The organism is Achromobacter sp. ACM03 (assembly GCF_014851665.1).
Taxonomy (GTDB): domain Bacteria; phylum Pseudomonadota; class Gammaproteobacteria; order Burkholderiales; family Burkholderiaceae_B; genus Achromobacter; species Achromobacter aegrifaciens.
Map to the genome: position 1 here is coordinate 794,164 of NZ_JACVAD010000001.1, position 57,215 is coordinate 851,378.

The window sequence follows — 57,215 nt, forward strand, 5'->3', positions numbered from 1 at the left end:
GCGTCAGCGGCTGCATGGAACCTAGCAGCAGCATTTCATGCAGTTCGCTGGTCCAGAGCTGGGCATGCGGAAACACCTGGATGAAGCTGGCGATGAGCGCGCGGGTGTCGTCTTCGTTCTGCGTGGGCAGCGGCAGCCATTGCGCCACGATGCCTTGCGGCGCCAGCCGGCTTGCGGCCAGTTGGTAGAAGTCGCGGGAATACAGATTCACCACGCCCGCGGCGGAAGGCGGCGGCGGCTCCAGCGTGATCAGGTCCCAGCGTTCGGCGCTGGCCTGCAGCTCGCGGCGTCCGTCGCGCAGCCGCTTGTCCAGGCCAGGATCGGTGGCGGCCTGGAACGTACCCTGGAAGTGCGGCGCGGCGCGCAGCACGGCTGGCAGCAGCTCGGCGACCGCCCGCTTTTCCAGCCCGCGGTATTGCGACAAGGCGCCCGCCGTGATGCCGGTGCCATAGCCCACGACCAGCGCGGACTTGGGTTCGCCCGCATGCACGATCAAGGGCAGCAGCGCCTGCAGCCGCATGTAGCGCAGCGAAGGCATGGCGTCGCCCGAATTCGATACGCCCTGGATGTAGAGGCGGTGGAAGCGGTTGCCGTTGCCGGCGCGCTCGACCACGGCCACGGTGCCGCCATGGCTTTCCTCGTAGAACACCAGGCCCGCGCCGCTCGCCCCAGGCAGTAGCCGCGCAAACTGGTCTGCCGGCAGCGTGGCGATCAGCGCCAGCGTGGCGAGGCCCGCGATGCCGGTGGCCCACCCGGTGGCGGCGCGGCCGTCCGCACGCCCGCGCCAGGCGGCAACGGCGCCCACCGCCGCGGCGATGGCCGCCAGCACGCTCAGCGTGCGTACCAGCCCCAGGGCGGGCAACAGCAGGAATCCCGTCAACAAGGTGCCCGCGATGCCGCCCAGCGTGTTGCAGGCGAGCACGGCCCCGGCTTCCCGCCCCACCTGCCGGTCGCCCACCGCGATGCGCAGCACGGCGGGAAACGCCGCGCCCAGCAGCAGCGTGGGCGCCAACACCAGGCTGGCCGCCGCTACCGCGAAGCGCGCGCACATGCCGGCAAAGCCGCTGCCCGTCCATTGGTAGACCGCCGCTTCCGCCTGCGTTTGGGCCACGATCAGCCATTTGCCCAGCAAGGCCACCTCCAGCACCGCGATCAGGCCTGCGCCAGCGATCAGGAAGCCGAACACCGGCCAGGGATTGCGCACGCGATGGGCCCAGCGCGCATAGAGCGCCGCGCCGATGGCCAGCCCGGCCAGATAGGTGGCCAGCACGATGGCGAAGGCGAACGCACGCGTGCTCATGAAGGGCACGATCATCTGCGACCAGATCACTTCGTAGCCCAGCGCCACCGCGCCAGCCACCGCGTACAGCGCCACGGCCAGGCGCGCCTCGCCCGACAAGGGCGCCGCAGCGGCCTGCGGATTGTCGGCGGGCGCCGCGCTGTCGCCTGCCCTGCGGTCCAGCATCCAGGCGCCCAGCGCCGCCAGCACGTTGAGCGAGGCCGCGGCCAGCGCCGCACCTTGCACGCCGAAGCGCGGAATCAGGAAGAACGCGGGCAGCAATGCGCCCAGGATCGCGCCGCAGGTATTCGCGGCATACATCGCCCCGCCAGAGCGGCTCACGTCCGCGCCCTGCTGCCGGCTCACGGCGCGCAGCAGCACCGGCAAGGTGCCGCCCATCAAGAATGCGGGGACGGCCAGCATCAGCCCTACCGCCAGCCAGGCCGCCAGGCTGCTATGGGCCTCGACCGCGACAAAGGCGGCGGCGCTGCGCGCCAGCAGCCACGTCACCGCGATGCAGGACAGCGCCACGCCCGCTTCCAGCATGGCGTAGAAGCGTACCGGGCGCCGCAACTGGTCCGCCTTGCGGCCCAACAACCAGCCGCCCAGCGCCAGGCCCAGGAAGAATGCGCTGACAGCGCCGGCGATGGCGCTGACCTCCACGCCCACCACCAGCGACAACTGCTTGATCCACAGCACCTGGAACACCAGGGCCGCCGTTCCGGACAGGAACAGCAGCGCGGCCGGCCGGACCGCCGTCAGGGCGCGCCCTTGCGCCGCCTTGTCGTCCACATCATGTCCCTGCATCGCTGCCTCGCTTGCCCCCATGCCCATCATGCTGCTCCTGCTGCGTTGCCGGGCGGCGCGACAGGCGCCGCCCGGTACTGTCCCGGCTTGCGCCGGAACCGGCTACTTCGACTTCTGTTTCTCCATATCTTCGAAGTGTTTCTCCATAGCCTTGTTCACCCGCTCCTGCACCTGGTCCACACTGAAGCTGGCCGGCCGCTGGCTGGGCGGATAGGTAATGAAGGTCTCCAGGAACGCTGACGCCTTCATGGTGGCGATGGCCGTCAGGTAGGAGTTTTTGGCCAGCCAGTCGTTGTACTGATCCGAGGTGATGTCGGCACGCTCATACGGATCCATGCGCAGGTTGAAGATTTTCGGCACGCGCAGGCAGACGAAGGGATCCTGCCAGACGTTGAAGTTCCCCGGCGCGCGCTGTTCGCAAAACACGGCCTTCCAATCGCCCCAACGCATGCCTACCAGCAGGCCGTCGTCGTTGAAGTAGAAGAACTCGTCGCGCGCACTCTTGTCCTGCTTGCCAGTCAAATAGCCCAGCTGGTTGTAGCCGTCCAGATGCACCTTGAACTTGGTGCCGCCGGCCTGCGGCGCCCAGCCGTCCAGCAGCCGTTCCTTCACGTTGGCGTCGCCGGTGGCGGCCAGCAGGGTCGGGAACCAGTCCATGCCGGATACCATGCCGCGCTTGACTTCCCCGGCGGGAATCTTGCCAGGCCAACGGACCATGGCTGGCACGCGGAACGCGCCTTCCCAGTTGGAGTCCTTTTCGCTGCGGAATGGCGTAGTGGCGGCATCCGGCCAGGTGAAGGCATTGGGTCCGTTGTCGGTGGTGTAGACGACGATGGTGTTGTCGGCGATGCCCATGTCGTCCAGCTTCTTCAAGAGCTTGCCCACGTCCTGGTCATGCTCCCACATGCCATCGGCGTAGTCATTGCCGGGCATGCCGCTCTTGCCCTTGTGTTCGGGCCGGATATGCGTGTAGATGTGCATGCGCGTGGTGTTCATCCACACGAAGAACGGCTTGTCTTCCTTGCCGTGCTTGTCGATGTACTCGATAGCGGCGCCAACGGTTTCGTCGTCGATGGTCTCCATGCGCTTGGTGGTCAAGGCGCCCGTGTCCTGCACCTTGCCGTCGGCCGTGGCCTTGATCACGCCGCGCGGAGAAAAGTTCTTCACGTAGGGATCGTTGGGGTCCTTGGGCCAGTACGGGCGTTCGGGCTCTTCTTCGGCATTCAAGTGATACAGGTTGCCAAAGAACTCGTCGAAGCCATGGCGCGTCGGCAAGTATTCGTCGCGGTCGCCAAGATGGTTCTTACCAAACTGCGCCGTGTTGTAGCCCTGCGACTTCAAGGCCTCGGCTATGGTGATGTCGCCCTTCTGCAATCCGACCGTCGCGCCGGGTGCGCCGACCTTGGACAAGCCGGTACGCAGTGGCGATTGACCCGTGATGAAGGACGAGCGGCCTGCCGTGCAGCTGTTCTCGGCGTAGTAATCCGTGAACATCGCGCCTTCCTTGGCGATGCGGTCGATATTGGGCGTCTGATAGCCGACCACGCCGTGCGCATAGGCGCTGATATTCGCCTGCCCGATGTCGTCGCCGAAGATCACCAGGATGTTCGGCTTCTTGCCCGATGGCGCCGCCTGGCCCTGATTGGCCGCAGGCGCCTGGGTCTGCGCCTGCGCGCTTGCCAGTGCCATGAGGCCTGTTGCGGCGAAGAGCGCCGCGCTCAACAGTTTTCTTGCGTTCATCGCTTTCTCCTGACCCTCGCGGGCGGTTCCCAGTCACGTAAACGAATCACTGTGTTTCAAATGCGTATACCCTTCTCCACTCCTTTGCCATGTCTACGATTACCCAACCCTTTTGCTGCGCTTCATCCAGCGCGCGGTCCAGCCTGCCGATCTTGGAATCCCGGTCATAGGCCCATTCGCGCCGGGCGTCGGTGTGATGCACCAGGCCCGCGAAGCGCTTGCCGCTGCCGGCCGCCGTCCACTGCAGCATCTGCAGGTCGCCGTCGGAATTGCCGAAGGCGAATATGGGCTGGCGGCCGATGAACTTGTTGATGGCCACGGGCTTGCCCGGGCCGTCGTCGTTGAAGTCGAGCTTGGGCGTGCGCATCAGCACGGGCTTGCCGTCCTGCATCTGGAACTCGGTGACGAACGTGGTGCCTATCACCTGTTCGGGCGGAATGCCGTAGACGTCCTGCGCCCAGGCCCGCATGAACTCCACTTCGCCGCCCGACACGATGTAAGTCTTGAAGCCGTTGCCGCGTAGATAGTCCAGCAGCTCCAGCATCGGCGCATAGATCATGCTGGTGTACGGCTGCTTGAAGCGCGGATGGCGGGCGGTCTTGATCCATTGCCGGACCTCCGCGCCGAAGGCTTGCGTCGTCATGTTGGTATGGGTGGCGCCCACGATCTTCAGCAGTCCTTCGGTGCCCGAGGCGGCAAGCGCCTGGCGGTCGCCTTCGATCGCGGCCTTGTAGGGTTGCTCGGTCGACCATTCGGGATGCTGCGGCGCCATGGCCTTGACCTGGTCCAGCGCGAAGATCAGCTGGAAGTACAGAGGTTGCTCGCTCCATAGCGTGCCGTCGTTGTCGAACACCGCGATGCGGTCGGCCGGCGCTACATAGTCCGGGCTGCCCTCCGTCGTGACGGCTTGCACGAATCCAAGAATGGCCTGGCGCGAAGGCCCTTCGTTCCAGGAAGGCAGCGGCGTCTGCGCGCGCGCCAGCCCGGCCAGGAGCAACAGGAGCAGCAGCGCGAACCAGCGGCGGGCAAGCAAAGGCGTCGTCATGGGAGATCTCCTGGAGTATCGGCGGGCGGCATGCCCGCAAGTCCGCGCGATGTTGCGGCCGAACGGGGATTCAGCGTAGGCAGGTCTTGTGCGCCGCCCTCTCGTACCGGTGCGCGCAAGGCACGGCGCCAACGCGGGAACATCCCGCGCAATCCGCGCCAGCCGCGCGCCGCGTTTGGCTCCCGGCCATAGCAGGCTCGCAGCGCATCGTCTGCGGATTGGCGCAGCGCCGGGTCCAGGCCGGCCGTCCCCTGCGCGATCGTGGCTGCGCCGCAAGCTCGGCGCAGCCATGCGTATAGCGCGTCCATGCGCGGCTGGGGCTGCGCCAGCGAGCGTCGCAAGGTCATTGCCGCATAGGGTTCGGAGGCATGCCATTGTTCGCGCCGCGCCCGCAGTCCGGCCCGCAGGCGGGCCAATGTCCGCCGCAACCAGGGCGCACCCAGCCACCAGGCCAACGCCGCCAGCGCCGCGCCCGCGGCCAGCGCCAGCCATCCTCCCGGAACGCGCACCTGCACTTGCCGGCCCATGTCGCGCAGGTCCTGTTCGACCGAGAATGGCGCCTGGTAGGCGGCGCCCGCCCGCGCTTCGAAGCGTTGCGCGGGCAGCGTGACGCGCTCTTCCTTGTTGGCCGCGACGTTCCACCAGCGGATTTCCACCGCCGGCAGTTCATGGGCGCCGCCGCTTTCGATCACATAGTCCAGGCGGTCGATGCGCTGTCCGCCGAGGAAACCGCCGCGGCTGTCGGACATCTGCGTCAATTCGGGTTCGGACGGGTACAGCTTGAGGCCCTGCACGGCGGCCGCGGCAGGCGGCGGGATCAGCATGGCCTGGGCGCCCTGGGCCTGCACGGTGATGACGCGGCTGACGTGGTCGCCGACGGCGGGAGGCTCGGCCGAATAGCGGATCTGCTGGGTCGCCTGGACCGAGTTTGCCGCCAGGACATGACCGGCTGCCCCGCCTGGCGGTCCGGCGGCGCGCGCCTCGAACGGGCGCGTCTGCGCAACCAGGGGCGCAGTCGCCTGTCCCACCTGCGCGCTGACCCGGATGGCCGGCACGCGCAGGTCGCCCGCCGCCTCGGGACTGACCAGATAGGCGTAGCGCAATCCGCTGTAGGCCACGCCGCCGATGGTGGCGCGGATGATGGTGGCCTGCCCTGACGGCCCCGACACCAGCGCGCCAGGGATGTCCAGGGCCGGCATCTGCGGGGGCTGGGTGAACCAGGTCGACGTCAACACGTCCACCTGCAGGATGGCGGTGGCGCCAGCCATCAGGTCGCCCGATGCCGCCATGCGCGCCTCGGCGTGCAGCTGCGGCCCGCCATCCGCCTGCTGGGCTCGCGCCACGCCGGCGCACAGGCCCAGTTGCAGCAACAGCAGCAGGCCCAGGCAACGCAGCAGCGCGGCATGGCGGTGCATCATGGCTGCCTCCCCTGCGCCGGCGCGGCCTTGCGTGCGTCTTCGATCGCGAATTTCTGCTTCAGAAAGCCGGCCGGCGACAGGCTCAGGTTGCGCAGCCAGACCTCGTCGGACGCGGCTTGCGGCGCCTGCGTGCGGATCATCTTGCCCGCGCCCTTGTCGCTGTCCACGCGGGTCTCGTCCGGTTTCTCCGAGTCGTCGTCCTGTTGCTCGCTTTCGGCGGCGGCGATCAATCTGGCGACCAGTTCGCGGTTTTCGCGCGCCTCGGGAAAATCCGGCCGCAGGCGCAGCGCCTGATCGTACGCCGCCAGCGCGGCGTCGTAGCTGCGCAGACGGACCTGGGTATTGCCCAGATAGAAGTCGCCCTCGGGCGTGTCCAGTTTGGCGAATGCGGCCAGCGCCGCCTGATAGTCGCCGGCGTCATAGGCGGCGCGACCCTTCCAGTAAGGATCGGCATACAAGGCGGCAGCCTCGGCATAGCGCTTGTGTTCATAGGCCCAGCGGCCCTGCTGGTCGGGCGTGAAAAAGGCGTCGGCCAGCGCGCCTGCTTCCGCGCGCGGGGTATGCAGCGTAGCCGTGGCGGCGAGCAGCAGGCAGGCCGTCCAGTTGATGTTCCAGCCGCGCCGCAGCGCCAGCAATGCCAGCAGCGCCAGCGGCCAGCACAGCCAATAGCCGGCGTCCTTCCAGTGCAGCGGCTTGTCCGCGTCCTGCACCTCCTGGAAGTGCCGTTCGGCATGCAGCGTCACCCAGTCCAGGTCGTCGTCGTTCAGGGTCAGGCTGCCCAGCGGCGCGCGGGCGGCTTGCGCCAGCTGTTTCAGCGCATCCTCGTCGAAACTGCCCAGCAAGGGCCGGCCCTGCGCGTCGAGGCGCGGCTGGCCGCGGGCGTCGCGCACCACGCCGCCATCGCGCGTGCCTGCCGCCCACACCAGGATCTGGAAGGAATTGGCCCGCGCCAGGCGCTCGACTTCGGCCAGCTGGCCGGTGTCCGCACCGTCCGTCACCAGCAGCAGGGTGCCGCCCGCCTCGCCCGATTGCAGCAGGCTCGCGGCCAGCGAGATCGCGCCCGCTGCATCCTTGCCGGGCGCGGCGATGAGACCGGTGGACAGGGCCTGCACGAACATGTCGGGCAAAGCCGGATCGTCGGTCGGCGGCAACACCAGATGCGCCGAGCCGGCGTAGGCGATCAGGCCCGTCTTGGCGCCTGCACGCCGTTTCAGCAGATCGCGCAGCTTGCGTTTGGCGGCTTCCAGCCTGCTGGGCGGAAGATCCGCCGCGTCCATCGAGGGCGACAGGTCGACCGCCGCGATCAGGGGCGCAAGATTGTCCAGGAAGGCCGGGCGGTCCTGCTGCCACGTCGGCCCGGCAGCGGCGATGCCGCCCAGCGCCAGCAAGGCGGCCAACAGTTGCGCGGGCCGCGGCCCGCGGCTGCCCTGCGTGCGCACCGTCAGGTGTAGCAGCAGTGCCGGCGCGATGTTGCTGCGCCAGCCGAGCCGGCCGTCCTCGTCGCGCCGCCGCCAAAGCACAAAGGCCGCGGCCGCGACCGCCAGCAGCCACCAGGGGCGCAGGAAATGGAAGGCGCTCAGGTCGATTTCCATCCGCCCTCCTCCACGCGCGCATCCCCTTGCGGCCTGCCGCCGCGGCGCCAGCCGCCCAGCGCCGCCGCTAGATGCCAGCCGGCCAGCAGCAACAGCGCCAGGCCCAGCGGCACCCAGAAGAAATCCTGCTTCGGCTGGTGGCGCAATTCGCGCACCTCATGCGGCGTGATGCGGTCCAGTTCGGCGTAGACCTGCCGTAGCGACGTCTGGTCTTGCGCCTGGAAAAAGCGGCCCCCGGTCTTGGCTGCGATCGCGCGCAAGGCGTCGAAATCGACCTTCTCCTCGCCCTGCGCCTGCGGATCGCCTATGCCCACGGTATGCACGACGATATGGCGCGCGGCCGCCATGGCCGCGGCGCGGTCCGGCGGCACGGCGCTGCCGGTATCGTTGCCGTCCGTCAGCAGGATCAGGACCTGGTCGTGTTCGCCGGCATGCTCGAACTGCTTGATCGCCACGCCGATGGCATCGCCGATGGCGGTATTGGGCCCGGCCATGCGCGTGCTTACCTGGCCGAGCAGCAGCTTTAGCGTGGCATGGTCCTGGGTCAGCGGCGCCTGGGGATAGGCGGCGGTGCCGAACACGATCAGTCCAAGCCGGTCGTCCTTGCGGCGGTCGATGAAATCGGCCACCACGGCCTTGACGCCGCTCAAGCGGTCCTCGCGGCGGCCGTCCGGCGCCACGAAGTCCTCGGTCTCCATGGATTGCGAGATATCGATGGCCAGCAGCAGGTCGCGCACCGGCTGGCGATGCTCCAGCGGCGGCTCGACCCGTTCGGGCCGCGCCAGCGCCAGGACCAGCAGCAGCCACACCAGCGCGTTCAAGGCCAGTTGCCAGCGGTCGCCGCGCACGCCGGGGCGCTGCGGCGTCTGGCCGGTGCTGCGCGCCACCGATTCGAAGAATGGAATGCGTACGGCGCTGCGCCGCTGCACATACGGCGGCAGATAGCGGTACGCCAGCCAGCCCAGCGGCAGCAGCGCCAGCAGCCAGGGATATTCAAGCCGCCACATGGTGACGCTCCATCCATTGCCGGCTGGCGGCGAACAAGGTCCGCACGCGCGCGGGGTCGATGGCCCGCAAGGTCTCGGGCGGCGCATACGCCAGCGCGCGCAGCAGCACGGCCGCGTCGGGCGGAAACACGGCCACGCCGGCATCCATGAAGGCGACCCACTCCGCGCCTTGCAGCGCGCCGACCCGGTCGCGGTCCGCTGCCGCCACCGACGACAGGCCGACGCGCTTGAGCAGATCCGGCAAGGCGCGTGCGGCCAGGGGATCCGCCTGTGTTTCGCGCCGCAGCGCTTCCAGCATGCGCAGCCCTGCGCGGCGGTAGCCATTGCGTCGGTGGCGGCGCGCCATCCGCCACGCGGCCCATGTGGCCAGCGCCAGCGCCACGGCCAGCACGACCAACCAGCCCCAGGTCTGCGGCCAGTAGCTGACCGGCTCGGGCAGCGGCAGCTGACGCAGCTGTTCGATGGACGGGGTGGCGTCAGCGTTCATGCCCGGCCCCTGGCTTGAGCAAGACCGGCCTGGCGGCCGAGCTCGCGGCGCAACTGCGCCACGGTGTCGTCCGCCGTATCGATGGACAAGAGCGGCACGCGGCTGCGGCGCAGCAGCTCGGCCACGTCGTGCAGGCGTCCTGAAAAGAAGTCCGACAGCGGCTCGCGTACCTGCTTGCGATCCGCGGCGACTTCGACCTGCAGCTCGCCCTGCGTCACCACCAGCCGGCCGCTCAGGGGAACGCGCAACGCCAGCGGGTCATACACCAGCGTTGCGACCACATCGTTATGCGCGGCCAGCGTGCGCAAGAGGCGCAAGGTAGCGTCATCGGCGCCGGCAAAATCGCTGATCAGGCAGACCAGGCAATCGTGCGGCGCGTGCGCCAGCGCCCCTTGCAGCGCTTCGTTCAGCCGTCCGGACGCGTCCACATCGGGTTGGTCCGCGCCCATGGACTGGCTGCGCCGCGCAATGGCGGCGAACAGGGCCTGGATGCGTTCGCGGCTGCGCAGCGGACGCACGTTGTCGATGCCCGCATCGCTGAACACCAGGCCGCCCACGCGGTCCCCCGCCAGATAGGCCATCCAGGCCGACAGCGCCGCGATGCGCGCGGCCACGACAGACTTGAAGCTGCGCACCGAACCGAAATACATGCCCATGCGCTGATCCACCACCACCAGCGCAGGCCGGTCGCGCTCCTCGCTGTAGGTTCGCACATAGGGCTTGCCCAACCGCTGCGAGGCGCGCCAGTCCAGCTGGCGCAGATCGTCTCCGGGCAGATAGCGGCGCAGCTCCTCGAAGTCCAGGCCGCGCCCGCGCAGGCGCGAGCCATGCTGGCCGGCCAGAATGCTGCGCACCGGCTGGCGGCTGAAGAACCCCAGGCCGCGCGCGGCGGGTTCCAGCGCCATCAGGTCCTTGATGTGGACCTGGACTTCCGGGGAAGGAGCGGCGGAAGGCATGGCGGGCTCAGACCGGCACGGCGACCGTGTCCAGCAGCTTGTCTATCACCTGGTCCGCCGAGACGCCGTCGGCGACCGCGTCATACGACAGGTGCAGGCGATGCCGCAGCACCGGCCGGGCCACGCTGCGCACATCATCGGGCGAGACATAGTCCTGCCCCGCCAGCCAGGCGTGGGCGCGCGCCACCTTGTCCAACGCGATCGCGCCGCGCGGGCTGGCGCCGACCTGGATCCAGCGCGCCAGGTCGGCATCATGCCCGCCCGGGTGGCGGGTGGCGTTGACCAGGTCCACCAGGTACCGGTCCAGCGCTTCGGACACGTGCACCCGATCAACCTCGGCGCGGCAGGCGAACAGGTCCTCCTGGCTCAGCGGCGCGCCGGCGGGTTCCGCGTCCTGGCGCGACTCGCCGCGCAGCATGGCCAGCATCTGCCTTTCGCTGGCGGGGTCGGGGTAGTCCAGCACGATCTTCATGATGAAGCGGTCCATCTGCGCTTCGGGCAAGGGATAGGTGCCCTCCTGCTCTATCGGGTTCTGGGTGGCCAGCACCATGAACAGCTGCGGCATGCGGTGGGTCGTGCCTGCCACGGTGATCTGGCGTTCCTCCATGGCTTCCAGCAGCGCGGCCTGCACCTTGGCGGGCGCGCGGTTGATCTCGTCGGCCAGGATCAGGTTGCCGAACAGCGGCCCCTGCTGGAACTGGATGCGGCTGGCGCCCTGCGCGTCCTGCTGCAGCACCTCTGCGCCCGTGATGTCCGAAGGCAGCAGGTCGGGCGTGAACTGGATGCGGCTCATTGCCGCGGCCAGATGCTGCGCCAGCGTCTTGACGGTGCGCGTCTTGGCCAGCCCCGGCAGGCTTTCCAGCAGCAGGTGGCCGTCGGCCAACAGGCCCAGCAGCACCTCGCGGATGACGGCGGCCTGTCCCAGCACCGCGCGCGCCATGGCGCGCTCCAGTTCCAGAATGCTGTCGCGGTTGCTCATCGGCATTTCCTCTCCTGCGTGATGCGGGCTAGCGGCTGGCGATGCCGTTCCTGGCTGTCTGGGCCAGTTTCCATTGCGCGGGCGTCATGACGGTGCGGAATCCCAGGTGCGACATGCCGTTCATCGGATCCGTGCCGCGCCGGGCGCTGGTGCGGTAGCTGATGCAATAGGTGTCGCTGCACAGGAACGAGCCGCCGCGCGTCACGCGCTTGGGCGCGGCCGGCGGCACGATGCCGTCGTCGGGGTCGTAGCTGTCGGCCGGCCCTGCCGGATCCGCGGGCGGCTGGCGGTACTGCGCCTGGATCTTGAAGGCGTCGGCGCGGTACCAGTCGGCGGTCCATTGCCAGACGTTGCCGGCCATGTCGTACAGCCCATAGCCATTGGGCGAGAAGCTGCCCACCGGCATGGTGCCGACCTGTACCTTTTCATCCTTCACCACCGGAAACGGCTGCTGTTGCTGCGTGTCCCAGATATTGGCCATGGCCTTGCCTTGCGGCAGCAGCTCCTCGCCCCAGGCATAGGTGGCCTGCTCCAGCCCGCCGCGCGCGGCCATTTCCCATTCGGATTCCGTCGGCAGGCGCTTGCCCGCCCATTTGGCATAGGCCATGGCGTCCTGGTACGACACCTGCACCACCGGGTGGTCGTCCTTGCCGGCGATGGAGCTGCCCGGTCCTTGCGGATGGCGCCAGTTCGCGCCGGGCACATAGCGCCACCAGCGCGAATAGTCGCGCAGCGAGACCTCGCTTTCGGTGCCGACGAACACCATGGCGCCGGGCACCAGCAGGCTGTCGTCCGGGCGCGGCGTGCCAGGCGGCAACTGCACCTTCAAGTCTTCCCACCGCGGCTTCTGCTCGGCCGTCGTGACGTAGCCGGTGGCCTCGACGAAGCGGCGGAACTGCGCGTTGGTCACGTCGTTCACGTCCATCCAGAAGCCGCTGACGGATACCTTGTGCGCCGGCATTTCATTGGGCTGGGCCAGTTTGTGGCTGCTGCCCATCAGGAACTCGCGCCCGGGTACCCAGGCCATGCCCGCCGGGCCGCTCTTGCCGTCGCCCAGCACCACCTTCACCGCTTCGGGCGGCCCGTCCTTGCCCATGACCACATAGGCGGTGCTGGCGCCCGCGCCCAGCACCACGCCGGCCAGCAGCAATGCGCTGGCGTAGCGTGTCTTTCCTGTTGTCTGCTTTGCCATTTCAATCACCCGAAAGCTGATGGTTCAGGCGTGGCGGTGCCGCGCCCGGGGCTGGCAGCCCCTTGAAATCGTGCTGACGTTCAGAACACCAGCGTCGCGGTCGCCATGACCGTATCGTTGCTGTCCAGACGCTTCGTGCTGCTGATCGTAGGTACCCAGCGCAGGCTGAGGGACAAGGAGCGCTTGTCCGCCAGCTTCGTGTCATAGGTCAGGATCGGGCCCAGCGCCCAGTCGCGCCCCTTGAAGCCGTTGAGCCGGTCGGCCGTCGGTCCCGAATCGCTGCCCAGTTGCTGGATGGTGCCCAGGATCAGGCCCGCGCTCACCCCGTTGCTGAAGATCTTGCGGCCCATCACGTCCATGCTGAACAGCGGCGCGTTGCGATAGTCCGTGGCGTTGTTGCGGGTGTAGAACTGGACGCCGGCCACGGTGTCCAGTTGAAAACCGGATTCCGGAAATATCTTGGTGTAGGCCACCTGAGGAATGAAGGTCCAGTTGTTCAGGCTGGGGTTGGCCATGTCGTCGGCGTTGTACTTGCCGGTGGGCGCCCAGATGTTCAGGCTGAGCGCCATGTGCGAGGTTTCGGAAAAGTGATAGCCCGCGATGATGGGCGAGAAGTACAGGTCGAACAGGTTCGAGGCGGTATCGCTTTGGTCTATGTTGCGCCCGCCTGGTCCCGTCACGGTGGAATTCACCTTGGTCCAGACGTAGGGCAAGGTGAAGCTGGACGCGAAGTTCCAGCGCCCCGGCCCGGTGTCCCAGGTCTTGAGGACCGTGGCCAGGGTGAACGCGACTTTCGCGTCCAGGCCCAGCGAGGTACGGCCTCCTACCGGCACTTCGCGGCTGCCGCCCACGGTGCCGTCCAGGTAGATCTGCGACAGGTTGACGGCCCAGATAGGCTCGGGAGACACGATGCCGGCGTTGGGCTGCACGTTGGTGCCGGTGATCTGGCGGCCCAGCGCCCCTTCAGTGGCCCAGGCGGCAGACGGCAGGACCAATCCGGCCAGAACCGCCAACAACCCTGCAACTGCCGCAATCGCGCTCCGCATCCCTACACTCCGAAAGACCAGAAAAACGCTGACGGGATCAATTCCCGAAGGTGATGTTCAAGCCGGCGAACAGCGTGAACTGAGGCAGGCCCTCCCCCTTGTGCGCAACCGTCCATTGCGGTTCCGCGAACACGTTGAAGATGTTCTTCCCGACGCGCCAGGCCTTGCCCGCGCCCAGCCCCAAGGGAATGTAGTAGTCGTTCTTCTGCAGGTCGAAGGTCCAGGTTGCGGTGGACCTCAAATACCAGCCTTGCGGCAGATTGCGGATCAGGAACGGCTGGAAGGTGGCGGTGTGCACCGTGTCGCGCGCATTCTGGCCGGCGAAGGAATGCTGCCATTGCACCAGCGCGCCCAGCAGCCCTTCCTTGCTGGCATGCACCGCCACGCCGGCCAGCCCGGCGGACCATTTGCCCGCTCCCAGCTCGCTGCTGGTCGCGCTGGGCATGGTCAGCATCGGCCCAACGCCCAGGTCCACCGCGCCCTGCTGCAACAGGAAAATGTCGAACACATTGATGTCGCCCAGGCCGGTCTTGTAGCTGCCGTCGGCCTCGGGGCGCGTACTGACTGGGGCCGTGATGCGAAATATCTGCGGCACGCCGACGAGCTCGCCCGGCGCGACAGGGATCGTCGGCCGGATCAGGAAGTCGTTGGTGTGGGCGTTGCTGCCGAACAACTTCGGCGTGTAGTAATTCTGGAAATTCAACGACGCCGCCAGGTTCAGCGGGTTGTTGCTTTTGTTGGCGTCATCCGCCGACTGGGACTGGGCATGCGCAGGCTGCGCAAAGCACAGCGGCGCAGCCACCATCAGCCACGCCGCGATTCCTCTTCCACCGATTTCCTTGAATGCAGACTGCGTACTGCCCATGCGATGTACCCCGGAAAGAGATAACAAAATGCAAAGACGCGCCGTACGGAAATGCTGATTTCGGCAAACCGCGCCGAGATCCAAAGTCGTGAAATCTGTCGCAATCTTCGCACAGAGTTTTACTTTCACCAATACTGGCCATAGCCTGTGATCTATTGCTTTCAAGGCGAAAAACGGATAAGGCGCAACACACAGACAAAAAAATGGGGATGCCCTTCAGGCATCCCCATCGTGGTGCAGGCGCCGGTCGCGCGATGTCAGCCGGCTTGCGGCGCCTCTGCGCGCATCAGGCTGGCGCGCACCTGGTCGATGCGCAGGCCGTCGCGGCGGGTGACCTCGAAGCGCCAATCGCGCCACTCGATCGCATCCCCGGCTTCAGGGATCCGGCCGCCGGCGCGCAACAGGCAGCCGGCCAGTGTGGCGTCCGGGTACTCCTCGGCCAGGTCCGGCGCGTCCAGCAGGCGCGCGGCTTCCGCGACCGCCAGGCGGCCTTCCAGCAGCCAGGTTCCGTCCGCCAGTTGCAAGGCTTGGGGCTGGTCTTCCTGATGCTCGGGCAGGTCGCCCGCAACGGCGGTCAGCACGTCCATGGGCGTGATCAGGCCCTCGCACACGCCGTGCTCGTCGACCACGATCAGCATGTGCTCGCGCGAACCGCGCAGCTCGTCCAGCACCTTCAGCACCGGCATGGTTTCCATCACGTAGCGCGGCTCGCGCGCCAGCTCCACCAGGTCGATCGGGCCAGGGTTATGCAGCAGCGGCAGCAGGTCCTTGAAGTGCAGCACGCCCAGCACATTGGACGGATCGCCCGCGCACAGCGGCAGGCGGGAGTGGCCGCTGCCGAACTTTCGCACGATGGCCTCCGGCGTATCGGCCACGTCCAGCCAGACCATGTCGCCGCGCGCCACCATGATGGAGCGCACGTCCCGCCCGCCGATGGACAGCACACGTTCGATCATGGTGCTTTCCTCGGGCGCGAAGGCCGGTTCGCCGTCCGCGCCGTCGACCAGCGCGGCCACCTCGTCGGCCTGGCCGGCGGACTGCCCGGCGCGGCCGGCGCGCAGCAGGCGCAACACGGCCTGCGCGGTGCGCTGGCGGCGGCCCAGGGCGTGCGTGCCTTTCACGCGATTGCGGCGCGCCAGCTGATTGCACAGCTCGATCAGGATCGAGAAGCCGATCGCGGCATACAGATAGCCCTTGGGCACGTGGAAGCCCAGGCCTTCGGCCACCAGGCTGAAGCCGATCATCAGCAAGAGGCCCAGGCACAGGATCACCACGGTCGGGTGGCGGCCCACGAAAGCCATCAGCGGGCGGCTGGCCAGCATCATCACGGCCATGGCCACGATCACCGCGATCATCATGATGCTGAGGTCCTGCACCATGCCCACGGCGGTAATCACCGAGTCCAGCGAGAACACCGCATCCAGCACCACGATCTGCAGGATCACCTGCCAGAACACGGCATGCTGCGGCTTCTGGCCTTGCTCGTGGCTGGCGCTGCCTTCCACGCGTTCATGCAGCTCCATGGTGCCCTTGAAGAGCAGGAACAGGCCGCCCAGTATCAGGATCAGGTCGCGTCCGGAGATCTCAGCGCCCAGCAGCGTGAACATGGGTTCGGTCAGCGTGACCACCCATGCGATGCTCGCCAACAGGCCCAGGCGCATCACCATCGCCAGCGTCAGGCCGATCAGCCGCGCGCGGTTGCGCTGTTCGGGCGGCAGCTTGTCGGCCAGGATGGCGATGAACACCAGGTTGTCGATACCCAGCACAATTTCAAGCACGACCAGGGTCGCCAGGCCCAGCCAGGCGGTGGGGTCGGACATCCAATCGAAAATCATCGAGATTCCATGCAAATCGGGACCGTGCGCCACGCGGCGCCGGACAGGATCAAGGGGAATGCGCCGCGGATGCGGACACGAGACTCAGTGCGGGCGCGAACGGCCCCAGGGACGGCCGGCGGAGCGCGGCCGCCCAGGCGCGGCGTGGCCGCGGCGGCGAACATGGAATCGGCTTGCGGGCTGCGCGCCCGGGCCGTGGCGGGAAGATTGGGCACCGGGCGCCGGCTTGCTTGCGGCGCCCTGCTAGAGGGTGGGTCTTCAGTCATAGATGGCGGACGGCTCAGGCTGCCGGGGCAGCAAACGGATAGAGCGCCCGCCTTGCTCTCTTTCTTACGGGAAACTGAATACTACATGAATCCGGTCTCTCCCGCATCCGAGGATCCCCAGGCAATGCCATGCTGCGGACTCGCTTCTTTGCGGCATTTTTACTGGTGTTTACCCTAGGTCGACGATATACTGCGGGCACCTTCAACTCACCAGAGATCAATGTGGACAATGACGGATGTAGTCGGAACACGACTGCAAGCGCCGCTTGACGCAGGATCCGCGGAAATAGTCCGCGCCGGTCCTGCCTGAAAGCCAGGACCCGGCTCTTCGGTCCCCGACGCGGGACCGCCAGCCCTCTCCCCTACTGCTTGCCGACGCGATGCGTTGCGCCTTGTTGCGCGCGCCTGCGCATCGGCCACGCGGCGCATGCATGTGGACCTTCCACCGTACTCCCCGCTAAGGAGACGATCATGCGTATCAAGCAATTCCTGCCCTTCCCGGACCGGACCGGCGCGGCCGCGCCCATGGCGGCAGCGCCCAAGACGGCCTCTTCCACTTACCAATTCACCATCGTGAGCCTGGGCGACACGCTCAACGCGCTGCGCAAGCAGCTCTATTACGAACTGCGCGACCTGGACCTGCGCGTGCAGGCGGTGCGGATCTCGCGCGCCGAATCGGGTCAGTTGGCGTCCACCGTCGTCACGCTGCAATGCCCGCCGCATCTGCGCAATCTGCTGGGCGCGGTCGCCTTGCGGCTGGGCCAGAGCCCGGACGTGCGCCGGGTGCACTGGGAATGCGAGTCCGGCGCGGCCATCGCCGTGCTGCCCGCCTGACGTCAACGCGGCCGGGAGGCTGTCATGAAAGATCCGTACAAAACCCTGATGATTGCGCGCGTCGTCCTGCTGGCGCTGATCTGGCTGGCCGGACTGCTGCTGGTCCTGGCGTCGGTCTGGCGCCTGCCTTGAGCCCGTCCGCGCCCATCCATAACATGCTGTAGAAGAAGAGAGAGAAGAAGATGAAGAACTTCGAAAACATCCAATTCATCACGCTGGCCAATACCCTGGTCAGCCTGTTGACCGCGTTCGTGCTGGGCTCCGTGGTGGGCTTTGAGCGCCAGTTCCGCCAGCGCACGGCCGGCCTGCGCACCAACGTGCTGGTGGCGGTGGGCGCCGCCATCTTCGTGGACCTGGCGTTTCGCGTGGGCGGCGCCGATGGCGGCTCGCGCGTCATTTCCTACGTGGTCTCGGGCGTGGGGTTCCTGGGCGCCGGCGCCATCATGCGCGAAGGCGGCAGCATCCGCGGTCTGAACACCGCCGCCACGCTGTGGGGCTCCGCCGCCATCGGCGCCTGTGCGGGGGCATCGTTGATCCTGGAAGCGGTCGCCGCCACCGCCTTCGTGCTGGCGGCGAACACCTTGCTGCGCCCGGTCGTCAGCTACGTCAACCGCCAGCCGGTCGACTCGCAGACCACGGAAGTCACGACCGTGATACATATAATTGCGAACGTGGAGCAGCGGCAGGCGGCCATGACAGTGCTGGAGGACGTGCTCGAAACCGAACAGCTGCCCCTGTCCGAACTGAAGATAGACCAGTTCGGCGAGAACGAAGTCGAAATCGAAGCGGCATTGAGCGAAGCCTCGGTCGACGAGCTGGACCTGGACCGCGTGACCGCCAGCATCGCGGCCTCGCCCGCCGTGCGCACCGCCTTCTGGGCCGCCCGCACGGTATAGCGTTGCGCGGCTCAGGCCGCCTGACGCAACGCCGCCGAGGCCGGATCCCAGCGCCGACCCGGCACGGCGGCAAGCAGCGCCTGCGTGTAGGGATGCGCGGGCTGGCCGAAGACCTGGGCGCAGGCCCCCGCTTCCACCACCCGTCCATTCTGCATCACCGCGATATCGTCGCAGACCTGCGCGGCCACGCGCAGATCGTGCGTGATGAAGAGGACGGACAGGCCCAATTGCTCGCGCAGCCGCGCCAGCAGCGCCAGCACCTGCGCCTGCACCGACACGTCCAGCGCCGATACGGGCTCGTCCGCAATCAGCACGCGCGGCCGCATGGCCAGCGCGCGCGCCAGTCCGATGCGCTGACGCTGCCCGCCCGAGAACTCATGCGGATAGCGCCGCACGGCGTCCGGCGACAAGCCCACCAGTTCAAACAGTTCCTGTGCGCGCGCCAGCGCTTCCCGCCTGGGCGTGCCGTGCACGATCGGGCCGCGCGCCACGATTTCGCCGACGCGCTGGCGCGGATTCAATGAACCATAGGGATCCTGGAACACCATCTGCACCCGCCGCGCATGCTCGCGCCGTGCTGCGCCGCCATGGAGCGCCAGGGGCGCGCCGGCCAGCGTGATGCGGCCTGCGTCCGGCGGCGCCAGGCCCAGCAAGGCGCGCGCCAGCGTGGATTTGCCCGACCCGCTTTCGCCCACGATGCCCAGCGTGCCGCCCTCCTTCAGTGCCAGCGTCACGTCGTCCAGCGCCCGCGTTTCGCGCCCCGGGCGGCCGAACCAGCCGCGCTTGCGGTAGGTCTTGGAGACGGCTTGCGCGCTCAGGATGATGGGCGCATCGCCCCGCAGTTCCGGCCGGACCGCGGCCGGCGCCAGCGGCGGCACCGCTGCGATCAAGGCGCGCGTGTAGGGATGCCGCGGATGCTCCAGCACCTGCCGCGCCGCGCCGCTTTCCACCAGCACGCCGCGCTGCATCACCGCGACGCGGTCGGCAATCTCGGCGACCACGCCGAAGTCGTGCGTAATGAACAGCACGGCCGTGCCCTTGCGGCGCTGCAGGTCGTGGATCAGATGCAGGATCTGCGCCTGCGTGGTGACGTCCAGCGCGGTGGTCGGTTCATCGGCGATCAGCAAGGCGGGTTCCAGGGCCAGCGCCATGGCGATCATGGCGCGTTGGCGCTGGCCGCCTGACAATTCATGCGGATACGCGCCCAGCGCCCGTTGCGGGTCCGGCAGCCGCACGGACTCCAGCAGGTCCAGCGTGCGGCGCCGGATCTCGGTGCGTCCCAGGCGGGTATGGGTGCGGAACACTTCCGCGATCTGGTCGCCGATGGTGCGCAGCGGATTGAGCGCCGTCATCGGTTCCTGGAAGATCATGCCGATGCGCTGGCCGCGCAGCCGGCGCAAGGCCTCGGGCGCCAGCCGCAGCAGATCCTGCCCTTCCCACAGCACCTGGCCGGCGCTGGCGCGCACGTCCTGGGGCAGCAGCCCCAGGACCGCGCCGGCCGTCAGCGATTTGCCGGAGCCGCTTTCACCCACCACACAGACGATTTCGCCCGCGCTGATGTTCAGCGACAAGTCCTGCAGCGCATGCGGCCGGTCGGCGCCGGGCGGCAGGTCCACGGTCAGGTTCTGGATGCGCAGCAGTTCGGTCATGGGTCGTCCACCAGGAAGAAGCTTCGGATCGTAGGCCTGGCCTGCACGGATGAGAACTGCGCATTTCGCATTTGCTCATTCGGTTTGTGACGCAACAAGCCTTGCGCCACCCCGGCGGTTACGCCTCTTTACGTTTTGGGAACGCGGATTGCTCCGCTGTGCGGATCGACCCATCCGGAGCATCCATGCCCTCCTCCCGCTACATCGATGCCACCACGCTGACCGTGTTGACCGTGAACACGCACAAGGGCTTCACCAGCTTCAACCGCCGCTTCATGCTGCACGAACTGCGCGAGGCGCTGAGGATGGCGAGCCCCGACATCGTTTTCCTGCAGGAAGTGCTGGGAGAACACCAGGGGCACGCGGAAAGGCACCAGGGCTGGCCCGCCTTGTCCCAGTACGAATTCCTGGCTGACTCGCTGTGGACGGATTTTGCCTACGGCCGCAACGCGGTCTACCCGGCGGGACATCATGGCAATGCGCTGCTGTCGAGGTATCCCATTGAACAGCACGAGAACCATGACGTGACGGTGCATGGACACGAAGGCCGCGGACTATTGCACTGTGTGCTGCGGGTGCCCTCGCTGGACATGCCCGTCCATGCCATATGCGTGCACCTGGGCCTGCTGGAAGGCCACCGGGGCAAGCAGCTGCGTCGCCTGTGCGAGCTGGTGGCGCAAGGCGTGCCCGCTGGCGAACCGCTGCTGATCGCGGGCGACTTCAACGACTGGCGCCTGCGCGCCGACGCGCTGATGCGGGATTGCGGCACACGCGAGGTCTTCACGTCGCGCCTGGGCCGCCCCGCCCGCACGTTTCCGGCGCGCTGGCCCCTGTTGCGGCTGGACCGCATCTACGTGCGCAACGTCCGGGATTGGCAACCAGTGCCGCTGGCCTCGCGGGTCTGGTCGCGCCTGTCCGACCATGTGCCGATCTGCGCGGAGATCTCGCTATGAACCTGCGCTGGCGCGAGAACAACCGCTATACCCTGCTGGAGAATGGCACGGGCTACTTTCCGGCCGTGCTCGATGCGATCGCCGCGGCGCGCGGCGAAGTGCTGGTGGAAACCTTCATCCTGTTCGACGACGCCGTGGGGCAGGAATTCCAGCGCGCCCTGATCGCCGCGGCCCGCCGCGGCGTCAGCGTGGACCTGACGGTGGACGGCTATGGCTCGGACGAGCTGGACGGCGCCTTCGTCGGCGCCATGACCGAAAGCGGCATCCGCGTCCACGTATTCGATCCCCGCCCGCGCTTTCTCGGCGTGCGCACCAATGTGTTCAGGCGCATGCACCGCAAGATCGTGGCGGTGGATCGCCAGATGGCCTTTGTCGGCGGCATCAATTTTTCCGCTGACCACCTGCCGGACTACGGGCCGCAAGCCAAGCAGGACTATGCGGTGCTGGTGGAGGGACCGCTGGCCGCGGACATCGCGGACTACGCGCGCGAGGCGCTCGCGGTGGATGCGTGGACCCGCAAGCGGCGGCGGCCGGCGCGTCTGGATCCCATGCCGGAGGGCGACGGCGGCGGCCGTCTGGTGGTGCGCGACAACATCGAGCACCAGACGGACATCGAACGTTATTACCGTGCCGGCGTGCGCGCCGCGCGCGAAGACGTGCTGATCGCCAACGCCTACTTTTTCCCTGGTTATCAGTTGCTGCACGATCTGGCCAACGCCGCTCGCCGCGGCGTGCGCGTACGGTTGCTGCTGCAAGGCGAACCCGACGTGCTGGTCGCGCGGCTGGCGGCGTCCATGCTGTATGACTATCTGATCGATGCAGGCGTCGAGATCTATGAGTACTGCAAGCGTCCGCTGCACGGCAAGGTGGCCTGCGTGGACCGCGACTGGAGCACCATCGGATCCAGCAACCTGGACCCGCTCAGCCTGGCGCTGAACCTGGAGGCCAACGTGGTGGCGCGCGACGCCGGTTTGAACGCCGCGCTGCGCCGCAGCCTGGACCGGCTCATCGAACAGGATTGCCGGCGCATCGAGCTGCCCGAGGGATCCAGGCGGCGCTTGCGGCGGCTGTGGATCGGCGTGGTGGTATTCCATTTCCTGCGGCGCTTTCCCGCCTGGGCCGGCAGCCTGCCCGCGCACAAGCCCCGCCTGAAGTCGCTGCCCATCGCGGCGCAAGAGGAGTCGGCATGAGAGTGTTCCGCTCCACGCTGACGCGCGCCTGGCGCCACCGCTGGCCGCGAGTCAAGCGTGCCTTGCCTGTGATCGTATTGGCGTTGGTGGCGGCGCTGCTGTACTACTTTGGCCGTTCGATCGACTGGGCCCAGGTCTGGGTCGCCATGCGCAGGATACCGCCGGGGACGATAGCCGTCGCCGCCGCGCTGGTCGTGGCGGGCTACCTGGCGTATGGCGCCCTGGATCTGCTGGGCAAGCGCTACACCCGCCATACCCTGCCCTGGGCCAAGGCCCTGGGGGTGGCCATGATGAGCTACGCCCTGAACCTGAGCCTGGGCGTCCTGCTCGGAGGCCTGGGCGCGCGCCTCAGGCTGTACGCCCGGCTGGGCTGCCGCAAGTCGGTGGCGACCCGGGTGGCCCTGTTTTCCGCGGTCTCCAACTGGGTAGGTTACGCGTGGGTTGCTGGCGCGCTGTTCGTCGCGGGCGCCGTGCCCGTGCCGCAGGGGTGGGCCATCGGTTCGAATCTGCTGCGCGTGCTGGGTGCGGCGCTGTTGTTGCTGGCGGCCGGCTACGTGGCGGTATGTGCGCGGGCCACGCGGCGGTCCTGGACCTTGATGGGACAGCACGCCGTGTTGCCCCGCGCCGGCATGGCGGCGGCGCAGAGCGCGGTTGCGGCATTGTCGTGGGTGATCATGGGCGCCATCATCCACCTGCTGCTGCAGGGCAAGGCCAGTTATCCCGCGGTGCTCGGCATCCTGCTGTGCGCCAGCTTCGCGGCCTTGATCATCCGCGTGCCGGGCGGGCTGGGCACGACAGAAGCCATCTTCGTGGCCACGCTCGCGCCAGGAATCCCGGCCCCCGAGGTGCTGGGCGCGGTATTGGCCTACCGCGCGCTATATGCGTTCGCGCCTTTGTTCCTGGCGCTGGCAGCCTTTGGCGTGATGGAGGTGAAGCTCAGGCGCCGGCGCGCGCACGCGGGGGGCCACGCTCAGCCCGCCGCGGACGGCGGCCGCGGCAACAACACGGGCCAGTCGTTCAAGGCTTAGGCGTGAGCAGGTCCGACAAGGCATTGCCCAATTCCTTCACCGCGCCGGTGACGCCTTCGGCCGCGCCCTCGGCGCCCACCCCGATCGCATGGCTGAAGCCCTGAGCCACCTGGGCGGCAAAGCCGCGCGTGACGGAAAACTTGGGATTGTCCAGGTCGCCCGCCAGGGCAAAGTCGAAGCGCAGCGTGCCGCTTTGGTCCTTCAGCGCCGCCAGCACCGCCTTGCGCGGCAAGGAAAACAGGTCGCCGTTGCCGCCAAAGCGCAAGCCGCGCAGGGCCACGGTACCCGTGGCCTGCAGTTGCCGCTTGGCGATGGCGGTACGCATGTCCAGGTCCATGGCGCCCGCAGCCAAGGACGTGGCGCCGTTGTCCGCAAGGTACGGCGCGGCATGCTGGATGTCCATGTTGCGCACCGCCACCTTGATGTCGGCATCCGTGCTGCCCAGCACCAGCCAACCTTGCGCCCGTACCGTGGCCGCGCCGTTGCGGTTGCCTTCGACATTGCCGGAGAATTCCATCTCGCTGCGCGCGCCGTCGCCGGGGAGGGTCAGCGGACGCAGGCTCGCCTGGACGCCAGAAAACGGGATCCGATGCGCGGGCCGGGAGACCGCCGCGTCCTCGAAATCCAGCCGGCCGTCGCGCAGGATCAGTTGCGCGATGCGGATCGGAGTATTGCGCCGGGATTGGCCGTCATTGCCTGCGCCGGCCCGCAAGGAAGACTGCAAGGCGGGCGCGATGTCCATGTCGCCATTCGCCCTGCGCACTACGGTGAAGTCGAAGCCTTCGATGATGACGGTCTTGAAGACGGTCTCGTGCCGCAGAAAGGCAGACCACTCCGGCTCCAGGATCACGTGCCGCGCGCGGGCGCCGGCCTGCCCCGTGCCGCCCGATATCGTCACGTCCTTCAGGATCACCTGCCGGTAGCCGATATCCACCTGTCCCACCTCGCCGCGCGGCCCCAGCATGTTGGCGATGCGCTGCTCGGCGATGCGCAGGGCGGCGAACGCCAGCACGACGGCCACGGCCGCGATCAGGGTTACGACCGCGAAGGCTTTCCCCCATAGCGATCTGCGGCGTGGCGCGGCTGGGTCGAGGTTCATCGTGGATTCCGGTGTTGCGGCGCAATCCGAGCATGGTCCTGGAAACGCCCCGCCCCATCAATGGGCAAAAAGGATTAGGCGCTCAGCGGCGCTTATGGTCGGACATGAGGCACACCCCCGCCAGTACGCCGATCAGCGCCGCGCCCGCCAGGCTCTTCCAGGCGTTTTCGTGGACGTACTCGTCGGCGGCATGGGAGGCATGCCTGGCGCGGTCCCAGGCCGCCCGTTCCCAGCCCTTGGCGTGTTCGCGGGCAGCCTCCAGTTGGTGCTTGAGGCTGTCGCGCGCCGATTCGATCTCGGATCCGCCGTAGCTCGCCGTGCTGCGCAAGAGCGCCTCGGTGCCGGAGATCAGCTCGCGCATCGTGCGCGTGGCGTTGTCGGCCGGTTGAAACATGTCCCGCAATCCATGGTGCTTGTTCATACGTGCTCCTCGTGAAAAAAATGTGCCGCGGAAGGCCGCGGTCCGTCAAAGCCTGTCGATTCCCGGCGTCTGCTGGGGATCCAGTCCCGGCATGGGGTTGGGCAGGCTGTCGGGCGGCCAACGGCCGTGCCGGTCGGTCTCATGCCCGCCAGGGTCGGGGTTGGACTGTTCGGCGGGATGCTGCTCCGGACCCGGTTGCTTGGGGTCCGCGGGCCGGGCGGGCCCGGAAGGTTTGGACTTGGTCATGGCATGCTCCTGAACGACGAAATGCGATCGATGCGGCCGCGGCCTCAACCGGCCCACCATTGCTTGATGGTCGCGCGCAAGGCCGCGCCCGCCGCGCCGCCCTCTTCCTTGCGCAGCGCCTGGAAGTACGCGGCCACCTGCCTGGCCGGGATGTGCGGCGGCAAGGGCGGCATCTCGGGGTCGGTCACCATTTCCAGCACGACCGGACGGGTTGCCGCCAAGGCTTGATCCCAGGCGTCTCCCACGGCGTCCGGGCTGTCCACCCGTATGCCCTCCAGGCCTAACAGGCGGCCGTACTCCGCATAGGAAAGCTGGGGCAGCCATTGCGAATCCGCGAACCTGGGGTCGCCGCCCATGACGCGCTGCTCCCAGGTGACCAGATTCAGGTCGCCGTTGTTCAGGACCATGACGATCAAGGTCGGGTTGGCCCAGTCCTTCCAGCGGTGGGCGATGGTGATCAGCTCGTTCATGCCCAGCATCTGCATGGCGCCATCTCCGACCAGCGCAATGACGGGCCGATCCGGATGCGCCAGCTTGGCGGCAAGCGCATAAGGCACGCCGCAGCCCATGGTGGCCAGGCCGCCCGATACCGAGCCCATCATCCCTTCGCGCAGCGCGATGTCGCGCGCGTACCAGTTCGCCGCCGAGCCCGAGTCGCAGGTCAGAATGCTGCGCGGCGGCAGCCGTTTCGACAGTTCCAGGAAGGGACGTTGCGGATTCAGCGGCTTGGCCTGCACCATTGCGCGGGCCTCCACGGTTTCGTGCCAGCGCGCGACCTTGGCCTCGATGCGTTCGCGCCAGCGGCGCGCGGTCTTGGGCTGCAATAAGGGAATCAGCGCCTGCAGGGTCAGCCGGCTGTCGCCGACCAGGCCAAGTTCCACGGGATAGCGCAGGCTGAGCTTGCGGCCGTCCAGATCGATCTGCACCGCCCTCGCCTGTCCCGGCGGCGGCAGGAATTCCGAATACGGGAACGACGTGCCCACCATCAGCAAGGTGTCGCACTCGTTCATCATGTCCCAGCTGGGCTGCGTGCCCAGCAATCCGATGCAGCCCGTGACGTACGGCAGGCTGTCGGGCACCGCCGCCTTGCCCAGCAGCGCCTTGGCCACGCCAGCGCCCAGCAGTTCAGCGGTCTGGCGCACTTCCGCGCCGGCCTGCAGCGCGCCCGCCCCGACCAGCATGGCGACCCGTTCGCCGCGGTTGAGGATGTCGGCGGCATTGCGCAACGCAGCCTCGCCGGGTACGCCGGCATGCGAGGTCAAGCCTATGCCCGTCGGCACGGTGCCATGTTCGCGGGCGGGCTTTTCCACCGCCGGCAAATCCTGCACATCGTTTGGAAAAATGACGCAGGTCACGCTGCGCCGCTCCAGGGCGATGCGCATGGCGCGGTCGATCATGTGGCGCGCCTGTTCGGCGGTCGCGGCCATCTGCACGTAATCGTGCGCCACGTCCTTGAACAGGCTGATCAGGTCGACCTCCTGCTGGTAGTCGCCGCCCAGGGCGCTGCGGGCTTGCTGGCCGACCAGGGCCACGACAGGCTGATGGTCCAGCTTGGCGTCGTACAGGCCGTTCAATAAGTGAATGGCGCCTGGACCGGAGGTCGCCAGGCAGACCCCGGCCTGGCCGGTGAACTTGGCGTGGGCGCAGGCCATGAACGCGGCGGCCTCTTCGTGGCGGGCCTGGACGAACTCCAACGGCTCCTGGGTGCGGCCGAATGCGCCGATCAGGCCATTGATGCCGTCCCCTGGGTAGCCGTAGATCCTCCTGACCCCCCATTGCGACAGCCGTTCCAGCACAAAGTCCGCCACAGTCTTCATTCGATGCTCCCGCGTTTGCCTGCATTCCGACAGAACGCCTGAATCAGCAATTGCCGTTCCCGGCGTTCTAACGCCTGCGACGGTGCCGGCGCGGGCACGGCGCTTGCGGATGAAATCCCTGCGGCGGACGCGCTCGACGATCCGCCTAAAAGGGAGTTGGCATGACAAAGATTCGAACCCTGGTAGTGGCGGGTGAAGCGTTTCCCCTGGCGAAGACGGGCGGCCTGGGGGACGCCATAACGGGCATGGCGCGCGGGCTGTGCGAAGCCGGCGTGCCCGTGACGGTGCTGCTTCCGGCCTACCGCGGCGTGCGCCAGCGGCTGGAGCGCTTGCGGGTAGTGGCGCCGCTGCACAACCTGCCGGGCGGCGAAGCGCAGCTCCTGGCGGGGCATTGCCCGCAGTCGGGGTTGGACTTCCTGCTGCTGGAAAACGACGCGCTTTATGACCGGCCTGGCATCTATCTGGACGAAGACAACCGCGAGCACGCCGACAATGCGCTGCGCTACGCGGCGCTGGCCCATGCGGCGGTGCGCGTGGCGGGCGGCCTGCCCGGCATCGCGCGGCCGCAACTGCTGCATGCGCACGACTGGCACGCCGGACTCGTGCCGCTGTTGCTGCGGGAATACGGCCCGGGCGACGTCAAAAGCATCATGACCATCCACAACCTGGCGTTCCAGGGACAGTTCCCGATGGAATGCGCCGCCGCCCTGGGCATCCCTGAACGCTACCGTAACGACGAAGCCGCCGGCGCCTGGGGCCGCTTGAATTTTCTCAAGACCGGCATCCGCTACGCCGACCGCGTCACCACCGTCAGCCATACCTACGCCCGGGAAATCCTGACGCCCGCCTTCGGCTGCGGGCTGGAGGGGCTGCTGCGGCGGCGCGCCGCCGATCTGGTGGCCATCCCCAACGGCATCGACAACATGGTGTGGAATCCGGTGCGCGATCCGCATCTGGGCTCATTGCGGTTTTCGGCGCGCGACCTGGGCCGCAAGGCTCGCTGCAAGGCGGCCCTGCAGCGCGAGTTCGAGTTGCATGAGGACGCCGAAGCCGTGCTCCTGGCGATGGGCAGCCGGCTGACGGAACAGAAGATGGCGGACGTCGCCGCGCAGGCCTTGCCGCAGGCGCTGGAACGCCACCCGCGCCTGCAGGTCGCGGTTCTGGGCCAGGGCGACCGCCGCCTGGAAGAGGCCCTGAAACTGCTGTGCGCGCGCTTTCCCGGGCGCTGCGCCACCCGCATCGGCTATGACGAGGCAGTGGCGCACCGGCTGCACGCGGGCTCCGACATGCTGCTGCACGGCAGCCGCTTCGAGCCGTTCGGCCTGACGCCTCTGTACGCGATGCGCTACGGCTCCATCCCGATAGGCTCGCGGGTGGGCGGCATGGCCGACACGATCGACGATCCCGGGCCGCGCGCGCCGCTCTCGGCAATGGCCGGTTCCAACGGCTTGCTGTTCGACGGCGACGACCCTGCGGCCATGGCCGCGGCCATCGCCCGCGCCCTGAGCTTGCGCGAGGACGCCATGCTCTGGCGCACCATGCAGCGCAACGCCATGAGCGCGGATTTCAGCTGGCGCGCCGCCGTGGCGCCCTACGCCGAGCTCTATCGCGCGCTGGCCGATACCGGCAGGAGGCCCCGCGTGCCAACCGTGGCCGAGGTGGCCGCCCTGCGCGCTGGCCAGCGTTCTGGCGGACCGTTGCCCGCGCCCGCGGTCTAGGCTCGCCCACAGGAGGAACCGCAGGTGCCCACAGCCCCGCCTATCCATCGCCCACAGGAGGAACCGCAGGTGCCCACAGCCCCGCCTATCCATCCCCACGCTCCCCTGCGCCTCTACCACGCCCGTGGCGGCGCAACCGGGGACGTCCGCGCCCGTGGCGGCGAGCTGGGGCCGGCCCTTTATTCACGCCTGCGGCAACGCGGATTCAATGCCTTGCTGATGCCGGCGCCCTGGCTGTCGGGGCCGGAAGGCGCTTCGCCCGCCCCGCTGGATGCCGACAGCGCGCTTTTGGCAGGCAAGCGCGTGGCCATGGCCGACTGGATCGCGCACGCAGCCGGGCAGCTTGCCGAACATGGCCTGGCGCTGTACCTCGATATCGTCATGGACCGCTGCGCCATTGGCGCCGTAGCCGACACGGCGGGCCCCGGCTGGTACCAACCGCCCGCCGAAAACCCCGCGCGCGATCCGCGCATGAGCATCGACGTGCGCGAGGCGCTGCACTTGCGCCCGGGGCCGCCACCGCCCGGCTTTGTGCAGGCCTGGAGCGCGCGGCTGAAGCGCTGGACCGAACGCGGCGCCGCAGGCTACGTCTTTCACGCGCCGCAATGCCTGCCGGCCCAGGATTGGGCGGCATTGGCAGCGGCAGTGGGCGGCCCGGATCGCACCGCGCAATTGTTTGCCTGGGCGCAGGGACTGACGCCCGAGTCGCTGGCGGCCCTGCGCGGCGCGGGTCTGGACGGCCTGTGCTCGTCCTTGCCCTGGTGGGACTACAAGTCCGGCTGGCTGGCGGAGGAAGATGGCAGGCTGCGCGCCATCGCACCCGTCATCGCTTCGCCGCCGCGCGTGGCCCCGGACAAGCGCGGCGCCTGGGCCGCGGCGCTATCCGCGGATGTCCTCATGTTCGACGACGAGGACGATGCCCGGTTGCCCGACGTAGCCGAGGCCAATCGCTGGTTTGGACAAGCGGGATTGCGCGGCCCGCTGCGTCTGGCCGGCGGGCGCGACGGCCACTGCACCCTGCTGCTGCGCGACTGCGCGGCCGGCACGGCCGTACTGGCGCTCAATCCTTCGGATACGGAGGAGGCAAGCGTGGATTGGGACGCGTTGGCGCCGCTGCTGCCGCCGGCCGATTTCCTGTCCGAAGGCGTGCCGGACGGCCTGGCGCTGCAAGGCAATGCCATTGCGCCCGCGGGTTGCGCCATGTATCTGCTCGAACCCACGCATCCGGTGCGCGAAGCCTCGCGCCACGTGGCGCGCCGCATGGATGGCGCCATCAGCCAGCGCATCGTGGTCGAGCAGGTCAGTCCGACCGTGGATAGTGGCGCCTTCCCCATCAAGAGCATCCCCCATGAGCGGATTCCCGTCAGCGCCGACATCTACATGGACGGCCATGAACTGCTGGCCGCAGAACTGCGCTGGCGGGCGGCGGATGAAAGTTCGTGGCGCGCCGCGCCCTTCACGCGCGGCTTGAACGACCGCTGGGAAGCCTCGTTCCGTCCGCGCCGCATCGGGCCGCACGAGTTCGTGGTGCACGCCTGGCTCGACGCCTGGCAGACTTTCCGCCATGACCTGGAGGTGAAACACCAGGCCGGCGTGGACCTGCGCCTGGAAGTGGAGGAAGGCCTGCTGATGCTGCGCGCAGCGCTGGCGCGCGCCCGCAACGCGTCGCACCCCGGCGCCATGAGGTTGCGCGAGACCCTGCAAAGGTTCGCCAAGGCCACCGAAGGCGAGCTGGCTGCGCCCACACCGCAACAGATCGATGCACTGCTGGACGAAGACCTGGCCGGCACCATGCGCGAACTGGACGACCGCCCTTTCGAATACGTCAGCCCCGCGCCCTATCCGGTCTGGGTGGATCGCAGCCAGGCCTGCCACGCCAGCTGGTATGAGCTGTTTCCGCGCTCGCAATCCATGCTGCCCGGCCAGCACGGCACCTTCGACGATGTGATCGCACGGCTGCCAGATGTGCGCGAGATGGGATTCGACGTGCTGTATCTCCCGCCCATACACCCCATCGGGCAACGCAACCGCAAGGGGCGCAACAACAGCCTGCGCGCCGAGCCCGGCGATGTGGGCAGTCCCTATGCCATCGGTTCGGCCGAAGGCGGGCACGACGCGGTTGAACCGCTGCTGGGCGGACTGGACGGGTTCCTTAGGCTGGTGGATGCCGCCCGCGCCCACGGCATGGAAGTGGCGCTGGACTTCGCAATCCAGTGCTCGCCGGACCACCCGTGGCTGGCGCGGCACACGGACTGGTTCTCCTGGCGTCCGGATGGTTCGCTGCGCTATGCGGAAAATCCGCCGAAGAAGTACCAGGACATCGTCAATGTCGCCTTCTACGGCGCCGCCGCGCGCCGCGCGCGCAAGCTGACCCTGTGGCGCGCGCTGCGCGACGTGGTGCTGTTCTGGGTGCAGCATGGCGTGCGCACCTTCCGGGTCGACAATCCGCATACCAAGCCGCTGCCATTCTGGCAGTGGCTGATCGCCGAGGTCCATGCCCAGCATCCCGACGTGATTTTCCTGTCCGAAGCCTTCACACGGCCCAAGATGATGTACCGGCTGGCGAAGATCGGCTTTACCCAGTCCTACACCTACTTCACCTGGCGCAATGACAAGGCGGAACTGGAATCCTACCTGGAGGAAGTCTCCACGCCGCCCGCCGCCGATTTCTTCCGCCCGCACTTCTTCGTCAACACGCCGGACATCAATCCCTACTTCCTGCAGTCCTCGGGCCGCCCGGGCTTTCTGATACGCGCCGCGCTGGCGGCGCTGGGATCCGGACTGTGGGGCATGTACAGCGGCTTCGAGCTGTGCGAGTCGGCGGCCTTGCCGGGCAAGGAGGAATACCTGGACTCCGAAAAGTACGAATTGCGCCAGCGCGACTGGTTTGCGCCGGGCAACATCCGCGCGGAGATCACCCGCCTGAACCAGATCCGGCGGACCAACCCGGCGCTGCAGAGCCATCGGGGCCTGACCTTGGTGCATAGCGGCAACGACCGCGTGCTGGCGTTCTGCAAGTCCACGCCTGGCCGCGGCAATTTCATCCTCGCGGCCATCAGCCTGGATCCTTTCCAGCAGCAGGCGGCGCGCATCGAGGCGCCCTTCTGGCTGTTCGGCGAGGCCGACACGGGCGGGCTGATCGCCGAGGACCTGCTGGCCGAGCGCAGCGAGCCATGGCAGGGGCAGATCCGCGAACTGACCCTGCATCCCGATCAACCCTATCGCGTGTGGCGCTTGTCGCTGCATGGATGACCCCGCACGCCCATTGCCATGATCAGTGAAACCCAACCTCTCCAGGACGATGGCCTTTGGTACAAGGACGCGGTCGTCTATCAGCTGCACGTCAAGTCATTCTTCGACTCGAATGGCGACGGCGTGGGCGATCTGCCCGGCCTGATCTCCAAGCTGGATTACATCTCCAGCCTGGGGGTCAACACGATCTGGCTGCTGCCCTTCTATCCCTCGCCGCGCCGCGACGACGGCTATGACATCGCCGACTACCGCGGGGTGCACGCGGATTATGGCACCGTGGCCGACGTGAGGAAGCTGATCCGCGCGGCCCACGCGCGCGGCCTGCGCGTCATCACCGAGCTGGTGGTCAACCATACCTCGGACCAGCATCCCTGGTTCCGCCGCGCGCGCGCGGCCAAACCCGGTTCGGCCGCGCGCAACTTCTACGTCTGGTCGGACAACGACAAGGCCTACGCCGGCACGCGCGTCATCTTCTGCGATACCGAGAAATCCAATTGGACCTGGGACCCCGAGGCCGGCGCCTACTTCTGGCACCGCTTCTATTCGCACCAGCCCGACCTGAACTACGACAATCCGCAGGTGCTCAAGGAAGTGCTGGCCGTGATGCGCTATTGGCTGGACATGGGCGTGGACGGCCTGCGCCTGGACGCGGTGCCGTACCTGGTCGAGCGCGAAGGCACCAACAACGAAAACCTGCCCGAGACGCACGAGGTGCTCAAGCGCATCCGGGCCGTGATCGACGCCGAGTATCCCAACCGCTTGCTGCTGGCCGAGGCCAACCAGTGGCCGGAGGATGCGCAGGAATACTTCGGCGCGGGCGACGAATGCCATATGTCCTTCCATTTCCCGCTGATGCCGCGCATGTACATGGCGATCGCGCAGGAGGACCGCTTCCCGATTATCGACATCATGCGCCAGACGCCGGACATTCCCGCGTCCTGCCAATGGGCGATCTTCCTGCGCAACCATGATGAACTGACGCTGGAAATGGTCACCAGCCGCGAACGCGACTATCTCTGGAACGTGTACGCGGCGGACCCGCGCGCCCGCATCAACCTGGGCATCCGGCGCCGTCTGGCGCCGCTGCTGGAGCGCGACCGGCGCAGGGTCGAGCTGATGAACAGCCTGCTCCTGTCCATGCCGGGCACGCCCGTCCTGTACTACGGCGACGAGCTCGGCATGGGCGACAACGTGCACCTGGGCGACCGCGACGGCGTGCGCACGCCGATGCAGTGGTCGCCCGACCGCAATGGCGGCTTTTCGCGCGCCGACCCCGAACAGCTGCCGCTGCCAGTGCTCATGGGCCCCTTGTACGGCTATGAAGCGGTGAACGTGGAGGCGCAGCAGCGCGATCCGCATTCCCTCCTGAACTGGACCCGACGCCTGTTGGCGCAGCGCCGGCAAAGCCATGCATTCGGGCGCGGCACGCTGCGCTTCATCTTCGCAGGCAACCGGAAGATCCTGGCTTATCTGCGCCAATGGCAGGACACCACCATCCTGTGCGTGGCCAACCTGTCCAACGCCGCCCAGCCCGTGGAACTGCAGCTGCAGGAATTCAATGGCCGCGTGCCAGTCGAAATGCTGGGCGGTACGCCCTTCCCGGCCGTGGGTGAACTGCCGTATCTGCTGACCCTGCCGCCCTACGCGTTTTACTGGCTGGACCTGAGCAACGAAGCCGCGCCGCCAGACTGGCATGCGAGCGCTCCCGCGCAGATGCCGGAACTCACCACGCTGGTGCTGCGCGCCCACGGCGGCGCCGCGCTGACCGACGTCTCCCGCGCTACGCTGGAGCGCGAGGTCCTGCCCCAGTACCTGGCGCGCCAGCGCTGGTATCCGGCCAAACAGCCGCCCGCCCGCGCACGCCTGGCGTACGCCACGCCGTTCACGGCGGCCGATGGCGAGTATTACTGGGCCGAGGTCGAGCCCGAGGACGGCGTCACGGGCCTGCGCGCGCAAGCGCCCTTCGTGCTGGTGTGGGACGAGACGGCAGCGGTGCATTATGCGATCGCGCGGGTGCGGCGCGGGGCCGAGGTCGGCATTCTGGCGGACGCCTTTCTGCAGCCCGGCTTCGTGCGCGGCATCGTCCAGGCCATGCAAGAGGGCCGCGAGCTCGACGGCCGCAGCGGCGGCAAGCCTGGCGACAAGCCGGGCGTGATCCGCTTCCTGCCCGAAGCTGGCCTGGCCGCCCTGGAGGTCGCCGGGGACGGCGAACTGCAGTGGCTGACGGGCGAGCAATCCAACAGCTCGGTCGTCGTCGATGGCAAGCTGATACTGAAGCTGATCCGCGCCGTCCAGCCCGGCGGATCGCCCGAGCTGGAAATGACCCGCTATCTGACGCGCGCCGGCTACGCCAACATGCCGGCGCTGCTGGGCGAGGTCCAACGTGAGGATGCCGACGGCGTGGTCCATACGCTGGCGGTGGCGCACCGCTACGTCGCCAACGAAGGCGACGCCTGGAACTGGACGCTGGATCTGCTCAAGCGCACGCTGGACAACGCGCTGCTGGTGAACCAGAGCCCGGACGAATTCGCCCAGGACCTGCAGGGCTACGCCGCAATGGCCGCCACCATGGGCGAACGTCTGGCGCAGATGCACAACCTGCTGTCGCAGGCCACCGACGACCCCGCGTTCCAGCCGCGCGCTGCCAGCCAGGCGGACGCCGATGCGCGCACGCGCCGCGTCCAGGACCTGCTCGAACGCGCGGAAAAGGACTTGCGCGCGCAGCTCGGTGAACTGGAAGCCCCTTCGCGCGCCTGCGCGGAATGGTATTTCGAGCACCGCGCCCGGCTGGCGGCGCGCGTGGCGGCGATGGCGCAGGCCGAGACCGGCGTCCTTTGCCTGCGCGTGCACGGCGACTTCCATCTTGGGCAGGTGCTGGTGGCGCAGGCGGACGCCTATCTGATCGACTTCGAAGGCGAACCGGTCAGCAGCGTGGACGCGCGCCGCGCCCTCGCCTCGCCCTACAAGGATGTGGCGGGCATGCTGCGTTCGTTCGACTATGCCGCCGCCTCGATCGCCCGCACCGACATCATCGGCGGCGCGCCGACCGACGCCAATGCCGGCGCGGGCGAAACGCCGGGCGCGCCTGTCGCGCCAGCAGAACTGCGCGACCTGCTGTTGGCGCGCTTTCGCCAGACCGCCAGCCAGGCCTTCCTGCAAGGCTACCGCGATGCGCGCGCGTCGGCGCTTATCCCGCCTGCGGATGAAGACGCGCTGCTGGCCCTGGCCCAACTGGAGAAGGCCGCCTATGAAGTGAGCTATGAAGCCGCGCATCGCCCAGACTGGATTTCGATACCGCTGTGCGCCCTGGCGGAACTGGCGCGCAGCCTGCTGCTGTCGGCCGCGGTGGACGAAGAGGATGCACGATCATGAGCCAGGACATGCCCGCAGGCGGCAGCATCAGCCCCATAGCGCCCGTCGAACTGGCCGCCTTGGCCAGCGGCCTGCACAGCGACCCCTATGCCTTCCTGGGGCCGCACGACGGCGAAGTGCGGGTGTATGCCCCGGGCGCGCGGGCCGTGGCGGCGCTGGACGGCGACGGCGCGCGCATCCCCTTGCGCGAACAGGGCCAGGGACTGTTTCTTGGACGCGTTCCTTACGCCCGCCCCGGCGACGGCGCCTCGTACCGTCTGGCGATCCAATGGCCCGACGCCGAACAGATCACCGCCGACCCCTATGCCTTCGGCACCCTGCTGGAAGACGGCACGCTGGAAGAGCTGGCGCAAGGCGCATGGCGCAGCGTGGGAACGGCCCTGGGCGCGCGCCTGATGGAAGTCGACGGCGTGGCCGGCCTGCGCTGCGCGGTATGGGCGCCGAACGCGCAACGCGTGGCGGTGGTGGGCGATTTCAACGCCTGGGACAGCCGCCGGCACGGCATGCGGCTGCGGCACCGCGCCGGCGTCTGGGAGATCTTCATCCCGGACGTGCAGGCCGGCGAACGCTACAAGTTCGCAATCACCGACCGCGCCGGCAACCTACGGCTCAAGGCCGATCCGCTGGCGCGACGCAGCGAAGCGCCGCCTGCCACCGCCTCGGTGGTGGAAGACGGCGCCGACTATCCGTGGCAAGACCGGGCCTGGATGGCGCAGCGGCGCACGCGCCAGTCCACGGACGCGCCGCTGTCCATCTACGAAGTGCACGCCGGGTCCTGGCTGCCTGACGAACCGGAATCGCACGCCTGCATCTGGGACCGGCTGGCCGACAAGCTGCCGGCCTATGCCCGCGCCATGGGGTTCAGCCATGTGGAGCTGCTGCCCGTCATGGAGCATCCTTTCGGCGGGTCCTGGGGTTATCAGCCGCTGGGCATGTTCGCGCCCGCGGCCCGCTATGGTCCGCCCGCCGCATTCGCCCGTTTCGTCGACCGCTGCCACCACGCAGGCATCGGCGTCATCCTGGACTGGGTGCCTGCGCACTTCCCGGACGATGCGCATGGCCTGGCCCGCTTTGACGGCACCGCGCTCTACGAGTACGAGGATCCGCGCGAAGGCTATCACCCGGACTGGCACACCATGGTCTACAACCTGGGCCGCACGGAGGTGCAGGCCTTCATGATCGCCAGCGCGCTGCATTGGCTGCAGCGCTTCCATGTCGACGGCCTGAGGGTGGACGCGGTCGCGTCCATGCTCTATCGCGACTACAGCCGCCAGCCCGGCCAATGGATCCCCAACCGCTACGGCGGCCGGGAAAACCTGGAGGCGGTGCAGTTCCTGCAGGCGCTCAACGGCACCGTGCGCCACGAAGTGCCGGACGCCATCATGGTCGCCGAGGAATCGACGGCCTGGCCCGGCGTCACCGCGCCGATCGCCGACGGCGGGCTGGGCTTTCACTACAAATGGAACATGGGCTGGATGCACGACACCTTGCGCTACCTGTCCGAGGACCCCGTGCACCGCAAGCATCACCACCACGACATCACCTTCAGCATGGTGTATGCGTACAGCGAGCGCTTCATCCTGCCTCTATCGCACGACGAAGTGGTGCACGGCAAAGGATCGCTGCTGGCCAAGATGCCGGGCGACGCGGCCGCCAGGCTCGCCAACCTGCGCGCCTATCTCGGCTTCATGTGGGCTCATCCCGGCAAGAAGCTGCTCTTCATGGGCGGGGAAATGGCCCAGCCCAGGGAATGGAACCACGACGTACCTCTGGATTGGGACCTGCTGGACCGTCCCGGCCATCTGGGCATACAGCGGCTGGTTGCAGACTTGAATGGCCTGTACCGCGGGGTGCCGGCGCTGCATGCGCTGGATGCCGACCCGGCGGGCTTCGCCTGGACGATCCTGGACGACCGCGACAACAGCGTGGTCGCATTCATCCGCAGCGACGGCGTCCATCACGTGCTCGCGGTCGCCAATTTCACGCCGGTGGCGCGGCACGACTACCGCATCGGCGTGCCGCGGGCCGGCCGCTGGGCGGAAAAGCTGAATACCGACGCCACGCACTATGGCGGATCCGGCCAGGGCAACCAGGGCGGCGCCAGCACCGGCGTCAGCGCGTCCCATGGCCAGCCCCAGGCCTTGTCCCTGACCTTGCCGCCGCTGTCCACCCTCTTCCTGCTCTACGAAGGCTGAACCCATATGGATCCCTCCCAATTCACGCGCATCGCCGGCGGCCAGCCCCATCCGCTGGGCGCGGTCAGCGATGGCCTGGGCGTGAACTTCGCCGTGTTCTCGGCCAACGCCACGCGCATCGAGCTGTGCCTGTTCGATCCCAAGGGCCGCAAGGAACTGCGCCGCTTCGACCTGCCCGAATGCACCGACGAGATCTGGCACGGCTACCTGCCGGACGCGCATCCCGGACTGGTGTACGGCTATCGCGCCCACGGCCCGCACGATCCGCGCAATGGGCACCGTTTCAATCCCCATAAGCTGTTGCTCGATCCCTACGCGCGGCAGTTGACCGGACCGCTGCATTGGAGCGACGCGCTGTTCGGCTATCGCATGAAGCACGCGCGCTCCGACCTCAGCATCGACCGGCGCGACAGCGCGCCCGCCATGCCCAAGGCCATCGTGGCCGAAGAAGCGCCTTTCACCTGGGGCAACAGCCGGCCGCCGGCCACGGCGTGGAACGATACGGTGATCTACGAGGTGCACGTGCGCGGCGCCTCCATGCTGCGCGAAGACCTGCGCCAGCCCCTGCGCGGCACCTGCTCCGCGCTGGCCGACCCGCGTTTCATCGAACACCTGCAGCGGCTGGGCGTCACCGCCGTGGAGTTGCTGCCGGTGCATGCGTTCCTGCAGGACCGCTTCCTGACCGAACGCGGCCTGCGCAACTACTGGGGCTACAGCACGTTGTCGTACTTTGCGCCGGAGCCCTCCTACCTGCAGCACAATCCGAACGAACTGCGCCAGGCCATACGCCGGCTGCATGCCGCCGGCATCGAAGTGATTCTGGATGTGGTCTACAACCACACTTGCGAGGGCAGCGAATTGGGACCCACGCTGTCCTGGCGCGGACTGGACAACGCCAGCTACTACCGCCTGGTGCCGGGCGACGAACGCTATTACATCAACGACACCGGCTGCGGCAACACGGTCAACCTGTCACATCCGCGCGTCCTGCAAATGGTCACGGATTCGCTGCGCTATTGGGCGCAATCCTATGGCGTCGACGGCTTCCGCTTCGACCTGGGCGTGACCCTGGGACGCGAAGGCACCGGCTATGACCCGGGTTCGGGCTTTTTCGACGCCGTGCTGCAGGACCCTGCCCTTGCCCGCCTGAAACTGATTTCCGAACCCTGGGACGTGGGGCCGGATGGCTACCAGCTGGGCAACCATCCACCGGGCTTCGCCGAGTGGAACGACAAATTCCGCGACGCGACGCGCCGCTATTGGCGCGGGGATCCCGCCATGCGCGGCGAGATGGCGGCGCGCTTGTGCGGATCGCGCGACCTGTTCGACCGCCGCCACCGTCGGCCCTGGAGCAGCGTCAACTACGTGGCCTCGCACGACGGTTTCACGCTGGCCGACATCGTCAGCTACGACGCCAGCCACAACGAGGCCAACGGCGAAGGCGGCAACGACGGCCACGGCGAGAACTACAGCCACAACTGGGGCGCCGAAGGCCCGACCGAGGACGCCGCCATCCTGGACACCCGGAAACGGGTGCAACGGGCCCAGCTCGCCTGCGTGTTCCTGGCGGATGGCACGCCGATGCTGCTGGCCGGAGACGAATTCGGCAATAGCCAGGAAGGCAATAACAATGCCTATTGCCAGGACAACTCCCTGTCGTGGCTGGACTGGACGCAGGCGCAGTCCGATGACGGCCGTGAGCTATCCCGCTACGCGGCGCGCCTGATCGCACTGCGCCGCGCCCACCCCAGCACGCGCGCCGCGCGCTACGGCGATGCGGGGCAGGAGCTCGCGCCTGGCGTACAAGCCATCTCCTGGTTCGATCCGGCGGGCGCTGAACTGGACGCGGCGGCCTGGGAGTCGGAGGCCAATGCCATGGTCCTGCGCCGCGCCGCCTGCCGCGAAGACGGCAGCGTCGATGTGACGCTGCTGCTATTGAATCCCGGCGCGGAGGACACGGTTTTCCAGATGCCGTCGCCCGCGCTGGCGTGGATTCGCGAGCTGGATTCCGCCACGCAGGCGCCTGCCGCGCCACTGGCGGATGCCGCCGTCACAGTGGCGGCGCGTAGCGTGGCGCTGCTGGCGGCGACCTACGTGCCGGGAGATCCGCCATGACACACGACTATGCTTCAGGCGCAATCCCGCTGGAGAGCGGCGTCACGCGCTTTCGCCTGTGGGCGCCGACCGCGCCGGCGGGCTTCGCCCTCGAGGTCGAAGGCCATCCTCCCATCGCCCTGAGCCCCGGCCCGGACGGCTACGTGCAGGCCGACGTGGACTGCCCCATCGGCGCCCGCTATCGCTACCGCCTGGACGCGGACACGGTCGCGCCCGATCCCGCCTCGCGCCTGCAGCACGGAGACGTGCACGACGATAGCGTCGTGGTCGCGCCGGACTCCTACCCCTGGCGCTACGGCACCTGGCGCGGACGGCCTTGGGAAGACGCCGTGCTGTACGAAACCCATGCCGGCCTGGAGGGCGGCTATGCGGGCCTGCTGGCGCGGCTGCCGGAGCTGGCGGCGCTGGGCGTGACCTTGCTGGAGCTGATGCCCATTGCCGACTTCCCCGGGCCACGCAACTGGGGCTATGACGGCGTGCTGCCCTACGCGCCCGACACGGCCTACGGCACGCCCGATGAGCTCAAGCGCCTGATCGACGAGGCCCATGGGCTGGAAATGGGCGTGATGCTGGACGTGGTCTACAACCATTTCGGCCCCGACGGCAATTACCTGCCGCGCTATGCCGCGCCGTTCTTCAGGAAAGACGTCGCCACGCCTTGGGGCGACGCCATCGACTTCCGCCAGCCGGCGGTCAGCCAGTTCTTCAAGGACAACGCGCTGTACTGGCTGACCGAGTACCGCTTCGACGGGCTGCGTCTGGACGCCGTGCACGCGATTGCGGGCCATGAATGGCTGCATGAATTGGCCCAGTACCTGCGGCAGCATATTCCTGCCGAACGCCATGTGCATCTGGTGCTGGAGAACGACGACAACCGCGCCAGCCTGCTGCAAGGTGACTTCGATGCGCAATGGAATGACGACGCGCATCATGCCTTGCATTGCCTTCTGACCGGCGAGAGCCACGGCTACTACGCCGATTACAGCGCCCAGCCGGCCCAGGCGCTGGCGCGCTGCCTGGCCGAAGGCTGGCTGTACCAGGGGCAGCGTTCGCCCTACCGCGGCGGACAACCGCGGGGCGAACCCAGCGCGGAACTGCCGCCAAGCGCCTTCGTGCTGTTCCTGCAGAACCATGACCAGACCGGCAACCGTGCGGGCGGCGAACGCCTGGCCAGCCTGGTGGACAGTCCCGCCCGGCTGCGCGCCGCGGTCGCGTTGCAGCTGCTGGCGCCGCAGATCCCGCTGATCTTCATGGGCGAGGAACGCGGCGCGCGCACGCCGTTCCACTACTTCACCAGCCATGCCGACCCGGCTTTGGCGCAAGCGGTGCGCGACGGCCGGCGGCGCGAGTTCTCGCGCTTTCCCGAATTCCAGGGCGCGGGCGCGTTGTCCGACCCGAACGATCCCGCAACCTACGTGGCCAGCAAACCACGGGCCAGCGCCGCCGACGCGCATGCCTGGATGCGGGACTACGCGGTCCTGCTGCATCTGCGCGCCCGCCTGATCGCGCCCCGGCTGGCCGGCGCGGTCAGCCTGGGTGCGGCCGCGATCGGCGAACGCGGCGTGTTCGCGCGCTGGGAACTGGCAGGCGGCGCGCGCCTGACGGTCTATGCGAACTTCGGCCCCGATCGCGTGGCGCTGCCCGAGGCCTTGCAGGCGGGCGCCGAGGCCTATGCCACGCTGCTCTTTGAATCCGTGGCCGGCGCCCGCGACGCCCTGGTCCACGGCGAGGTGTGCGGCGACAGCACCGTGTGGCTGCTGGAGGAACCGGCATGACCGCAACGTCCGCCGGCGATCCGGCCTTGTCCGCGCTGGCCGCCAAAGCCGGCATCGCCGAACACTGGACCGACGCGCGCCAGCGTCCGCAGCAAGTGTCGCCGGATACTTTACGGCTGCTGCTGGAGGGCATGGGCTTGCCGGCGGGCAACGCCCATGACATCCGCGACAGCGACCATCGCCTGGGCGTGGAGCTTGGGGCCCGGCTGCCGCCCCTGCTGGTCGCGCGCAGCGGCATGGCCGCGTTTCTGCCCGCTTGCGCGCGCGGCCGCTACCGCATCGTGTGCGAGTCAGGCCAGACCAGCGACGGCGAGGTCGCGGACGACGGCAGCCTGATCGCACCGCAGGAGCCCGGATACCACACGCTGCACCTGGCATGCGGCCAGACCGTGCTTGCGGTGGCGCCCCGCCAAGCGCCTGGCCTTGATGATCTGACCGACGGCGTGCGGCCGCGCGCCTGGGGACTATGCGCGCAGGTCTACAGTCTCAGGCGCGATGCCGACCAACCTGGCGACGGCGGCTACGGCGACTTTGGCGCCGTGCGCGAACTGGCTGTCGCCGCCGCGGCCCAGGGCGCGGACGCGCTCGCCATCAGCCCGGTGCACGCCATGTTCGCCGCGCAACCGCAGCGTTGCAGTCCTTACGCCCCATCCAGCCGCTTGTTCCTGAACACCCTGTACGCAGATCCCGCCGCCATCGTCGGTGACGATGTCTTGCGCCGGGCGCTGGCCGAATTGGCCGCCCAGCCGCGCCCAACGGCGTTGATAGATTGGCCATCGGCCGGGATATGGCGGCAGCGCCTGCTGCGCGCGCTGCACCGCCAGTTCCGCACAAGCGGACCGGCGGATGCCCGCCAGCGCTACGAGGCGTACTGCGCCCGGCGCGGCAAGGCGCTGCGCGACCACGCCGTATTTGAAGCCCTGCATGCCGCCCGGGCAGCGCATGGCGCAGACCACCAGCCCTGGACGCAATGGGCCGCCGGCCTGCGCGATCCGGACTCGCCGGAAGTCGAACGGTATGCGCGGCAGCATCCGGTCGAGGTCGACTTCCATCGCTACGCCCAATGGCTGGCCGCCGAAAGCCTGGACCACGCGCAGAAGGCGGCGCGACGCGCCGGCATGCGCGTGGGGCTGATCGCCGACCTGGCCGTGGGCGACAGTCCGGACGGCAGCCACGCCTGGAGCCGCCAGACCGACCTGATGCCCGGCCTGTCCATAGGCGCGCCGCCCGACATCCACAATCCGCAAGGACAGAACTGGAACCTGGCCGCGTTCTCGCCGCGCGCAATGCATGCCCAGGGCTACGCGGCCTACATCGACATGTTGCGCGCCGCGCTGGCTCACGCCGGCGGCCTGCGCATCGATCACATCCTGGGCATGGCGCGGCTGTGGCTGGTGCCCGATGGACTGACGGCCGATGCGGGCGCCTATCTGCGCTATCCACTGCGCGAACTGCTGGCGCTCACGGCGCTGGAAGCCTGGCGCCATCGCGCGCTTGCCATCGGCGAAAACCTGGGCACGGTGCCTGAAGGTTTCAACCGCGAGCTGGCGGATCACGGCATCCTGGGCATGAATGTGCTGTGGTTCATGCGGCAGGAACCTGACGCGCCGCCATCTGCGCCGTCCACGCCGGCGCCTTTTCTTGCAGCCGGCGACTGGCCCGGCCAGGCCGTGGCCATGACCTCGACCCACGACCTGCCGACCTTGCGCGGCTGGTGGGCCGAGCGCGACATCGACCTGCGCGCCGAACTGGACTTGCTGGGCGGCGGCGACGATGAAGCCACGCTGCGGCGCAACCGCCGCATGGACCGCAGCTTGCTCGCGCAAGCCCTGGGCTGCGCCGCCGAGCCCGCGCGCGCGCCCCTGGAGGACATGCTGCGCTTCGTGTCCTCCAGCCCTTGTCCCCTGCTGTTGGTGCCCATGGAAGACCTGGCGGGCGAACTGGAACAGCCCAACCTGCCCGGCACAGTGGACCAGCATCCCAACTGGCGTCAACGCCTGGCCGCAAGCAGCGCGGCGTGCTTCGCCGCCCCTGCCGTGCAGGCCCGGCTGCAAGCCCTGCGCACCGGACGGGGCCGGCCATGACCATGCCGCGCGCCACGGCCCGCCTGCAATTGCATGCCGGCTACACATTTGAGGACGCCCGAGCCTGCGTGGACTACTACGCGGACCTGGGGGTCAGCCACCTCTACCTGTCGCCCATCACCTGCGCCCGCCCCGGGTCCACGCATGGCTATGACGTCATCGACCATGGCGCGGTCAATCCGGAGCTGGGCGGGGAATCCGCACTGAGGGATCTGGCCCGGGCGGCCCGTCGGCGCGGGCTGGGTCTCATCGCGGACATCGTGCCCAATCACATGGCGGCCCACCCCGCCAATGCCTGGTGGCGCGATGTGCTCGAACACGGCGCCGCAAGCGCGCATGCGCGCTGCTTCGACATCGACTGGGACGCGCCTGATCCCGCCCTGCGCGGCAAGGTCCTGCTGCCCATCCTGCCCGACTCCTACGGTGTGTCGCTGGCTCAAGGCGCAATGGCGCTGCGCTATGACGCCGATGCCGGACGCATCGAACTGGAGGTCTCCGGGCAGCGCTATCCCCTGGCCCCGGAGTCGCTTGCGCGCGGGCAGGATCCGCAGGCCCTGCTGCGCCGCTGCGACCCGGCGCGCGCAGCCGGCCGCGAGCGCCTGCACCGGCTGCTGGAGAGCCAGCATTACCGGCTGGCCTGGTGGCGTTGCGCTGCCGATCAGATCAACTGGCGGCGCTTCTTCGAGATCAGCGAGCTCGTGGGCGTACGGGTCGAGGACGAAGCCGTTTTCAATGCCGTGCATGCGCTGCCGCTGCGCCTGTATGCGGAAGGCTTGCTCGACGGACTGCGCATCGACCACATCGACGGGCTGGCCGCGCCGGGCGCCTATCTGCGCAGGCTGAATCGACGCCTGGCCGAAGCCGGAGCCCGCCGTCCACCTTCTTGCGCCCAATCGCAAGCCTACCTGGTGGCGGAGAAGATCCTGGCGCCGGACGAAGCGCCCGATGCGCGCTGGCAGCTGCATGGCACCACCGGCTATGACTTCATGGATGAGGTCGGCGCATTGCTGCACGACCCGCAGGCCGAGGCGCCGCTGCGGGCGTTCTGGCAGATGCTCACGGGCGATCTGCGCACGCCGCCGCGGCAGCTGGAAGCGGCGCGCACCCGCATGCTGCAACGGCACTTTCCCGCGGAACGCCTGGCGCTGGTCCGCTGCCTGGAACGTTTGGCGCGGCAGGACCGCCGGACCCGCGACTGGTCCGCGCCGGCCATGGACCGCGTGTTGTCCGCGTGGCTGGCGGCCTTTCCGGTGTACCGGACCTACGCGGAGGACGGCGGCCGCAGCGATGCGGACCGCCATCACTGCGAGGCGGCAGCGCAACGCGCCGCCGCCCTGCTGCACGCGTTGCCCGGCACAGCGGACGCTGCCTTGTTGGCGCAGATGGACCGGTGGCTGGGCGGCGGCCCCGCCGATCCGGCAACCGCGCCGCTCCCGCAATCTGAGCCAAACGCCGCCCAGGCCCTGCGGCGGTTCCAGCAGCTAACGCCGCCTTTGGCAGCCAAGGCGCTGGAAGATACGCTGTTCTACCGCTACGGTCCGCTGCTGTCGCGCAATGAAGTCGGCGCATCGCCGCAGCGATTTGCGTTGTCGCCCGAGGCATTTCATGCCCAGGTCGAGGCGCGGGCGCGCAACTTCCCGCACGCCATGCTGGCGACGGCCACGCATGACCACAAGCGCGGCGAGGACGCGCGCGCGCGGCTGGCGGTGGTTTCGGAAATGCCGCAAGCCTGGCGCAAGACCGCGTATCGCTGGACCCACGCCCTGCCCGACGCCGGGCTGCTTACCTTGGCGGACCGCTACCTGCTCGTGCAGACGCTGATCGGGGCGTGGCCCGCCGACTGGGATGCCGACATCATCGAACAGCGGCCAGAAAGCGTGGCCGCATGGATCGAGCGCGTGGCGCAATGGCAGCTCAAGGCGTTGCGCGAAGCCAAGCTGCATACCAGTTGGACGGATCCTGACCCCGCTTACGAAGCCGCCGGGCTTGGCGCGCTGGAATTTCTGCGGGACGCGGCGCCCGGACCCCGCCTGCTGGCCGAAATCGCCGCATACGCCCTGGAACTGGCCCCTGCCGGCATGATCAACAGCCTGGCCCAGACGCTGTTGCGCAACACGCTGCCCGGCGTGCCGGACCTGTACCAAGGCACGGAGCTATGGGACTACAGCCTGGTCGACCCCGACAACCGGCGCGCGGTGGACTACCCGCCGCGGATCGCCATGCTGGCCCGCACGCGCGCCAGCGCCGCCGTGCGACCCAGCGCAACGGACTGGCGCAGCGGCGCGGTGAAGCAGGCCCTGATCCAGCGCCTGCTGGCGGCGCGGCAGCGCCACCCGGCATTGTTCGGCCAGGGCGAGTGCGTCCCGCTGGCTGTAACCGGGACGCATGCACAGCACGTCGTAGCCTGGCTGCGGCGTCATGAAGACGAGCACGCCCTGATCATCGCGCCGCGGCTGTGCGCGCTGCGTCTGTCTGGCTACGCTCGCGGCGAGCCGCGGGCGGCGCGGGACTTCTGGGCCGACACCGCGCTGTGCCTGCCCGATGCCATCAAGGGTCTGTCTTGGCGCGATGCAATGGGCGGCGAAAAAGCGAGATCCGGCTCCGGTGGCGCGCTGCCCTTGTCGGAACTGTTGCATGAACTGCCGGTTGCGCTGTGGCTGCCAGCGGCGGCTTGATGCCGAAATCCGAAGCCATGATGAAGCACAAACGGCCTTGTCCGCCCACAGCGGGACAAGGCCGTTCTTACCGCGATACCCGCCCGACTAGAGGGCCCGGAACACGCGGTCTACGAGTCAGCGCGGCATCTTGCTTTGCTGGCCCTGATTCTGGCCAGGTTGCTGCCGATCCTTATCGGCATGCTGGCCGGATTGGCCGGGCTGCTGCCCGGGCTGATTGCGGTCCCTGGGGTTTTCCTGGGCCTGTTGCTTCTGTTGCTGCTTTTGCTGGTCGGGCTGGTTCTGATTGGGCATTGCAAGTCTCCTGGAAGACGGAAAAAGCTCCGCCATCTTCCATACAGCAACCCGCGTGCCCAAGCGGCGCCGCAGTCAGCCCCCGCAGCCCGCGGACACGGGGACGCAAGGACTGCGGGTAAAGTCCGGCCTGCTTGGTAAAAAATACGCTGCGCGACCAGCCTTATTGCGTGGTGGCGTGGCGCTTGCCGCGCGTTGACTGCGGCTCCTGGGCGGACGCGTCGTAGGCATCGAGCCAGGACGACGCGTAGGCGGCAGGCGCGGCCAGCGGTTCGCCCTGGTCGCGTTGCGTGCGCAGGCGCACCGTCAATTCGTCCAGCGGCATGGGGCGGCCCAGCGCGAAGCCCTGGCCGTAGCGGCAGCCGGCCGCGCGCAGGGCAGGAATGTCCGCCACGTTTTCGACGCCCTCGGCCACCACCCGGCGGCCCAGCCGGTTCGCCAGTTCCGCGGCGGTGCGCAACACTTCGAAGGCGACTGCGCTGCGGCGCATGCGCGTCACGAAATATTGGTCGATCTTGACCTCGGACAGCGGCAACGCCGATAGCAGCTTCAACGAAGCATGGCCGGTGCCGAAATCGTCCAGGCTGACCTCGCAGCCGGCATTCTCGAGCTTGAGCAGCGTGGCGCGCAGCACGTCGAGTTCGCGGATGGGCTGGTCTTCCGTCAGTTCCACGCGCACCAGCGACGCGGGCAGCTCCGCCGCGTAGATACGGTCCAGCAGGAAATCGACCGCGGCCTCGTCCGACAAGGTGGAGGCAGGCGCATTGATGGCCACCGGAATGGCGATGCCGGCGCGCCGCATCGTCAACAGCATGTCTATGACACGCAGGCAGACGCGCTCGAACAGCACCTTGTCCAGGCCCAGGCGGTTGACGGCGGGGATGAAGTCGGAAGGCATGATGATGCCCAGGCGGCGATGCCGCCAGCGAGCCAGCGCTTCGGCCGACACGATCCGGCCTGTCAGCAAATCCACCTGCGGCTGCAACAGCATGCGCAGGCCATCCTTGCCGGTGATCATGGCGGCGATCTCGTCGTCGCTCGCCACCGAGTCTGTGGAAGCCTCGTGATTCGACATCATGTCGATACTCCTTGCGCGCCCCTGGGTCACAACCTGCGCTGTCCGGGCGCAGAAAGAGGCACATTGGACTGAGTATTCCCAGCTACAGCGCTTTTTGTATGCGATTTCCAGACTTTCTTCCAGGCAATTTTGCGCCGCTGCGGCGGCAAAGTCACATATATGTATCCATACGTATTAAGCTGCTCGGATTCATGAATGAAACCGGCTTTCCGGCCCTGGCCGTCACCCCCGCCGAAATGCCTTGTCGACATGGTAGGGTTTGCGTCTTTCGCCCTGCCGGGCCCACCGCCGCTGCTGTATTCCTAGCGTGAAGAATCTTTATTCCCGTTGGCGCGCCTCCCTGCGCAACGTTCTGTGGCTGGACGCCCTCCAAGCCGCGGCCATCAGCGCCGCGCCTGTCATCCTGGCCGTGCTGGCGCACGAGCCGCGTTTGGGCTGGAGCGCCATCGCGGCTTTCTGGGCCTGCTTCGGCGATCCGGGCGGTCCCCTGCGCCAGCGCGCGGGGGCAATGCTCGCGCTGGGGCTGATAGGCGCGCTGTTCTGCTTTCTGGCCAGCGTCAGCGCGGCTCATCTGTGGCTGCTGCTGCCCCTGACCTTCGTGTGCTGCACATTCGGCGGCCTGTTGCGCGTGTTGGGGCCGGCCGCGGCAATCGTCGGCACCCTGCTGTCCGCAGGCTTCGTGGTGGCAGCGGAACTGCCCGCCCCGACCTGGACGGAAAGCCTGTCCTACACCTTGTTTTTCCTGGCCGGCGCGGCCTGGGCCATCCTGATGACGGCGCTGGTATGGCGTCGACGTCCCTGGAAGGACGCCACTCACGCGGTGGCGCACTGCTACCGCGGCCTGGCGGATTTCGCCGACGCGCTGGCCCGCATGTATTCCGGGTTGACGCCCGCGGCCAGCCCCCAGGCCTGGAGCGCCGTCACGCGGCCGCAGCGCAGCGCGCAGCGCGCCGCGCTCGAAGCCGCCCGCACGCGCATCCGCGAAGTGCAGGACGCGCGCCCATCGCGCCGCGCCCGCGCGCATCAACTGCTGTACCTGCTGGACAATGCCGAGGACAGCTTCATTGCGCTGGTGGCCGCAGCCGACCTGATGGAATCGAATGCGCCGCGCTGGCTCGGACGCGGCGCCGGCGCCCATCTGTCGCACGCGCTGCACCGCTACGCCAGCCTGTGCAATGCCATCGCCAGCACCTCCGACGTCAACGACGCCAAGCAGGCGCAGTGCCTGCGCGAACGCCTGGCCCATTACAGCGCCGGCCTGCATGAACTGCGCGGCAGCGCCCTGGCCCACGCGCCCGAACTGGCCACCATGGCGCCGGTGCTGGACCGCCTGCTGCACACGGCGCAGGCCGTCACCCAGTCCCTGTTCGACCAGGGACGGACCCCGGCGGCGCCCACGCGCGATCGCCGCGCAGCCAACCCTGCGCAAGACGCGTGGCGCGCGTTGCGGCAGAACCTGAGCTTCGAATCCGACGCGTTCCGCCACGCGCTGCGGGTGGGCGTGGGCGCCACCATCGCGGTGGCGCTGTCCAAGACCTTCGCCGTCAACCACGGCTACTGGATGTCGCTGACGCTGGTCTTCATCCTGCAACCTTACTTCGCGACCACCTGGCAGCGCACGCTGGAACGCGTGGCCGGCAGCGTGGCTGGCGCCATCGGCGCCTCGCTGCTGGGCCTGTTCCTGAGCACCCCCTTGTCCGTGGCCCTGGCGGTGCTGCCCATCGCGCTGGGCACGTTCGCCGCGCGCACGATTCATTACGCGCTGTTCACGTTCTTCCTGACTTCGCAATTCGTGCTGGTCACCCACATCCAGCAGCCTGAGATCCAGGAGCCGATGCTCGCAGCCCTGCGCGCGTTCAATAGCGTGCTGGGCGGCGTCCTGGCGCTGCTGGTCGGCTTTCTGGTCTGGCCCGAAAAGGAGCCGCGGCAATTGGCCGGGGCCCTCAGCCTGGCGCTGGAGCGCCACGCCGCCTATGCGCGCGCCCTGTTGCGGGCCAAGAGCGGCGATGCCGGCGACGGACAGGACCTGGTGGCGTTGCGCCGCATGGCCTGCCTTTCCGCCGACAATGCGCAGGCGTCCTTGCAACGGCTGCAGCAGAATCCGGTGCATCGCGACCGCAATGTCGGTACCGCCGAAAACCTGCTCAACGCCATGCGGCGCGTGACGGCGGCGGGCACGGTGCTGGAGATGCAGCCGGCCCTGCCAGCCGGAACGCCTGCCGCCCAGGCGCTCTCCGAGTACGGTCCGGCGCTGGCGCATGCGCTGCATCCGCAGCAACCCGCGCCAGGCGCCAACGACCGCCAGTTGGCCGTGCCGCCAGCGGTGGCCGCGGGCTATCCGGAACTGGCCGGTCCGCTGGACCGCATTGCGCAACAGGCGCGCCAGTTGCGCCAATTGCGCGAACGCGTGGAACGGGCTCCCGCCGCGCCATAGCCTGCGGTTTGCGCGCACACCGGCGAACTGCCGCGGGCTTGACGCGCATCAAGGGCGAAAAGGCCGGAAAGCGTAACCATATGCACATGGCACGCTTAAACAAGGAGGCCTTCATGTACCGCCGCATTTCCGTCCACCTGGACCACGGATTCGACTGCAAACGCCGCATTGAAGCTGCCCTGGCCCTGGCCAAGCGCCACAAGGCCGAGCTGGTCGGCATCTACGCCAACGCCGCGCCGCCGCAGTATTACTACGGCGAGTCCGTGCTCATGTCGCGTTCGCTGGGCATCATCAAGGAATTGCAGGCGCAAAGCCGCGACGCGGTGGAAACCGCGTTTCTGGAAGCCGCGGCCGAAGCCGACGTGCCCGCCTTCATGCGCGCGGGCACATCCTCGCCCAGCGAGACCGTGGCGTTGCTGGGCCGCACCACCGACCTGATCGTGGTCAGCCAGGAAAACCGCGAGGACGTCGAAGCCGCCCACGAGATCGAGTTCGTCGAGCAGACCCTGCTGACGGCGGGCCGGCCGGTGCTGGCGATTCCGTCCAGCGGCGAGTTTCCGGTGATCGGCGACCGCGTGCTGTGCTGCTGGGACGGCAGCCGCGAGGCCGCCCGCGCGTTGGCCGATGCCGCGCCGATATTGCGCCTGGCTTCGCACATGACCGTGCTGAGCATGAACGAAGGCGCCGCCAGCCCCAAGCATGAAGCGCCGTTCGAGGACCTGGCCACCTACTGCGTGGCGCAGGGCATGCCGGCGCCGGAGCACGTGCGCCGCGACATCAAGGGCGTAGGCGTGGGCAGCACCATCCTGAATGCCGCCGCCGACCACAGCGCGGACTTGATCGTCATGGGCGCCTACGGCCACAGCAAGCTGCGCCAGTGGGCGCTGGGCGGGGCGACGGCATCCATCCTGAAGAGCATGACCGTGCCGGTCATGTTCTCGCACTAGCCTTGGCCTGCTAGCGCCGGCGCACGGGGGTCAGCACCGGCTTGCCGCCGAAGTGCGCCGTGGCGTTGTCCAGGAACAGCGCCACGGTGGCATGCACCGCTTCCGGCGAGCGCCCCGCGCTATGCGGGGTCAACACCACGTTGTCGAGCTCAATGAGGGTCTTGGGCACGTCGGGTTCGCCCTCCACCACGTCCAGGCCCGCGCCCGCAATGCGGCGTTCGGCCAGCGCCGCGATCAGCGCCTGCGTGTCGACCACGCTGCCGCGCGCTATGTTCACCAGATAGCCTTCCGGCCCCAGCGCTTCCAGTACCTGCGCGTCCACCAGGTGGCGCGTGTCCGCTCCGCCCGGCGTCGCCACCACCAGGAAATCCGATGCCGCGGCCAGCGCGCGCGGGCTGTCGAAGTAGGCATAGCCCGATTCCGGGCGGACGCTGCGGCTGTAATAGCCCACGCTCATGCCGAAGCCGTTGGCGCCGCGCCGCGCGATTTCCAGTCCGATGGTGCCCAGGCCCAGGATGCCCAGCCGCTTGCCGGTGACCTGCGGTCCCATGAAGCCGCCCCAATGGCCCTGGCGCACCGACGCATCGGCTTGCGGCAGGCGCCGCGCCGCGCCCAGCAGCAGCGCCATGGCGTGGTCCGCCACCGACACCGCGTTCGCACCCGGACCGTGGGTCACGACGATCCCGCGTTCCGCCGCGGCGGCCAGGTCGATGTTTTCGTACCCCACCCCCAGCGAGCAGGCAATTTCCAGCTTGGGCATTGCCGCCATTTCCTGCGCGTACAGGCCGGTGGCGCCGCGCGTGAGCACGATGCGGATCTCGGGCCCGTGGTCGCGGATCGCCTGCGCGCGCGCTTCGGCGGTGGGCGCAAAAATCGCGCGAAAGCCGCGCGCTTCGATTTCGGGCAGGTAGTCCTGCACGCTTTCTATCAAGACAAGCAAGCGGATGGTCATGTCGGGAATGCCGCGGATGGCGGAGGGCTGCACAAAAACCCGGCGATCTTACGCCTGGGCGCAAACCCGCGCCACCCGCCGGTCCGCCAGACGGCCGCCTGGCGGACCGGTGGCGCGCGAGCCGTCCGACACGGCCCGCGCGCCCATGACCGCATGGGACCTGCTAGAGCCGGCCGGTCAACAGCATCACGATCAGCACAATCAGCAATATGCCCAGTATGCCGCTGGGGTAATAGCCCCAGCCGCGGCTGTGGGGCCAGGCGGGCACGGCGCCGATCAGGAGCAGGATGAGAATAATCAGCAGGATGGTCGACATGGCGACTCCTCAGTTCTTGTTGGGATCAGGGAAAAACCACAAGCCCGCGTCAGGGGCTGGGCGGCGTGATTTCCTTGCCGGGCGGCGACAAGGGCGGCAGGTCCACGTCCGGTTCATCGGTATCCGGATCCACAGGCAGGTCGCCGGGCGGCGAACCTGGCGGTATCGGATCTGGCTTGGGCGGAACGTGCAGGTAGTACGAGTACGCGATGTGCATGGCTGTCTCCGGAGAAAGTCCATTCCTGCATCAGCAAGCCGCGTGCCTGGCTACGCACAAGGGGTGGCGGGCACGCCGCATGCTGAGGACAGCGCCCCTGCCCCTGTTAGCCGCAGACGACATGAACCCAAGTCCCCGAACGGCGCCCGCCCGCGGCGGCGCAGCGCTGGTCTACTACGACGACAGCCTGGCAGGCTATACCCGGATCCGCGTCAACGGCAGCGCCTTTCACTACCTGGACGCGCAAGGCAGGCGCATACGCAGCGCGCGCGAAATCAAACGGATCGACGCCCTGGCGATACCGCCGGCTTACGAAGATGTGTGGATCTGCCCTTCCCCGCTCGGGCATCTGCAAGCCACCGGGCGCGATGCCCGGGGACGCAAGCAATACCGTTATCACCCGGACTGGACCGCGGTGCGCGACGCGAGCAAGTACCAGAGCCTTGCAGCCTTCGGCCAGACGCTGCCGCGCATACGGCGGCAGGTCGAGCGCGATCTGCGTACCGCCGGGTTGTCCCAGAACAAGGTGATAGCCGTACTGGTACGTTTGCTGGAGACGACGCTGGTGCGCATCGGCGCTCGCGAGTACGCCAGAACCAACAAGTCCTATGGCCTGACCACGCTCAAGCGGCGGCACGCCAGCGTGACGGGCGACAAGTTCCGTTTCCGCTTCCAGGGCAAGAGCGGCGTGACCCATGACGTCAGCGCTGCGGACCGGCGCGTGGCGCGCATCATCAAGCGCTGCCTGGACATACCCGGCCAGCAGCTGTTCCAGTATCTCGACGAGGACGGCGGCAGCCATCCGGTCGATTCGGGCGCGGTCAACGCCTATCTGCGTGTAGCCGGCGCCGGCGATTTCACGGCGAAGCACTACCGGACCTGGGCAGGCTCCGTCATGGCCTATGCCGCGCTGCAGGCATGCCCCAGCGAGAGCGCCAGCCAGGCGCAGAAGACGGTGGTGGAAGTGATCAAGCAGGTCTCGCGGCGGCTGGCCAATACGCCAGCCGTGTGCCGCGCCTGCTATGTGCATCCGGCTATTCTGGCCGCCTATCTGGACGGCACGCTGCCCGCGCGCTCGGCAGCGCCACGGGGTCCCCGCGGACTGAATGCGGACGAACGGCGCCTGCTTGCCTTCCTGGGCGGAGAGGCCGCTGCGGCAGCGAACGCCAGGCAGGCGTCAAAGGATCGATGAGCGCGCGTTCTTGGCCCGAGGTTGCGGCGCGGAACCGTCCGCCCAGTTCGACTCGGTGCGCGTATCGGCCACGATGCGCTTGTCGCGCGCGGCCTCGTTCGGGGTAGAGGCGTCTGGTTTATCCGGTCTGCGCGGAACATCGACGGGAGAGCGCGGCGGCAGTATCTTAGCGTTGTCTTCCGCCCGCTTGCCGGCTTGCGCCGGTTTCGCGGATCCGGGTACGGATGCTGGCTTCATGCGTGGCTCCTGCAGTGACTCCCCGACGGGGATTCGAACTTCCATGCTACGGCTCCAGGCCGCCCGGGTCATCGCCGTGCGGCATCAAATTGCAAGCGGATGTGGCCCGGTCTCCGGGCACGCCGGTTGCCGCGCGTACCCGGCACACACAAGGAGATGCAATGCGAGACCAAAATTTCGAGCAATGTGTGCAAGCCTGCTATGAATGCGCCGTCGCCTGCGATATTTGCGCATCCGCGTGCCTGCGGGAAAATCCGTCCCACATGCAGCGATGCATTGCACTCTGCACCGATTGCGCCGCGGTTTGCCGGCTGTGCGCGGCCATGCTGGCGCGCGACGGCGAGTTCGCCAATGCGCTTTGCACGCTGTGCGCGCTGATCTGCGATGCCTGCGCGCGCGAATGTTCATCGCACGAGGCAGAGCATTGCCAGGTCTGCGCAGGCGCTTGCCTGAGCTGCACCCTGGCCTGCCGCGACATGCTGGAGGCCTGAAGCCTTCGGATCCGCAGCGCGGCCGCCCGGGCCGGTCCGCGCAGGCGTATTTCCCGCCCGACAGCCAGGAGCTACCGATGGCCTCTACCAACACCCCCCTGCCCTCCGACTTTCCGGAAAACGGCCCGGACAACCGCGGCGCGCACAGGCGTGCACGGCACCCGGAGGCCTGGATCGACGACCTGGAAGCCACGCTCAGCGACGCCTCGGCGACCGATCTGGAGGCGCTCAAGGCGCGCCTGTCCGAACAGCTGCACGCCACGCGGCGCAGCCTGCGCGACGCTTCAGACCATGCCGGCGACCTGATGCGGGAGACCATAGACTGCACCGAGGAGTACATCCACGCCCGGCCATGGCAGGCCATCGGCCTGGTGGCTGGCGCGGCTTTCCTTTTCGGCGTGGTGGTGGGACGGCAGTAGCTCCGGCGCGCGCGGCGGGCCGGGCATGGCATTTGCTCGGCAATGGGCGAGGCGCCTGTCGCGCCTGCCCACCAGGAGACCCTCATGAGCAAGCCCGATCAAGCCGACACCGGCGCCCGCCCGCATCCCACACCGCCCATGCCGGCCCAGCACCTGGAAAAGCCGGGGCAGGAAGCCGACATGGTTCTCAAGCCACAGTACCAGGCGCCCCAGTACAAGGGCAGCGGCAAGCTCGAGGGCATGGTTGCGCTGGTGACAGGCGGCGATTCCGGCATAGGCCGCGCGGTCTGCCTGCTGTATGCGCGCGAAGGCGCCGACGTGGCGGTCGTCTATCTCAACGAGCAAGAGGATGCCGAAGACACCCGGCGCGCCGTGGAAAGCGAAGGCCGCCGTTGCCTGCTGATCGCAGGCGACGTACAGGAACCCGCGTTCTGCGAACAGGCGGTGGAACAGACGATCCGGGAATACGGCAAGCTCGATGTGCTGGTGAACAACGCTGCCTATCAGCAGCACACCGACACGCTGCCCGAGATCAGCGACGAGAAATGGGACAAGACGCTGCGCACCAACATCACCGCCTATTTCCAGATGGCGCGCGCGGCGCTGCCGCATCTGCACGCTGGCGCTTCCATTATCAATACCGGGTCGGTCACGGGCCTGCGCGGCAGCGCCAAACTGTTGGACTACTCCACCACCAAGGGCGCGATCCATGCTTTCACACGTTCGCTGGCCGCCAATCTCGCGGGCAAGGGCGTGCGTGTGAACGCAGTGGCGCCGGGCCCCGTATGGACGCCGCTGAATCCTGCGGACCAAAGTCCGGAGAAGATCAAGGAATTCGGCAAGCACACGGACTTGGGGCGTCCGGCGCAGCCCGAGGAAATCTCCCCGGCCTACGTCTTCCTGGCCTCGCCCGTGTGCGCCAGCTACATCACCGGCATCGTGCTGCCCATTACCGGCAGCGCTGGCGACTGAGGCCCGCGCGTCCCGCTACTTGGCCGGCGCGATCGAGGCCGGCGCCTCACGCGACGCTGGCGACACGGCCGGCGCTTCGCCCTTCGTCGCCGGCTGGATCTTGTCCGGGTCGGCGGGCGGCGTGCTTTGCAGCTTGCGGCCCATTGCCAGATGTTCGGCCACCATGGGCAGCGCACGCACCGCGAAATCGCGCACCTGCGGATCCTTGGACTCGCGTGCCGCCGTCTCGAACAGGCGGTTGGCGGTGACGTGCGCGTCCACGGCTGCCTTTTCGATGTAGAGCGCGTCGAAGTCCGGGCCGGTCCTGTTGCCCAGCTGTTGCAGGGTGCCCCGGTCGGGTTCGGATGGTTCGGCTGGCAGCTTCACCTGCTTGCGCCCGGCCAGGGTCTTCAATTCGGCGTTCATGGCGCCATGCTGCTCCTGCATCCGTGCGGCGTATGCCTTCACGTCGCGGTCCCCTGCTCGCTTCTTCGCCAGCTCCGCCGCCTCTACCTCGAACATGCCGGAGCCGGCCGCCGCCTGCAGGAAGCGCGCTTCCGGCTCCGCCAGTTCCTGCGCCTGCACGCCGCCCAGCACACCGGGCGCGGCCAGCAGGCATAGCGCGACGACACCGCAGAGCCATAAGGTCTTTTTCATCTCCGTGTCTCCCTCGGCCTAGTTCGCCATCGTCGACGCGTCCACATGCCGCGGCGGCGTCAAGGGGTCGAAGTCTTCCCATTTGCCATTCAACCAGCGGCCTTGCGCGCGCTCGACGTCCGTGCCGCCGGCCTGCGTCAGCACGGTTCTTGCCAGCGCATCGCGGTCCGGCGACACGTGCAGCGCCAGCATCACGCCCGCCTGGCGTACGGCAGGATGCGCGTCACGGGCGACGGTGGCCGCCGGATGCCTGCGGCGTCCGCGCCCGATCACCCATAGCGCCCCGGCCAGCGCGCCCAGATAGGCGCCTACGCCCGCAGCGGCAATGACGATCAAGACCGAAGCCCCCACCCGGGCGGCGATCAGCCCGCCCAGCAGCGCAAACACCAGGCCCAGCGCGGAGGCGCCCGCCACCGCGCCGAAATGGCCGCCCCGGGCATCGGGATCGGCCACGCGGTCGCCGCCTATCGGAAAGCGCGCGTGTTCGCCCGCCGTGTTGATGTAGAAGGTATGGATATCGTCTTCGGTGAATCCTTCGGCGCACAGCTTGCGCGCCGCCTCGGCGGCGTGGTCGAAAGTGTCGAATCGGGCGGCAACGATCAGGGACATTGTGCTCTCCATCGGGAATCATTCCCTTGTGGTCAGCAACTGCCGTGCCCGTTCCAGGCATGGGAATTGCTGTAGCGCTGGCGAGCGGCCTGGACCGGCAGGTTCAGAGGCAGTCCGCCCGCAGTCCCGCCTACCCGCATTCTGCGCAAAGGACTTCCACATGGACATGCCCGGCAACCAAGAAGATCTTTCAGAATTGGAAGAGGATTCTGCTCCTCCCCCGGTCCCTCCCGAGGCCCGCGGCCTTTCCTTGCTTGACTGGTCCGCCTTGATCGCGGTGGTTGCGGGCGGCCTGAACTGCGGCCTGATCGCGGCGGTAGGCCTGGATGTCTTCGCGAAGGTGCTGCCGTCGGCCGCCGCGACGCGCAGCGTCTACGGCCTGATCGGACTGGCCGCGCTATACAGCGTGGTGCTGCTGTTCCGGCTGGGCGAGCAAGAGGCGGACGCAATCCCCGCCGAAAAGACGGAACAAGCGGCGGATTGAACCCGCCGCCAGCGGCTATTTTGAGCCGGGCCGTTTGCCCGGATACTGGCCGCCTTCCTCGTACTCCGCGCCCTTGTCGTTGGGCTTCTTGTCCGACTCGCGTT

General features: G+C 68.2%; 47 protein-coding genes (2 of these 47 only partly in view). 20 read left to right on the forward strand and 27 right to left on the reverse strand.

Going from position 1 to position 57,215, the window contains the following annotated elements:
* The 13 genes from IB257_RS03600 to IB257_RS03660 all read right to left on the reverse strand — a co-directional run.
* Nucleotides 1-2,113, reverse strand: partial view of a fused MFS/spermidine synthase gene (locus IB257_RS03600; RefSeq protein WP_192492146.1) — the 5' portion only. 443 nt of this gene lie to the left of the window's left edge; only the first 2,113 of its 2,556 coding nucleotides appear in the window; its start codon is at nt 2,111-2,113; the stop codon falls past the left edge of the window.
* 75 nt (nt 2,114-2,188) lie between these two features.
* Entirely contained in the window at nt 2,189-3,826 is a 1,638-nt protein-coding gene (locus IB257_RS03605) for an arylsulfatase (RefSeq protein WP_175180961.1), read from the reverse strand.
* Between the two features lie 46 nt (nt 3,827-3,872).
* Nucleotides 3,873-4,871, reverse strand: a complete 999-nt coding sequence (locus tag IB257_RS03610; RefSeq protein ID WP_192491879.1) for an HAD family phosphatase — start codon at nt 4,869-4,871, stop codon at nt 3,873-3,875.
* A complete protein-coding gene (locus IB257_RS03615; protein ID WP_192491880.1) occupies nt 4,868-6,289 on the reverse strand; it encodes a BatD family protein in 1,422 nt (473 codons plus the stop codon). Before IB257_RS03615 ends, IB257_RS03610 begins: the two co-directional genes overlap by 4 nt.
* Nucleotides 6,286-7,881: a VWA domain-containing protein gene (locus IB257_RS03620; protein ID WP_192491881.1), complete on the reverse strand. Its 1,596-nt coding sequence runs from the start codon at nt 7,879-7,881 to the stop codon at nt 6,286-6,288. Before IB257_RS03620 ends, IB257_RS03615 begins: the two co-directional genes overlap by 4 nt.
* Nucleotides 7,866-8,888 (reverse strand): VWA domain-containing protein, encoded by a 1,023-nt coding sequence (locus IB257_RS03625; protein WP_175180964.1) that lies wholly within the window; start codon nt 8,886-8,888, stop codon nt 7,866-7,868. Before IB257_RS03625 ends, IB257_RS03620 begins: the two co-directional genes overlap by 16 nt.
* Nucleotides 8,875-9,375, reverse strand: a complete 501-nt coding sequence (locus IB257_RS03630) for a DUF4381 domain-containing protein (RefSeq protein ID WP_192491882.1) — start codon at nt 9,373-9,375, stop codon at nt 8,875-8,877. Before IB257_RS03630 ends, IB257_RS03625 begins: the two co-directional genes overlap by 14 nt.
* Complete coding sequence (locus IB257_RS03635) at nt 9,372-10,331, reverse strand: DUF58 domain-containing protein (RefSeq protein WP_192491883.1); 960 nt, start codon at nt 10,329-10,331, stop codon at nt 9,372-9,374. Before IB257_RS03635 ends, IB257_RS03630 begins: the two co-directional genes overlap by 4 nt.
* Before the next feature lie 7 nt (nt 10,332-10,338).
* Nucleotides 10,339-11,310, reverse strand: a complete 972-nt coding sequence (locus IB257_RS03640) for a MoxR family ATPase (RefSeq protein WP_192491884.1) — start codon at nt 11,308-11,310, stop codon at nt 10,339-10,341.
* 28 nt (nt 11,311-11,338) lie between these two features.
* The gene (locus tag IB257_RS03645; protein ID WP_054454307.1) at nt 11,339-12,502 is read right to left on the reverse strand and encodes a formylglycine-generating enzyme family protein; all 1,164 of its coding nucleotides are present in this window, start codon (nt 12,500-12,502) and stop codon (nt 11,339-11,341) included.
* Nucleotides 12,503-12,582: 80 nt separating this feature from the next.
* Entirely contained in the window at nt 12,583-13,548 is a 966-nt protein-coding gene (locus IB257_RS03650; protein ID WP_125472075.1) for a transporter, read from the reverse strand.
* A gap of 37 nt (nt 13,549-13,585) precedes the next feature.
* Complete coding sequence (locus IB257_RS03655) at nt 13,586-14,413, reverse strand: hypothetical protein (RefSeq protein ID WP_225588733.1); 828 nt, start codon at nt 14,411-14,413, stop codon at nt 13,586-13,588.
* A gap of 257 nt (nt 14,414-14,670) precedes the next feature.
* The gene (locus IB257_RS03660; RefSeq protein WP_192491885.1) at nt 14,671-16,248 is read right to left on the reverse strand and encodes a TerC family protein; all 1,578 of its coding nucleotides are present in this window, start codon (nt 16,246-16,248) and stop codon (nt 14,671-14,673) included.
* 737 nt (nt 16,249-16,985) lie between these two features.
* Here IB257_RS03660 and IB257_RS03665 point away from each other — a divergent pair.
* Both IB257_RS03665 and IB257_RS03670 read left to right on the forward strand, forming a co-directional pair.
* On the forward strand, nt 16,986-17,348 hold the full coding sequence (locus IB257_RS03665) for a hypothetical protein (protein ID WP_054454299.1): 363 nt from the start codon (nt 16,986-16,988) through the stop codon (nt 17,346-17,348).
* 182 nt (nt 17,349-17,530) lie between these two features.
* Nucleotides 17,531-18,244 (forward strand): MgtC/SapB family protein, encoded by a 714-nt coding sequence (locus tag IB257_RS03670; RefSeq protein ID WP_054454297.1) that lies wholly within the window; start codon nt 17,531-17,533, stop codon nt 18,242-18,244.
* 11 nt (nt 18,245-18,255) lie between these two features.
* On the opposite strand, the gene IB257_RS03675 is transcribed toward IB257_RS03670, so the two are convergent.
* Nucleotides 18,256-19,893: an ABC transporter ATP-binding protein gene (locus IB257_RS03675; RefSeq protein ID WP_192491886.1), complete on the reverse strand. Its 1,638-nt coding sequence runs from the start codon at nt 19,891-19,893 to the stop codon at nt 18,256-18,258.
* Nucleotides 19,894-20,078: 185 nt separating this feature from the next.
* Between IB257_RS03675 and IB257_RS03680 the strand changes: the two genes are divergently transcribed.
* Genes IB257_RS03680 through IB257_RS03690 form a run of 3 tightly spaced genes read left to right on the forward strand, consistent with a single transcriptional unit; the run spans nt 20,079 to nt 23,064 of the window.
* Nucleotides 20,079-20,846: an endonuclease/exonuclease/phosphatase family protein gene (locus tag IB257_RS03680; RefSeq protein WP_054454294.1), complete on the forward strand. Its 768-nt coding sequence runs from the start codon at nt 20,079-20,081 to the stop codon at nt 20,844-20,846.
* The gene (clsB, locus tag IB257_RS03685) at nt 20,843-22,036 is read left to right on the forward strand and encodes a cardiolipin synthase ClsB (protein ID WP_119449204.1); all 1,194 of its coding nucleotides are present in this window, start codon (nt 20,843-20,845) and stop codon (nt 22,034-22,036) included. Before IB257_RS03680 ends, clsB begins: the two co-directional genes overlap by 4 nt.
* Nucleotides 22,033-23,064 carry a lysylphosphatidylglycerol synthase domain-containing protein gene (locus tag IB257_RS03690; RefSeq protein WP_192491887.1) on the forward strand — a complete coding sequence of 344 codons (1,032 nt, stop codon included), beginning with the start codon at nt 22,033-22,035 and terminating at the stop codon, nt 23,062-23,064. Before clsB ends, IB257_RS03690 begins: the two co-directional genes overlap by 4 nt.
* Here the strand turns inward: IB257_RS03690 and IB257_RS03695 are convergent.
* The 4 genes from IB257_RS03695 to IB257_RS03710 all read right to left on the reverse strand — a co-directional run bounded on the left by IB257_RS03695 (nt 23,054) and on the right by IB257_RS03710 (nt 26,647).
* Entirely contained in the window at nt 23,054-24,163 is a 1,110-nt protein-coding gene (locus tag IB257_RS03695; RefSeq protein ID WP_125472080.1) for a DUF748 domain-containing protein, read from the reverse strand. The genes IB257_RS03690 and IB257_RS03695 overlap by 11 nt on opposite strands.
* 82 nt (nt 24,164-24,245) lie before the next feature.
* Entirely contained in the window at nt 24,246-24,584 is a 339-nt protein-coding gene (locus IB257_RS03700; protein ID WP_054454286.1) for a YqjD family protein, read from the reverse strand.
* 45 nt (nt 24,585-24,629) lie between these two features.
* Nucleotides 24,630-24,830, reverse strand: coding sequence for a hypothetical protein (locus tag IB257_RS03705; RefSeq protein ID WP_054454284.1), 201 nt, complete (start codon nt 24,828-24,830; stop codon nt 24,630-24,632).
* A 44-nt stretch (nt 24,831-24,874) separates the two neighbouring features.
* The gene (locus IB257_RS03710; RefSeq protein WP_175160545.1) at nt 24,875-26,647 is read right to left on the reverse strand and encodes a thiamine pyrophosphate-requiring protein; all 1,773 of its coding nucleotides are present in this window, start codon (nt 26,645-26,647) and stop codon (nt 24,875-24,877) included.
* A 161-nt stretch (nt 26,648-26,808) separates the two neighbouring features.
* Between IB257_RS03710 and glgA the strand changes: the two genes are divergently transcribed.
* From glgA to treY, 8 genes are all read left to right on the forward strand, one after another.
* Nucleotides 26,809-28,365, forward strand: a complete 1,557-nt coding sequence (glgA, locus tag IB257_RS03715) for a glycogen synthase GlgA (protein ID WP_192491888.1) — start codon at nt 26,809-26,811, stop codon at nt 28,363-28,365.
* A gap of 219 nt (nt 28,366-28,584) precedes the next feature.
* A complete protein-coding gene (locus IB257_RS03720; protein WP_225588806.1) occupies nt 28,585-31,617 on the forward strand; it encodes an alpha-1,4-glucan--maltose-1-phosphate maltosyltransferase in 3,033 nt (1,010 codons plus the stop codon).
* Nucleotides 31,618-31,635: 18 nt separating this feature from the next.
* Entirely contained in the window at nt 31,636-34,989 is a 3,354-nt protein-coding gene (treS, locus tag IB257_RS03725; RefSeq protein WP_175160540.1) for a maltose alpha-D-glucosyltransferase, read from the forward strand.
* The gene (gene glgB, locus IB257_RS03730; RefSeq protein WP_192491890.1) at nt 34,986-37,184 is read left to right on the forward strand and encodes a 1,4-alpha-glucan branching protein GlgB; all 2,199 of its coding nucleotides are present in this window, start codon (nt 34,986-34,988) and stop codon (nt 37,182-37,184) included. The genes treS and glgB overlap by 4 nt, the downstream gene beginning before the upstream one ends.
* Before the next feature lie 6 nt (nt 37,185-37,190).
* Nucleotides 37,191-39,299 (forward strand): glycogen debranching protein GlgX, encoded by a 2,109-nt coding sequence (gene glgX, locus IB257_RS03735; protein WP_192491891.1) that lies wholly within the window; start codon nt 37,191-37,193, stop codon nt 39,297-39,299.
* The gene (treZ, locus tag IB257_RS03740; RefSeq protein ID WP_175180976.1) at nt 39,296-41,074 is read left to right on the forward strand and encodes a malto-oligosyltrehalose trehalohydrolase; all 1,779 of its coding nucleotides are present in this window, start codon (nt 39,296-39,298) and stop codon (nt 41,072-41,074) included. The genes glgX and treZ overlap by 4 nt, the downstream gene beginning before the upstream one ends.
* Nucleotides 41,071-43,158 (forward strand): 4-alpha-glucanotransferase, encoded by a 2,088-nt coding sequence (gene malQ / locus IB257_RS03745; RefSeq protein ID WP_192491892.1) that lies wholly within the window; start codon nt 41,071-41,073, stop codon nt 43,156-43,158. Before treZ ends, malQ begins: the two co-directional genes overlap by 4 nt.
* Before the next feature lie 2 nt (nt 43,159-43,160).
* The gene (gene treY, locus IB257_RS03750; protein WP_192492147.1) at nt 43,161-45,833 is read left to right on the forward strand and encodes a malto-oligosyltrehalose synthase; all 2,673 of its coding nucleotides are present in this window, start codon (nt 43,161-43,163) and stop codon (nt 45,831-45,833) included.
* 117 nt (nt 45,834-45,950) lie between these two features.
* Here treY and IB257_RS03755 read toward each other — a convergent pair whose 3' ends face one another.
* Nucleotides 45,951-46,127, reverse strand: a complete 177-nt coding sequence (locus IB257_RS03755) for a hypothetical protein (protein ID WP_181953330.1) — start codon at nt 46,125-46,127, stop codon at nt 45,951-45,953.
* A 163-nt stretch (nt 46,128-46,290) separates the two neighbouring features.
* Entirely contained in the window at nt 46,291-47,205 is a 915-nt protein-coding gene (locus tag IB257_RS03760; protein WP_054454265.1) for an EAL domain-containing protein, read from the reverse strand.
* A 307-nt stretch (nt 47,206-47,512) separates the two neighbouring features.
* Here IB257_RS03760 and IB257_RS03765 point away from each other — a divergent pair, with 307 nt between their 5' ends.
* Together IB257_RS03765 and IB257_RS03770 are read left to right on the forward strand one after the other, a co-directional pair.
* Entirely contained in the window at nt 47,513-49,639 is a 2,127-nt protein-coding gene (locus IB257_RS03765; protein ID WP_119449617.1) for an FUSC family protein, read from the forward strand.
* A 113-nt stretch (nt 49,640-49,752) separates the two neighbouring features.
* Nucleotides 49,753-50,586: a universal stress protein gene (locus IB257_RS03770; protein WP_054454849.1), complete on the forward strand. Its 834-nt coding sequence runs from the start codon at nt 49,753-49,755 to the stop codon at nt 50,584-50,586.
* 10 nt (nt 50,587-50,596) lie between these two features.
* Here the strand turns inward: IB257_RS03770 and IB257_RS03775 are convergent, their stop codons facing one another.
* The 3 genes from IB257_RS03775 to IB257_RS03785 all read right to left on the reverse strand — a co-directional run bounded on the left by IB257_RS03775 (nt 50,597) and on the right by IB257_RS03785 (nt 52,071).
* Nucleotides 50,597-51,538, reverse strand: coding sequence for a 2-hydroxyacid dehydrogenase (locus tag IB257_RS03775; protein WP_192491893.1), 942 nt, complete (start codon nt 51,536-51,538; stop codon nt 50,597-50,599).
* Nucleotides 51,539-51,701: 163 nt separating this feature from the next.
* Nucleotides 51,702-51,854, reverse strand: coding sequence for a DUF3309 family protein (locus IB257_RS03780; RefSeq protein WP_082400986.1), 153 nt, complete (start codon nt 51,852-51,854; stop codon nt 51,702-51,704).
* Between the two features lie 49 nt (nt 51,855-51,903).
* On the reverse strand, nt 51,904-52,071 hold the full coding sequence (locus IB257_RS03785) for a hypothetical protein (protein WP_013393888.1): 168 nt from the start codon (nt 52,069-52,071) through the stop codon (nt 51,904-51,906).
* Between the two features lie 121 nt (nt 52,072-52,192).
* Here IB257_RS03785 and IB257_RS03790 point away from each other — a divergent pair, with 121 nt between their 5' ends.
* Nucleotides 52,193-53,263 carry a DNA topoisomerase IB gene (locus tag IB257_RS03790; protein WP_119449616.1) on the forward strand — a complete coding sequence of 357 codons (1,071 nt, stop codon included), beginning with the start codon at nt 52,193-52,195 and terminating at the stop codon, nt 53,261-53,263.
* Here IB257_RS03790 and IB257_RS03795 read toward each other — a convergent pair.
* The gene (locus tag IB257_RS03795) at nt 53,249-53,500 is read right to left on the reverse strand and encodes a hypothetical protein (protein ID WP_082401045.1); all 252 of its coding nucleotides are present in this window, start codon (nt 53,498-53,500) and stop codon (nt 53,249-53,251) included. The two genes, IB257_RS03790 and IB257_RS03795, sit on opposite strands and share 15 nt — an antisense overlap.
* A 161-nt stretch (nt 53,501-53,661) precedes the next feature.
* On the opposite strand from IB257_RS03795, the gene IB257_RS03800 reads away from it, so the two are divergent.
* The 3 genes from IB257_RS03800 (at nt 53,662) to IB257_RS03810 (ending at nt 55,382) form a co-directional block, all read left to right on the forward strand.
* A complete protein-coding gene (locus IB257_RS03800; RefSeq protein ID WP_125472091.1) occupies nt 53,662-53,991 on the forward strand; it encodes a four-helix bundle copper-binding protein in 330 nt (109 codons plus the stop codon).
* A 77-nt stretch (nt 53,992-54,068) separates the two neighbouring features.
* Entirely contained in the window at nt 54,069-54,410 is a 342-nt protein-coding gene (locus tag IB257_RS03805) for a YqjD family protein (protein WP_054454257.1), read from the forward strand.
* Between the two features lie 84 nt (nt 54,411-54,494).
* Nucleotides 54,495-55,382, forward strand: a complete 888-nt coding sequence (locus tag IB257_RS03810) for an SDR family oxidoreductase (RefSeq protein WP_054454255.1) — start codon at nt 54,495-54,497, stop codon at nt 55,380-55,382.
* A 15-nt stretch (nt 55,383-55,397) separates the two neighbouring features.
* Here IB257_RS03810 and IB257_RS03815 read toward each other — a convergent pair whose 3' ends face one another.
* Nucleotides 55,398-56,018 (reverse strand): DUF4142 domain-containing protein, encoded by a 621-nt coding sequence (locus tag IB257_RS03815; RefSeq protein ID WP_119449614.1) that lies wholly within the window; start codon nt 56,016-56,018, stop codon nt 55,398-55,400.
* Between the two features lie 18 nt (nt 56,019-56,036).
* Nucleotides 56,037-56,627: a hypothetical protein gene (locus tag IB257_RS03820; RefSeq protein WP_125472095.1), complete on the reverse strand. Its 591-nt coding sequence runs from the start codon at nt 56,625-56,627 to the stop codon at nt 56,037-56,039.
* 250 nt (nt 56,628-56,877) lie between these two features.
* On the opposite strand from IB257_RS03820, the gene IB257_RS03825 reads away from it, so the two are divergent.
* Entirely contained in the window at nt 56,878-57,111 is a 234-nt protein-coding gene (locus IB257_RS03825; protein ID WP_225588734.1) for a DUF378 domain-containing protein, read from the forward strand.
* A gap of 15 nt (nt 57,112-57,126) precedes the next feature.
* Here IB257_RS03825 and IB257_RS03830 read toward each other — a convergent pair whose 3' ends face one another.
* Nucleotides 57,127-57,215: the final stretch of a hypothetical protein gene (locus IB257_RS03830; RefSeq protein WP_054454248.1), read on the reverse strand. The gene runs 145 nt beyond the window's last position; 89 of the gene's 234 nt are visible here — the last part of the coding sequence; the start codon falls outside the window, past its right edge; its stop codon occupies nt 57,127-57,129.

Excerpts from the sequence above, each read along its gene's own strand:
- IB257_RS03625 (WP_175180964.1), bottom strand. The coding sequence starts at position 8,888 with ATGTGGCGGCTTGAATATCCCTGGCTGCTGGCGCTGCTGCCGCTGGGC.
- IB257_RS03615 (WP_192491880.1), bottom strand. The coding sequence starts at position 6,289 with ATGATGCACCGCCATGCCGCGCTGCTGCGTTGCCTGGGCCTGCTGCTG.
- IB257_RS03760 (WP_054454265.1), bottom strand. The coding sequence starts at position 47,205 with ATGATGTCGAATCACGAGGCTTCCACAGACTCGGTGGCGAGCGACGAC.
- IB257_RS03695 (WP_125472080.1), bottom strand. The coding sequence starts at position 24,163 with ATGAACCTCGACCCAGCCGCGCCACGCCGCAGATCGCTATGGGGGAAA.
- IB257_RS03670 (WP_054454297.1), top strand. The coding sequence starts at position 17,531 with ATGAAGAACTTCGAAAACATCCAATTCATCACGCTGGCCAATACCCTG.
- IB257_RS03645 (WP_054454307.1), bottom strand. The coding sequence starts at position 12,502 with ATGGCAAAGCAGACAACAGGAAAGACACGCTACGCCAGCGCATTGCTG.
- IB257_RS03675 (WP_192491886.1), bottom strand. The coding sequence starts at position 19,893 with ATGACCGAACTGCTGCGCATCCAGAACCTGACCGTGGACCTGCCGCCC.
- IB257_RS03700 (WP_054454286.1), bottom strand. The coding sequence starts at position 24,584 with ATGAACAAGCACCATGGATTGCGGGACATGTTTCAACCGGCCGACAAC.
- IB257_RS03755 (WP_181953330.1), bottom strand. The coding sequence starts at position 46,127 with ATGCCCAATCAGAACCAGCCCGACCAGCAAAAGCAGCAACAGAAGCAA.
- IB257_RS03795 (WP_082401045.1), bottom strand. The coding sequence starts at position 53,500 with ATGAAGCCAGCATCCGTACCCGGATCCGCGAAACCGGCGCAAGCCGGC.
- treZ (WP_175180976.1), top strand. The coding sequence starts at position 39,296 with ATGACACACGACTATGCTTCAGGCGCAATCCCGCTGGAGAGCGGCGTC.
- malQ (WP_192491892.1), top strand. The coding sequence starts at position 41,071 with ATGACCGCAACGTCCGCCGGCGATCCGGCCTTGTCCGCGCTGGCCGCC.
- IB257_RS03720 (WP_225588806.1), top strand. The coding sequence starts at position 28,585 with ATGCCGGCGCCCTGGCTGTCGGGGCCGGAAGGCGCTTCGCCCGCCCCG.
- IB257_RS03710 (WP_175160545.1), bottom strand. The coding sequence starts at position 26,647 with ATGAAGACTGTGGCGGACTTTGTGCTGGAACGGCTGTCGCAATGGGGG.
- IB257_RS03630 (WP_192491882.1), bottom strand. The coding sequence starts at position 9,375 with ATGAACGCTGACGCCACCCCGTCCATCGAACAGCTGCGTCAGCTGCCG.
- IB257_RS03665 (WP_054454299.1), top strand. The coding sequence starts at position 16,986 with ATGCGTATCAAGCAATTCCTGCCCTTCCCGGACCGGACCGGCGCGGCC.
- IB257_RS03650 (WP_125472075.1), bottom strand. The coding sequence starts at position 13,548 with ATGCGGAGCGCGATTGCGGCAGTTGCAGGGTTGTTGGCGGTTCTGGCC.
- IB257_RS03820 (WP_125472095.1), bottom strand. The coding sequence starts at position 56,627 with ATGTCCCTGATCGTTGCCGCCCGATTCGACACTTTCGACCACGCCGCC.
- IB257_RS03680 (WP_054454294.1), top strand. The coding sequence starts at position 20,079 with ATGCCCTCCTCCCGCTACATCGATGCCACCACGCTGACCGTGTTGACC.
- glgA (WP_192491888.1), top strand. The coding sequence starts at position 26,809 with ATGACAAAGATTCGAACCCTGGTAGTGGCGGGTGAAGCGTTTCCCCTG.
- IB257_RS03815 (WP_119449614.1), bottom strand. The coding sequence starts at position 56,018 with ATGAAAAAGACCTTATGGCTCTGCGGTGTCGTCGCGCTATGCCTGCTG.
- IB257_RS03785 (WP_013393888.1), bottom strand. The coding sequence starts at position 52,071 with ATGCACATCGCGTACTCGTACTACCTGCACGTTCCGCCCAAGCCAGAT.
- treS (WP_175160540.1), top strand. The coding sequence starts at position 31,636 with ATGATCAGTGAAACCCAACCTCTCCAGGACGATGGCCTTTGGTACAAG.
- IB257_RS03610 (WP_192491879.1), bottom strand. The coding sequence starts at position 4,871 with ATGACGACGCCTTTGCTTGCCCGCCGCTGGTTCGCGCTGCTGCTCCTG.
- IB257_RS03620 (WP_192491881.1), bottom strand. The coding sequence starts at position 7,881 with ATGGAAATCGACCTGAGCGCCTTCCATTTCCTGCGCCCCTGGTGGCTG.
- IB257_RS03635 (WP_192491883.1), bottom strand. The coding sequence starts at position 10,331 with ATGCCTTCCGCCGCTCCTTCCCCGGAAGTCCAGGTCCACATCAAGGAC.
- IB257_RS03800 (WP_125472091.1), top strand. The coding sequence starts at position 53,662 with ATGCGAGACCAAAATTTCGAGCAATGTGTGCAAGCCTGCTATGAATGC.
- treY (WP_192492147.1), top strand. The coding sequence starts at position 43,161 with ATGCCGCGCGCCACGGCCCGCCTGCAATTGCATGCCGGCTACACATTT.
- IB257_RS03605 (WP_175180961.1), bottom strand. The coding sequence starts at position 3,826 with ATGAACGCAAGAAAACTGTTGAGCGCGGCGCTCTTCGCCGCAACAGGC.
- IB257_RS03655 (WP_225588733.1), bottom strand. The coding sequence starts at position 14,413 with ATGGGCAGTACGCAGTCTGCATTCAAGGAAATCGGTGGAAGAGGAATC.
- IB257_RS03805 (WP_054454257.1), top strand. The coding sequence starts at position 54,069 with ATGGCCTCTACCAACACCCCCCTGCCCTCCGACTTTCCGGAAAACGGC.
- IB257_RS03640 (WP_192491884.1), bottom strand. The coding sequence starts at position 11,310 with ATGAGCAACCGCGACAGCATTCTGGAACTGGAGCGCGCCATGGCGCGC.
- IB257_RS03770 (WP_054454849.1), top strand. The coding sequence starts at position 49,753 with ATGTACCGCCGCATTTCCGTCCACCTGGACCACGGATTCGACTGCAAA.
- IB257_RS03790 (WP_119449616.1), top strand. The coding sequence starts at position 52,193 with ATGAACCCAAGTCCCCGAACGGCGCCCGCCCGCGGCGGCGCAGCGCTG.
- IB257_RS03705 (WP_054454284.1), bottom strand. The coding sequence starts at position 24,830 with ATGACCAAGTCCAAACCTTCCGGGCCCGCCCGGCCCGCGGACCCCAAG.
- IB257_RS03775 (WP_192491893.1), bottom strand. The coding sequence starts at position 51,538 with ATGACCATCCGCTTGCTTGTCTTGATAGAAAGCGTGCAGGACTACCTG.
- IB257_RS03690 (WP_192491887.1), top strand. The coding sequence starts at position 22,033 with ATGAGAGTGTTCCGCTCCACGCTGACGCGCGCCTGGCGCCACCGCTGG.
- clsB (WP_119449204.1), top strand. The coding sequence starts at position 20,843 with ATGAACCTGCGCTGGCGCGAGAACAACCGCTATACCCTGCTGGAGAAT.
- glgX (WP_192491891.1), top strand. The coding sequence starts at position 37,191 with ATGGATCCCTCCCAATTCACGCGCATCGCCGGCGGCCAGCCCCATCCG.
- glgB (WP_192491890.1), top strand. The coding sequence starts at position 34,986 with ATGAGCCAGGACATGCCCGCAGGCGGCAGCATCAGCCCCATAGCGCCC.
- IB257_RS03780 (WP_082400986.1), bottom strand. The coding sequence starts at position 51,854 with ATGTCGACCATCCTGCTGATTATTCTCATCCTGCTCCTGATCGGCGCC.
- IB257_RS03810 (WP_054454255.1), top strand. The coding sequence starts at position 54,495 with ATGAGCAAGCCCGATCAAGCCGACACCGGCGCCCGCCCGCATCCCACA.
- IB257_RS03660 (WP_192491885.1), bottom strand. The coding sequence starts at position 16,248 with ATGATTTTCGATTGGATGTCCGACCCCACCGCCTGGCTGGGCCTGGCG.